Annotated in this window: 38 protein-coding genes and 1 pseudogene (1 of these 39 only partly in view); 17 read left to right on the top strand and 22 right to left on the bottom strand. The window is 53.4% G+C overall.

From position 1 onward, the window contains the following. Positions 1-36: 36 nt before the first annotated feature. The 3 genes from purC to dapA all read right to left on the bottom strand — a co-directional run bounded on the left by purC (position 37) and on the right by dapA (position 2,789). Entirely contained in the window at positions 37-750 is a 714-nt protein-coding gene (gene purC, locus HII27_RS16650; protein ID WP_035891480.1) for a phosphoribosylaminoimidazolesuccinocarboxamide synthase, read from the bottom strand. 109 nt (positions 751-859) lie between these two features. Beyond that, entirely contained in the window at positions 860-1,894 is a 1,035-nt protein-coding gene (gene bamC, locus HII27_RS16645) for an outer membrane protein assembly factor BamC (RefSeq protein WP_185668934.1), read from the bottom strand. A 16-nt stretch (positions 1,895-1,910) separates the two neighbouring features. Continuing rightward, a complete protein-coding gene (gene dapA / locus HII27_RS16640; RefSeq protein ID WP_185668933.1) occupies positions 1,911-2,789 on the bottom strand; it encodes a 4-hydroxy-tetrahydrodipicolinate synthase in 879 nt (292 codons plus the stop codon). A 154-nt stretch (positions 2,790-2,943) separates the two neighbouring features. On the opposite strand from dapA, the gene HII27_RS16635 reads away from it, so the two are divergent. Then, positions 2,944-3,516 (top strand): glycine cleavage system transcriptional repressor, encoded by a 573-nt coding sequence (locus tag HII27_RS16635; protein WP_035891472.1) that lies wholly within the window; start codon positions 2,944-2,946, stop codon positions 3,514-3,516. Continuing rightward, positions 3,516-3,986 (top strand): thioredoxin-dependent thiol peroxidase, encoded by a 471-nt coding sequence (bcp, locus tag HII27_RS16630; protein WP_185668932.1) that lies wholly within the window; start codon positions 3,516-3,518, stop codon positions 3,984-3,986. Before HII27_RS16635 ends, bcp begins: the two co-directional genes overlap by 1 nt. Before the next feature lie 80 nt (positions 3,987-4,066). Here bcp and HII27_RS16625 read toward each other — a convergent pair whose 3' ends face one another. Continuing rightward, complete coding sequence (locus HII27_RS16625) at positions 4,067-5,140, bottom strand: AI-2E family transporter (RefSeq protein WP_185668931.1); 1,074 nt, start codon at positions 5,138-5,140, stop codon at positions 4,067-4,069. Between the two features lie 215 nt (positions 5,141-5,355). Between HII27_RS16625 and bepA the strand changes: the two genes are divergently transcribed. The 3 genes from bepA to HII27_RS16610 all read left to right on the top strand — a co-directional run bounded on the left by bepA (position 5,356) and on the right by HII27_RS16610 (position 8,324). Continuing rightward, positions 5,356-6,819, top strand: a complete 1,464-nt coding sequence (gene bepA / locus HII27_RS16620; RefSeq protein ID WP_185668930.1) for a beta-barrel assembly-enhancing protease — start codon at positions 5,356-5,358, stop codon at positions 6,817-6,819. 12 nt (positions 6,820-6,831) lie between these two features. After that, positions 6,832-7,191 carry an arsenate reductase (glutaredoxin) gene (gene arsC / locus HII27_RS16615; RefSeq protein WP_185668929.1) on the top strand — a complete coding sequence of 120 codons (360 nt, stop codon included), beginning with the start codon at positions 6,832-6,834 and terminating at the stop codon, positions 7,189-7,191. A 206-nt stretch (positions 7,192-7,397) separates the two neighbouring features. Further along, positions 7,398-8,324 carry an Rpn family recombination-promoting nuclease/putative transposase gene (locus tag HII27_RS16610; protein ID WP_185668928.1) on the top strand — a complete coding sequence of 309 codons (927 nt, stop codon included), beginning with the start codon at positions 7,398-7,400 and terminating at the stop codon, positions 8,322-8,324. A 1-nt stretch (position 8,325) separates the two neighbouring features. Here HII27_RS16610 and HII27_RS16605 read toward each other — a convergent pair whose 3' ends face one another. The 5 genes from HII27_RS16605 to bglK all read right to left on the bottom strand — a co-directional run bounded on the left by HII27_RS16605 (position 8,326) and on the right by bglK (position 13,645). Beyond that, complete coding sequence (locus tag HII27_RS16605; protein WP_185668937.1) at positions 8,326-9,027, bottom strand: DnaA inactivator Hda; 702 nt, start codon at positions 9,025-9,027, stop codon at positions 8,326-8,328. Between the two features lie 94 nt (positions 9,028-9,121). Then, positions 9,122-10,411 carry a uracil permease gene (uraA, locus tag HII27_RS16600; RefSeq protein WP_185668927.1) on the bottom strand — a complete coding sequence of 430 codons (1,290 nt, stop codon included), beginning with the start codon at positions 10,409-10,411 and terminating at the stop codon, positions 9,122-9,124. Between the two features lie 87 nt (positions 10,412-10,498). Then, positions 10,499-11,125 (bottom strand): uracil phosphoribosyltransferase, encoded by a 627-nt coding sequence (gene upp, locus HII27_RS16595; RefSeq protein ID WP_035891452.1) that lies wholly within the window; start codon positions 11,123-11,125, stop codon positions 10,499-10,501. A 186-nt stretch (positions 11,126-11,311) separates the two neighbouring features. Continuing rightward, positions 11,312-12,742 carry a 6-phospho-beta-glucosidase gene (locus HII27_RS16590; RefSeq protein WP_185668926.1) on the bottom strand — a complete coding sequence of 477 codons (1,431 nt, stop codon included), beginning with the start codon at positions 12,740-12,742 and terminating at the stop codon, positions 11,312-11,314. Positions 12,743-12,766: 24 nt separating this feature from the next. Beyond that, positions 12,767-13,645: a beta-glucoside kinase BglK gene (gene bglK, locus HII27_RS16585; protein WP_185668925.1), complete on the bottom strand. Its 879-nt coding sequence runs from the start codon at positions 13,643-13,645 to the stop codon at positions 12,767-12,769. A 287-nt stretch (positions 13,646-13,932) separates the two neighbouring features. Between bglK and purM the strand changes: the two genes are divergently transcribed. The 4 genes from purM (at position 13,933) to ppx (ending at position 19,451) form a co-directional block, all read left to right on the top strand. Next, positions 13,933-14,970 carry a phosphoribosylformylglycinamidine cyclo-ligase gene (purM, locus tag HII27_RS16580; protein WP_185668924.1) on the top strand — a complete coding sequence of 346 codons (1,038 nt, stop codon included), beginning with the start codon at positions 13,933-13,935 and terminating at the stop codon, positions 14,968-14,970. Continuing rightward, positions 14,971-15,609 carry a phosphoribosylglycinamide formyltransferase gene (purN, locus tag HII27_RS16575; protein WP_185668923.1) on the top strand — a complete coding sequence of 213 codons (639 nt, stop codon included), beginning with the start codon at positions 14,971-14,973 and terminating at the stop codon, positions 15,607-15,609. Positions 15,610-15,839: 230 nt separating this feature from the next. Continuing rightward, positions 15,840-17,900 carry a polyphosphate kinase 1 gene (gene ppk1, locus HII27_RS16570; RefSeq protein ID WP_185668922.1) on the top strand — a complete coding sequence of 687 codons (2,061 nt, stop codon included), beginning with the start codon at positions 15,840-15,842 and terminating at the stop codon, positions 17,898-17,900. A 3-nt stretch (positions 17,901-17,903) separates the two neighbouring features. Beyond that, a complete protein-coding gene (ppx, locus tag HII27_RS16565) occupies positions 17,904-19,451 on the top strand; it encodes an exopolyphosphatase (protein WP_185668921.1) in 1,548 nt (515 codons plus the stop codon). Here ppx and HII27_RS16560 read toward each other — a convergent pair. Beyond that, positions 19,404-21,686, bottom strand: coding sequence for a sensor domain-containing phosphodiesterase (locus HII27_RS16560; RefSeq protein ID WP_185668920.1), 2,283 nt, complete (start codon positions 21,684-21,686; stop codon positions 19,404-19,406). The two genes, ppx and HII27_RS16560, sit on opposite strands and share 48 nt — an antisense overlap. A gap of 353 nt (positions 21,687-22,039) precedes the next feature. On the opposite strand from HII27_RS16560, the gene HII27_RS16555 reads away from it, so the two are divergent. Both HII27_RS16555 and mscS read left to right on the top strand, forming a co-directional pair. Continuing rightward, a complete protein-coding gene (locus tag HII27_RS16555) occupies positions 22,040-22,243 on the top strand; it encodes a YfgG family protein (RefSeq protein WP_185668919.1) in 204 nt (67 codons plus the stop codon). 368 nt (positions 22,244-22,611) lie between these two features. Next, positions 22,612-23,490, top strand: a complete 879-nt coding sequence (gene mscS, locus HII27_RS16550) for a small-conductance mechanosensitive channel MscS (protein ID WP_185668918.1) — start codon at positions 22,612-22,614, stop codon at positions 23,488-23,490. Positions 23,491-23,511: 21 nt separating this feature from the next. Here mscS and HII27_RS16545 read toward each other — a convergent pair. Next, a pseudogene (locus HII27_RS16545) lies at positions 23,512-24,415 on the bottom strand (LysR family transcriptional regulator). A 72-nt stretch (positions 24,416-24,487) separates the two neighbouring features. Between HII27_RS16545 and HII27_RS16540 the strand changes: the two are divergent. From HII27_RS16540 to HII27_RS16530, 3 genes are all read left to right on the top strand, one after another. Further along, positions 24,488-25,681: an MFS transporter gene (locus HII27_RS16540; protein WP_185668916.1), complete on the top strand. Its 1,194-nt coding sequence runs from the start codon at positions 24,488-24,490 to the stop codon at positions 25,679-25,681. Between the two features lie 4 nt (positions 25,682-25,685). Beyond that, the gene (locus HII27_RS16535) at positions 25,686-26,201 is read left to right on the top strand and encodes a GNAT family N-acetyltransferase (protein WP_185668915.1); all 516 of its coding nucleotides are present in this window, start codon (positions 25,686-25,688) and stop codon (positions 26,199-26,201) included. Positions 26,202-26,463: 262 nt separating this feature from the next. Beyond that, positions 26,464-28,023: an EAL domain-containing protein gene (locus HII27_RS16530; RefSeq protein ID WP_185668914.1), complete on the top strand. Its 1,560-nt coding sequence runs from the start codon at positions 26,464-26,466 to the stop codon at positions 28,021-28,023. Between the two features lie 328 nt (positions 28,024-28,351). Here the strand turns inward: HII27_RS16530 and HII27_RS16525 are convergent, their stop codons facing one another. From HII27_RS16525 to guaB, 4 genes are all read right to left on the bottom strand, one after another. Beyond that, on the bottom strand, positions 28,352-30,304 hold the full coding sequence (locus HII27_RS16525) for a DUF262 domain-containing protein (RefSeq protein ID WP_185668913.1): 1,953 nt from the start codon (positions 30,302-30,304) through the stop codon (positions 28,352-28,354). Continuing rightward, positions 30,301-31,581 (bottom strand): DUF262 domain-containing protein, encoded by a 1,281-nt coding sequence (locus HII27_RS16520; protein ID WP_185668912.1) that lies wholly within the window; start codon positions 31,579-31,581, stop codon positions 30,301-30,303. Before HII27_RS16520 ends, HII27_RS16525 begins: the two co-directional genes overlap by 4 nt. A gap of 385 nt (positions 31,582-31,966) precedes the next feature. Next, positions 31,967-33,544 (bottom strand): glutamine-hydrolyzing GMP synthase, encoded by a 1,578-nt coding sequence (gene guaA / locus HII27_RS16515; protein ID WP_185668911.1) that lies wholly within the window; start codon positions 33,542-33,544, stop codon positions 31,967-31,969. A gap of 68 nt (positions 33,545-33,612) precedes the next feature. Continuing rightward, the gene (guaB, locus tag HII27_RS16510; RefSeq protein WP_185668910.1) at positions 33,613-35,079 is read right to left on the bottom strand and encodes an IMP dehydrogenase; all 1,467 of its coding nucleotides are present in this window, start codon (positions 35,077-35,079) and stop codon (positions 33,613-33,615) included. Positions 35,080-35,239: 160 nt separating this feature from the next. On the opposite strand from guaB, the gene xseA reads away from it, so the two are divergent. Further along, the gene (xseA, locus tag HII27_RS16505; protein WP_185668909.1) at positions 35,240-36,616 is read left to right on the top strand and encodes an exodeoxyribonuclease VII large subunit; all 1,377 of its coding nucleotides are present in this window, start codon (positions 35,240-35,242) and stop codon (positions 36,614-36,616) included. A 44-nt stretch (positions 36,617-36,660) separates the two neighbouring features. On the opposite strand, the gene HII27_RS16500 is transcribed toward xseA, so the two are convergent. From HII27_RS16500 to HII27_RS16485, 4 genes are all read right to left on the bottom strand, one after another. Beyond that, a complete protein-coding gene (locus tag HII27_RS16500) occupies positions 36,661-36,882 on the bottom strand; it encodes a zinc ribbon domain-containing protein (RefSeq protein WP_185668908.1) in 222 nt (73 codons plus the stop codon). A gap of 51 nt (positions 36,883-36,933) precedes the next feature. Then, positions 36,934-38,025, bottom strand: coding sequence for a Gfo/Idh/MocA family oxidoreductase (locus HII27_RS16495; protein WP_185668907.1), 1,092 nt, complete (start codon positions 38,023-38,025; stop codon positions 36,934-36,936). A gap of 89 nt (positions 38,026-38,114) precedes the next feature. Beyond that, positions 38,115-39,296: a cystathionine beta-lyase gene (gene metC, locus HII27_RS16490; protein ID WP_185668906.1), complete on the bottom strand. Its 1,182-nt coding sequence runs from the start codon at positions 39,294-39,296 to the stop codon at positions 38,115-38,117. A 51-nt stretch (positions 39,297-39,347) separates the two neighbouring features. Beyond that, positions 39,348-40,628, bottom strand: a complete 1,281-nt coding sequence (locus HII27_RS16485; protein ID WP_185668905.1) for an amino acid permease — start codon at positions 40,626-40,628, stop codon at positions 39,348-39,350. A 386-nt stretch (positions 40,629-41,014) separates the two neighbouring features. Here HII27_RS16485 and HII27_RS16480 point away from each other — a divergent pair, with 386 nt between their 5' ends. Further along, complete coding sequence (locus HII27_RS16480) at positions 41,015-41,992, top strand: LysR family transcriptional regulator (protein WP_185668904.1); 978 nt, start codon at positions 41,015-41,017, stop codon at positions 41,990-41,992. Between the two features lie 4 nt (positions 41,993-41,996). Here HII27_RS16480 and HII27_RS16475 read toward each other — a convergent pair whose 3' ends face one another. From HII27_RS16475 to HII27_RS16465, 3 genes are all read right to left on the bottom strand, one after another. After that, positions 41,997-42,242 (bottom strand): DUF2543 family protein, encoded by a 246-nt coding sequence (locus HII27_RS16475; RefSeq protein WP_123650323.1) that lies wholly within the window; start codon positions 42,240-42,242, stop codon positions 41,997-41,999. Positions 42,243-42,287: 45 nt separating this feature from the next. Continuing rightward, entirely contained in the window at positions 42,288-42,764 is a 477-nt protein-coding gene (locus tag HII27_RS16470; protein ID WP_185668903.1) for a cold-shock protein, read from the bottom strand. Positions 42,765-42,932: 168 nt separating this feature from the next. Continuing rightward, on the bottom strand, positions 42,933-43,916 hold the full coding sequence (locus HII27_RS16465; RefSeq protein WP_185668902.1) for a GlxA family transcriptional regulator: 984 nt from the start codon (positions 43,914-43,916) through the stop codon (positions 42,933-42,935). Between the two features lie 111 nt (positions 43,917-44,027). On the opposite strand from HII27_RS16465, the gene HII27_RS16460 reads away from it, so the two are divergent. Beyond that, positions 44,028-44,192, top strand: the 5' end (the start) of a protein-coding gene (locus tag HII27_RS16460; protein ID WP_185668901.1) for an HD domain-containing protein. 477 nt of this gene lie beyond the right edge of the window; only the first 165 of its 642 coding nucleotides appear in the window; it begins with the start codon at positions 44,028-44,030; its stop codon lies beyond the right edge, outside the window.

Here is a 44,192-nt window from a genome sequence, read left to right as displayed (position 1 = left end):
CCCCCCCCCCCCCCCACGCCGGTGATGTGTAGAAACTTAGTCGAGCTTCACGCCTAAACGATGCGCCACTTCTTCGTACGCTTCAATCAGGCCACCCAGGCTCTGACGGAAACGGTCTTTGTCCATTTTGTCCATGGTCTTTTTGTCCCACAGACGGCTTCCGTCCGGGGAGAACTCATCGCCCAGCACCACTTCACCTTTAAACAGACCGAACTCCAGCTTGAAGTCGACCAGGATCAGGCCCGCGTCGTCGAACAGCTTTTTCAGCACGTCGTTCGCTTTGAAGGTCAGTTCCTGCATACGCGCCAGGTTCTCTTTGCTCACCCAGCCGAAGGTTTCGCAGTAGGATTCGTTAACCATCGGGTCGTGCATCGCGTCGTTTTTCAGGAACAGGTCAAACAGCGGCGGATTCAGCTCGATACCTTCTTCAATCCCTAAGCGTTTTACCAGCGAGCCTGCCGCACGGTTACGCACCACGCATTCCACCGGCACCATATCCAGCTTTTTCACCAGACATTCGGTATCGGACAACAGCGCTTCCATCTGGGTTGGAATACCAGCTTCTGCCAGTTTGCTCATAATGAAATGGTTGAACTTGTTATTCACCATGCCTTTACGATCGAACTGCTCAATGCGGGCACCATCCCCTGCTGACGTATCGTTACGGAATTCGAGTACCAACAGATCCGGGTTTTCGGTGCTGTATACGGTTTTCGCTTTACCACGATACAACTCAGCTAGCTTTTGCATCTTTGTCACTCCAGTGATGATTACGATAAATATTTGTGCATTTTCCGGCGACGCACACGATTGCGTCACTATACAGAAAAAAGGGCCGGATTGCTCCAGCCCTGTTTAATTACTTGCTAAATGCGGCCTGGAATGCGGCTACCAGGGCGTCATTCTGCGACTGCGTCAGCGTATGACCTTTCGGATCGATGAACTGCAGGCTACTACGGTTGTCCAGGTCGCCGACCTGAAGTTTGTAGTCACCGGAGACCAGACCCGGATCGCTAGCGCCCAGATCTTTCCAGCTGCTGTCAGACAGTGGCTTGTAGGTCACCGCGATGCTGCCCTGAGAACGGGTGCTGTCGGTCACTTTCATGCCCACTTTTTCCAGCGCGCCAGGCAGACGTTGCCATACCTGGTTAAACGGACCACGTACCACCAGCATTGGCAGGCCGGTATCGTCGGAGGCGCTCTGCACGTCGAAGGTTGCGCCCGCAGTACCTCTGGAACTGTTCGCGGCATCCGTCGCGTTCTTATCCAGGCCTGCGGAAATCACGTTCAGCATTTCAGCGCTATAGCGCTGCAGAGAAGCACGGTCAGCAACCGGCTTGCCAGCCTGTTCCAGGTTAACCAGCTTCACCATGACGGCCTGCTGGTAGCCCTGCGGCTGTACGGAGACCTGATAGCGACCACGGTACTGCTGGTCTTCATCAAGACGGTTCCACTCAACCCAGTCTGTCGTCAGCGTCTGGCTAGCATCATCACGTTTGGTGATGGTGTAGTTTTTCGCCTGAACGATGCTGACAACCTGCGGCCACAGAGAACCGCTACGGCCATTTTCAACCAGCAGCATAGCGGTATCACCCGTGAACTGGGTACGCGCACCAGAAACCAGCGCCAGCGGCTGAGCCGGTGGACGGATATCCAACGCTTTACCGACGGCACCGCTGCCGTTAGCGACCGGAATGTTATAGTCGCCATTTTCAACCGGCAGAATCATGCCCGCAGGGGCGTGAAGTTCACTCAACGGAGTGGCTTGCAGGTAGGATTCATCACCGCTGACCTGGCGCTTATAGCGCGAGTCGGAACTACAGGCCGCAAGCAGTAAAACCAGCGATACCCCCGCAACCTTCGCCAGGCGCGACTTCTGTACTGAGTAAGCCATCAAATCTCCCTAAACTTTACAGCAAACCGGCATGCTTTAATGCAGATGCCACCACATCACGACCGTGGTCGGTGATAGGGGTCATCGGCAAACGCATGGTGTCGGTCGCCACAAGTCCCAATTCCTTACATGCCCATTTCACTGGGATTGGATTGGGTTCGACAAATAATTTATTGTGCAGCGGCATCAAACGCTGGTTAATGATACGCGCCTGGTCAAACTGGCCATCAGCTGCCAGTCTGCACATTTCCGCCATATCACGCGCCGCAACGTTTGCCGTTACTGAAATAACGCCATGACCGCCGAGCTGCATGAAGTCCAGACCGGTTGCATCATCACCGCTCAGCAGGATGAAGTCATCTGAAACCAGCTCTTTGATCTGATGAACACGGCTTAAGTTCCCCGTGGCTTCCTTAATCGCGATAATATTTTTAATTTTCGCCAGGCGACCTACGGTTTCCGGCAGCATATCGCAACCGGTACGGGACGGCACATTATACAGAATTTGCGGCAGGTCAGTATGCTCAGCGATCGTTTTGAAGTGCTGGAACAGACCTTCCTGGGTTGGGCGGTTGTAATACGGGGTAACGGTCAGGCAACCCACCACGCCGGTATTATTAAAACGTTGGGTCAGGCTAATCGCCTCTGCGGTTGCATTTGCCCCCGTTCCTGCGATCACCGGAATGCGGCCGTCGGCCAGCTCCAGCGTCGTCATCACGACATCGCCATGCTCTTCGTGGCTGAGCGTTGCCGATTCGCCGGTCGTTCCTACCGAGACAATCGCCGAGGTTCCGCTGGCGACATGGTAATCAATCAGTTTTTTCAGGCTTGAACGGTCGACATTACCTTTTTCATCCATCGGCGTGACAAGCGCTACAATACTTCCCGTAAACATGGGCCATCCTCTGTGCTGACGTGCGGACATGAATCTCAATGGTACGTTTGGTCTTGTAATAAAAGCAAGAGACTGAGGGCCTTCAGAATGTTGTATGCCGGTTTTTTTTATGCTTTCCTAAGGAATACCGCACCTTTTTAAAGGAAGAACAGGTTTGACAGCCTCATTACAACACTATCTGGTCATTACAGCCCTGGGCGCGGATCGCCCTGGCATCGTCAATACGATTACCCGTCACGTGAGCAGCTGCGGCTGTAACATCGAAGACAGTCGCTTGGCCATGCTGGGGGATGAGTTCACTTTTATTATGCTGCTTTCCGGTTCATGGAATGCGATTACGCTGATTGAATCCACCCTGCCGCTCAAAGGTGCAGAGCTGGATCTGCTGATCGTGATGAAGCGCACCACCGCGCGCCCGCGTCCGGCGATGCCTGCCACCGTCTGGGTGCAGGTTGAGGTTCCTGATTCGCCGCATATTATTGAGCGCTTTACCGCGCTGTTTGATAGCTGGGAAATGAACATTGCCGAACTGGTGTCGCGCACGCAGCCTGGCGATAACGAAGGCGTTGCGCAGCTGTTTATTCAGATAACCGCCCACAGCCCCGCTACGAAAAATGCATCAAATATTGAGCAAGCGTTCAAAGCCCTATGTACAGAACTGAACGCACAAGGCAGTATAAACGTGATCAATTATTCACAGCATGATGAACAGGATGGAGCTGAGTAATGAACCCACTGAAAGCCGGTGATATCGCACCGAAATTTAGTTTGCCCGATCAAGACGGCGAGCAGGTAAATTTAACCGACTTCCAGGGACAACGTGTTCTGGTCTATTTCTACCCGAAAGCAATGACCCCTGGCTGCACCGTGCAGGCCTGCGGCCTTCGCGACAATATGGATGAGCTGAAAAAGGTTGGCGTTGAAGTGCTGGGCATCAGCACCGATAAGCCTGAGAAGCTCTCCCGCTTTGCGGAAAAAGAGTTGCTAAACTTCACGCTGCTCTCCGATGAAGATCACCAGGTTTGCGAGCAGTTTGGCATCTGGGGTGAGAAAACCTTTATGGGCAAAACCTATGACGGCATTCACCGCACCAGCTTCCTGATTGACGCCGACGGTAAAGTCGAGCACGTCTTCGACGACTTCAAAACTACCAACCACCACGACATCGTGCTGGGCTGGCTGCAGGCAAACGCCTAACCCAATAACGTAGCCCGGCCGAGCGCAGCGACGCCGGGGCTCCTCCAGGGCCGGCGTAACCGCCTCGCCCGGGCGACACGTTAGTTTGATATTTCTTCTTCTACCACCAGCCCATCCGGCCAGGCGTGAACTACCGCTTTAATCAACGTCGCCAGTGGTATGGCAAAGAACACGCCCCAGAAGCCCCACAGCCCACCGAAAATCACCACCGACAGAATAATCACCAGCGGGTGCAGGTTCACGGCTTCGGAGAACAGCACCGGCACCAGCAGGTTACCGTCCAGCCCCTGAATAATCAGATAGACCGCAAACAGGCTCCAGAACTCGGTACCAAGGCCAAACTGGAACAGCGCCACGCAGACCACCGGAATCGTCACCACGAACGCGCCGATGTAAGGAATAAGGACCGATAGCCCCACCAGCACCGCCAGCAGCAGCGAGTAGTTAAGGCCAAACATCAGGAAGCCAAGCCAGGTGGCAATGCCTACGACGATCATCTCCAGCACCTTACCGCGAATGTAGTTGGTAATTTGCTGGTTCATCTCTTTCCACACCTGCCCTGCCAGACCGCGGTTGCGCGGCAGCACGCGACGCACCGCGTTCAGCATCTGCTCTTTATCCTTCACCAGGAAAAAGACCATCAGCGGCACCAGCACCAGATAGACTGCCAGCGTCAGCAGTCCCATCAGCGAGGCCACCGAATATTTCACCACCGAGTCACCGAGCGTTAGCATTCGGGTACGCATATTTTCGGCCATCGCATCAATGATCCCGGCATCCATCAGCGCAGGATAGCGGCGGGGCAGCGTGGCGGCATAATCAGAAAGCTTGTTCAGCATGCCCGGCATGTCGTGGATAAGGTTAATCCCCTGCTGCCAGGCAATCGGCATCACCACGAAGGACATCAGCAACAGAATGCCGATAAACAGCACCATCACGGCGGTAGTGGCCCAGGTACGCGACCAGCCCAGCCGCTCCAGGCGGACGGTCGGCCACTCCAGCAGATAGGCCAGCACCAGTGCAACCAGCAGCGGCGCCAACAGGCCACTGAAGAAGAACAGAATGCAAAAACCTGCCACCAGAATGACCAGCAGCGCGATCGCCTCCGGGTCACTAAATCGGCGGCGGTACCACTGCATCAACATCTCGAGCATAAATCGATTCCCTGAACGCTTTGCTTTCACACGGAGATGAATTGTATCGAAGTGTCACAAAAAAGACTCCGCTTTTTATATTTATCCCAACAATCTCGCGATTATCATTTTCATCCCGTGAGCAGATAGATACACTCCCAGAGCAGCGTAAAATGGAACGTAAGATTATGCTGTTGGTCAAAACAGGCACATCCCCACATTACAGGACAGAGGTTATGTTCAGGCAGTTGAAAAAAACGCTGTTGGCATCCCTTATTGCAACGCTTACGCTTGGGCAAATCGCCCCGGCCTTTGCGGATTCGGCTGATACTCTCCCGGATATGGGCACCTCAGCAGGAAGCACGCTCTCCATCGGTCAGGAGATGCAGATGGGGGATTACTATGTCCGTCAGCTGCGCGGAAGCGCCCCGCTGATTAATGACCCGCTGCTGGTTCAGTACATCAATTCACTGGGCATGCGTCTGGTTTCGCACGCCTTTTCCGTCCGTACGCCGTTCCACTTCTATCTGATTAACAACGACGACATCAACGCCTTCGCCTTCTTCGGCGGTAACGTGGTGCTGCACTCAGCGCTATTTCGCTATTCCGATACCGAGAGCCAGCTGGCGTCGGTAATGGCGCACGAAATCTCCCACGTCACCCAGCGCCACCTGGCGCGCGCGATGGAAGACCAGAAGCGTAACGCTCCACTGACTTGGGTTGGCGCCCTCGGTTCAATTTTACTGGCGATGGCCAGCCCGCAGGCCGGTATGGCGGCGCTAAGCGGCACGCTGGCCGGTACCCAGCAGGGCATGATCAGCTTTACTCGCCAGAATGAAGAAGAGGCTGACCGCATCGGTATCCAGGTACTGCAGCGTTCAGGCTTTGATCCCCAGGCCATGCCGGCCTTTATGGAAAAGCTCCTCGACCAGTCGCGCTACTCATCGCGGCCGCCGGAAATGCTGCTGACTCACCCCCTGCCCGAAAGCCGTCTGTCCGACGCGCGTAACCGCGCCAACCAGATGCGTCCGGTGGTGGTGCAATCTTCCGCCGATTTCTATTTCGCTAAAGCGCGTACCCTCGGCATGTATAACTCCGGTAAGAACCAGCTCGGCAGCGACCTGCTGGATAACTGGTCGAAGGGCAATATTCGCGAGCAGCACGCCGCACAGTACGGCCGTGCGCTGCTGGCCATGGAAGCGAAAAACTACGCCGAGGCGAGCAAACAGCTGCAGCCGCTGCTGAGCGCCGAGCCGCAAAACGCCTGGTATCTTGACCTGGCAACGGATATCGACCTCGGGCAGAAGAAAACCGCCGAGGCCATCAGCCGACTGAAAAATGCCCGTGAACTGCGTACCAACCCTGTGCTGCAGCTCAACCTGGCAAACGCCCTGCTTGAGGGCGGGCAGCCTGCGGAAGCTGCAACTATTCTGAACCGCTACACCTTTAACAATAAAGACGATACCAACGGCTGGGATTTGCTAGCCCAGGCGGAAGCCGCGCTGGGTAATCGTGATCAGGAGCTGGCGGCTCGCGCCGAGAATATGGCGCTGGTAGGCAGACTCGATCAGGCGATTTCCATGCTCAGCTCGGCCAGCGGTCAGGTGAAACTGCGTAGCCTCCAGCAGGCGCGCTACGATGCCCGTATCGATCAGCTACGCGAGCTGCAGGAACGCTTCCGCCCTTATCAGAAAATGTAAACAGGAGAGACGATGACGGATTCGGTCACGATTTATCACAACCCGCGCTGCTCAAAGAGCCGCGAGACCTTAACCCTGCTGAAGGATAATGGCATCGACCCTGAGGTGGTGCTGTATCTCGACACGCCGCCGGATACCGCGACGCTGCGCAAACTGATTGACATGCTCGGCTTCAGCAGCGCGCGCGAGCTGATGCGTCAGAAAGAAGATCTCTACAAATCGCTGAACCTCGCCGATAGCCAGCTCAGCGAAGAACAGCTTATCCAGGCGATGGTGGAGAATCCAAAACTGATTGAACGCCCTATCGTTGTTCACAACGGGCAGGCGCGCATTGGTCGTCCGCCGGAGCAGGTGCTGGAAATCGTTCGCTAATCCCTTCTACCCGCCGCGGTTGATATTGTTCGGCTGCGGCACGCTCTCCCCCTTCCAGATGCGAACGTAATTCCAGCGTTTTGTACCGCTTGCATACATTGATAAACACTTTGCGTTGTACCATCTGTAGTTTGATTTTCCCTGCCTCTCCATGATGTCAAACTTGTTAGAGTCCCGCCATCCACTGGTCTTCACGGAGAGAAGCGATGAGCGAGAACGCCACATCGATGCCGCATGATGCGATTTTTAAGCAGTTCTTGCAGGATCCTGCCACCGCTCGCGATTTTCTACAGATTCATCTTCCTGGTTCGCTGCAGCGTCTTTGCGATCTCGATACGCTCAAGCTCGAGTCCGGTAGCTTTATTGAAGAGAGTCTACAGGCAAGCTATTCTGATATGCTTTACTCGCTTAAAACGACAGCTGGAGACGGCTATATTTATGCCCTGATCGAGCATCAGAGTAAGCCAGACCGTCATATGGGATTTCGCCTGATGCGCTATGCTATTGCCGCCATGCAGCGTCATCTCAATGCGGGGCACCGACGGCTTCCTTTGGTTATCCCCATTCTTTTTTATCATGGACTCGTGAGTCCCTACCCTCATTCACTAAACTGGACAGATGAATTTGCCGCACCGGAAATGGCACGAGCGTTCTATAGTCAACCCTTTCCGCTGGCCGATATCACCGTCATCCCCGACAGCGAAATTATGCATCACCGACGTATTGCCTCGCTAGAATTGCTGCAAAAGCATATTCGGCTACGGGATCTAGCCGAGCTTATCGCTCCTCTAGCTCAGCTATTAGTGATGGGATACACTGATCGCGACAGACTAATCGCAATCCTGAACTATATGTTGTTAAACGGCACCGCCGACCAGCCAGAAAAACTGATTCAGGAACTGGCACAACGCACAGCACATCATGAGGGAACACTGATGACGGTCGCAGAGTATCTGGAACAAAAAGGTTGGAAAAAGGGCCTGGAAAAAGGGTTAGCAGAAGGCAGAAACGAAGCCGCCACCCGTATAGCCAAAGCCCTACTTCAGGACGGTATGGAACGGCAACGGGTTATCGCACTTACCGGTGTCCTGGCAGATGATCTTAACGCCATCGCACAGGAAAAAGCGGAATAACCTACAGCTTCAGAATCTCTTTCACAAACGGAATGGTCAGCTTGCGCTGGGCGGTGATAGAGGCGTGATCGAGCTGATCCAGCGTCTGGAACAGCGTGCGCATTTCGCGATCCAGCCGTTTGAGCATAAAGCGGCACACATCGTCCGGCATCTCAAAGCCGCGCAGGCGGGCACGCAGCTGCAATGCCTGTAATTTATCTTCGTCGGAGAGCGGCTGCAGCTTGTAGATTTGCCCCCAGTCGAGGCGAGAAGCGAGATCCGGCAGGCCGAGATTCAGCTGACGCGGTGGGCGATCGCCGGTGATCAGCAGGCGGGTGTTACCCGACTCGAGGATCCGGTTGTAGAGATTAAAAATCGCCATTTCCCACAGTTCGTCTCCCGCCACGCACTCGATGTTATCGATGCACACCAGCGAAAGCTGCTCCATCCCTTCCAGCACTTCCGGAACAAACCAGGTGCGTTTATCCAGCGGTACGTAGCCCACGGCATCGCCGCGCTGCGAGAGTTCGGCGCAGGCTGCATGCAGCAAATGGCTGCGTCCGGCACCTTCACGTGCCCAGATATAGATGTATCCGCTGTGCTCCTGCCGCAGCACATTTTGCAGTGCAGCAAGTAAAGAAGGGTTATCACCTGGGAAGAAACTCGCAAAGGTTTCATCATCAGGAAGATAAAGTGGCAAAGAGAGCTGTGCCGGTGCGTTCAGAGAGACCTCAACATGGGCTTACGAAAAAACGGGAAGAGTTTACCACAGAAAATAGCGGGGAGAGAACCGGGCGGCGATCCGCCCGGCTTGAGGATCACGACTTAGAGGTATCACTCTCGTCCGCGTCCAGCACCACTTCTTCCGGACGCAGGACACTTATCAGCTTGAAGACCAGGCTCAGGCAGATACCAACGATCGTCGCCAGCGCCATGCCTTTCAGCTCAGCCGCGCCGATGTGCACTTTCGCGCCGCTGACGCCGATGATCAGGATGACGGAGGTCAGGATCAGGTTCTGCGCTTTGCTGTAATCCACTTTGGATTCGATCAGCACGCGGATACCGGAGGCACCGATTACGCCGTACAGCAGCAGAGAAACGCCGCCCATGACCGGCAGTGGGATAATCTGAATCGCCGCCGCCAGCTTACCAACGCAGGAGAGCAGAATCGCAATGATTGCCGCGCCGCCGATAACCCAGGTGCTGTACACACGGGTAATCGCCATCACGCCGATGTTTTCACCGTAGGTGGTGTTCGGCGTGGAGCCAAAGAAACCGGAGATCACGGTGGAAAGGCCGTTGGCAAACATCGAACGGTGCAGACCCGGATCGCGAATCAGGTCTTTCTTGACGATGTTCGCCGTCACCACCAGGTGGCCTACGTGTTCGGCAATCACCACCAGCGCCGCTGGCAGGATAGTGAAGATAGCAAACCACTCAAAACGCGGCGTATAGAAGGTTGGCAGCGCGAACCAGTGCGCATTCGCAATCGGCGAAGTGTCGACAACGCCCATCACGAAGGAGAGCGCGTAGCCCACCAGCACGCCGATAAGAATCGGGATAATCGCCAGGAAGCCGCGGAACAGCACCGAGCCAAACACGGTGACGCCCAGGGTTACCAGCGAAATAATAATGGTTTTGGTATCCGCAGACTGACCGTCCGGCGGCAGCAGGCCCGCCATGTTCGCCGCCACGCCCGCCAGTTCCAGACCGATAACGGCAACGATTGCGCCCATCGCCGCAGGAGGGAACATCACGTCAAGCCAGCCGGTCCCCGCTTTCTTCACGATGAAGGAGACCAGGCAGAACAGCACGCCGCACATAATAAAGCCGCCCAGCGCCACTTCGTAGCCTAACGGCAGCAGCAGCAGTACCGGAGAGATAAAGGCAAAGCTGGAGCCCAGATAGGCCGGGATTTTGCCTTTACAGATGAAGAGGTACAGCAGCGTCCCAAGACCGTTGAACAGCAGAACGGTGGCCGGGTTGATGTGAAACAGGACTGGCACCAGCACGGTTGCGCCAAACATGGCGAATAAATGCTGCAAGCTAAGCGGGATGGTCTGTAAAAGCGGCGGTCTTTCACTTACCCCAATGGCACGGCGTGTCATGATGTTTTCCTCGAGTGTGTTATTAGCTTCGGTTTTTTTATTCAAAAAAAAGCCGACTCTAAAAGTCGGCTCTTTTTATTTTTTCGTTTACTTGGTACCAAAAATCTTATCGCCGGCATCGCCGAGGCCCGGAATAATGTATCCGTGCTCGTTCAGGCCCTGGTCAATCGACGCGGTGTACAGCTCGATGTCCGGGTGCGCTTTTTCCAGCGCGGCAATACCTTCCGGCGCAGCAACCAACACCAGCACCTTAATGCTGGAGCAGCCCGCTTTCTTCAGCAGGTCGATGGTGGCGATAACGGAACCGCCGGTAGCCAGCATTGGGTCAACGATCAGCGCCATACGTTCATCGATGTTGGAGACCAGCTTCTGGAAGTAAGGTACCGGCTCCAGCGTCTCTTCGTCACGGTACATACCGACAACGCTGATACGCGCGCTTGGTACGTTTTCCAGTACGCCGTCCATCATGCCCAGGCCTGCACGCAGGATTGGCACAACGGTAATTTTCTTACCTTTGATCTGGTCGATTTCTACCGGGCCGTTCCAGCCTTCGATAGTCACTTTTTCGGTTTCCAGACCGGCGGTAGCTTCATAAGTCAGCAGGCTGCCGACTTCGGAGGCGAGTTCACGGAAGCGTTTGGTGCTGATGTCGTTCTCGCGCATCAGGCCCAGCTTGTGTTTGACGAGTGGGTGTTTAACTTCCACAATCTTCATTCTCTTTCTCCTTTAGATGGGGCAGCCACAAAAAAAATCGCGGGATTATACCGCTTTTTTACGATTGCGCCATACCTGTGATGATTGACCAGGATCAAGCAAAGCGGTGAATGGGTCCCCAGAGAGTATAAGACAGGATAAAAATAAACCCCGACTCGCGGGGTTTTATTTTACGTATTCAGCGGGTTAGAGCTCTTCGCCGTTGGTCGCAATCACCTTCTGATACCAGGCAAAAGATTTTTTACGGCTGCGCGCCAGCGTACCGTTACCTTCGTTGTCTTTATCGACATAAATAAAGCCGTAGCGTTTCTTCATTTCGCCGGTGCCAGCGGAAACCAGGTCGATACAGCCCCACGGGGTGTAGCCCATCAGATCCACACCGTCTTCCACAACCGCTTTTTTCATTTCGGCAATATGCGCTGAGAGATAGTCGATACGGTACTGGTCGTTCACCGTGCCGTCGCTTTCCAGCACGTCAATCGCCCCGAAACCGTTCTCCACGATAAACAGCGGCAGCTGATAGTGGTCATAGAACCAGTTCAGCGAATAGCGCAGGCCCACCGGGTCAATCTGCCAGCCCCAGTCGGACTTTTGTACATATGGGTTGGAGACCAGGCTGGTGGTTTCGTCGTAGTCGAGCTGCGGATTATCGTCGGTGGCCTTGGTGGCAAACGACATATAGTAGCTAAAGCCGATGTAATCGACGCAGCCCTGGGTCAGCGCCTGACGGTCTTCGTCGGTAATATCCAGCTCAAAACCGCGACGCTCGAAGTAGTTCAGCAGATGCTGCGGATACTTACCGCGCACGTGCACGTCGGTGAACCAGTAACGACGGTGCATGGCGTTCATCGCCATCATCATATCGTTTGGTGCACAGCTCAGCGGGTAGATTGGGCACATGGCAATCATGCAGCCAACCTGCAGCGATGGGTTAATCTCACGCGCGGCTTTTACGGCTAGCGCGCTCGCCACCAGTTCATAGTGCGCGGCCTGATACATCACCGGTTCGCGGTCTTCACCCGGCTGATACTTCAGGCCTGAGTTGGTAAACGGCGCAAAATCTTCGTGGAAGTTCGCCTGGTTGTTGATTTCGTTGAACGTCATCCAGTACTTCACTTTGTGCTGGTAACGGGTAAACACCACGTTGGCGAAGCGGACGAAGAATTCAATCAGCTTACGGTTGCGCCAGCCGCCGTATTCGGTGACCAGGTGGTACGGCATCTCGAAGTGCGACAACGTGATGACCGGTTCGATGCCAAGCTTCAGGCACTCATCGAACAAGTCGTCATAAAACTGCAGGCCCGCTTCGTTCGGGGTCAACTCATCGCCGTTCGGGAAAATACGCGTCCAGGCAATAGAAGTACGGAAGCATTTGTAGCCCATCTCAGCGAACAACTTCAGATCGTCTTTATAGCGATGATAGAAGTCGATGGCTTCGTGGTTCGGATAGTTTTTTCCTGGCAGTACGCCGTTGGTAATTTCGCGCGGCACGCCGTGCGCACCGGCGGTCATCACATCCGCCACGCTCACACCCTTCCCGCCTTCCTGCCAACCGCCTTCAAGTTGGTGTGCGGCTACCGCGCCGCCCCAGAGAAACCCAGCTTTAAATCCAGACATATCTTTCCCTCGTTAAACAGTGAGTTATCGCTGCGAATAGTGCTGATTGAAATGGTAAACCGCGCCGATAAGCCCGGCGTCGTTGCCATGGCTGACGGTATCGATGTAGTCGGCAATGCCGAACCAGGCCAGATGCTCACGCATCAGGGCCAGAAAACCTGGGCGCTCGACAATGCCACCGCCGATAAAAATAGTCTGCGGGTCAAACAGGTTTACCAGGTTGTAAAGGCCGGTGCCGATATCGTTGAGAAACTCTGATACCAGTCGCTGACAGATGGCGTCACCCGCGTCAAAGCGGTCAAAAATTTCCTCGCCCGTCACCTCTTCCAGCGCTTTGCCGATATGCTGCGCGTAGCGATGGCGCAGCACGCGCAGGGTGCAGTTTTCATTCATGGAGTAGCGACGGACGTCGCGTGAACCGGGGCGCATAGTTTGCATATAGCCAAACTCACCGGCGCGAAAACGGGCGCCGTGCACCAGTTGGTTGTTGCAGAAGATAGTGCCGCCGATGCCGGTGCCGATGGTCATCACCAGGCAGTTGGCCATATCGCGAGCTTTGCCCTGCCAGCGTTCGGCCAGCAGCACGCAATTCGCGTCGTTCTCAATCGCCACCGGAAGGCCGGTACGTTCTTCCAGCCACGCTTTAATGGCAAAGTTGTCGAACCGACGAATGGCGCCGCCCATTTCGATAAAGCCGGTATGCGGGTTAACGTAGCCCGGTGCGCTGATGGCAATCCCTGTGCACTCTGGGTGGGCCGTAATCCAGCGCTCAATCGCCGCCAGAATCTGGTCACCATCGCTGTTGCTGATTGGCTCTTTTCCCTTATCGAGCAGTTCACCGCTGGCGGCAACAACGCCCATCTTTAACGCCGTACCCCCAATATCAAAGGCAGCAATCTTCATTCCATTCATCCCTTGTAGCCGTTTTACATCGGTGATTGGCTTCGCTGAAACAAAAAACAGAAACCGGTTTCATTGATATGATGTGGATTGTGCTCAGTGGATGCAAGGACAAGGGTGTACCCGGTTTCATTTTCGTGAGCAGTATCATATTTGACCGATATATAGATGGAAACAATGGAAAAACCGGGAGGTAAAAATTGGGATCAGAATAGGCTCGCAAACGTTTGCCTGGACTGATAGAATTGCGCCGATTTTTCTTGCTATCGCAAACGCGTGGAGACTTAGCAGTGACCGACAAAACCTCTCTCAGCTATAAAGATGCCGGTGTTGATATTGACGCAGGAAACGCTCTGGTTGACCGTATCAAAGGGGTGGTGAAGAAAACTCGCCGTCCGGAAGTGATGGGTGGATTAGGCGGTTTTGGCGCACTGTGCGCGCTGCCGCAAAAATATCGCGAACCGGTGCTGGTTTCCGGCACTGACGGCGTTGGCACCAAATTGCGTTTAGCGATGGATTTAAAACGTCACGACACCATTGGCATCGATCTGGTGGCCATGTGCGTGAACGACCTGGTGGTACAAGGCGCCGAGCCGCTGTTTTTCCTCGACTACTATGCGACCGGTAAGCTGGACGTCGATACCGCAGCAAGCGTTATCAGCGGCATCGCCGAAGGCTGTCTGCAGTCTGGCTGTGCGCTGGTTGGCGGCGAAACCGCCGAAATGCCGGGCATGTACCACGGTGAAGATTACGACGTCGCCGGTTTCTGCGTGGGTGTGGTCGAGAAGTCAGAAATCATCGACGGCAGCAAAGTGACCGACGGCGACGTACTGATTGCCCTCGGCTCCAGCGGCCCGCACTCCAACGGCTACTCGCTGGTGCGCAAAGTTATTGAAGTGAGCGGCTGCAACCCGGATACCACTCAACTGGAAGGCAAAACCCTGGCCGACCACCTGCTGGCACCGACCCGCATCTACGTGAAGTCCATTCTGGAACTGATTGCCAGCGTCGACGTTCACGCTATCGCCCACCTGACCGGCGGCGGCTTCTGGGAAAACATCCCGCGCGTTCTGCCGGACAACACCCAGGCAGTAATTGATGAATCCTCCTGGCAGTGGCCAGCGGTATTCAACTGGCTGCAGGATGCCGGTAACGTGAGCCAGCATGAAATGTACCGTACCTTTAACTGCGGTGTAGGCATGGTTATTGCGCTGGCGGCCGATCAGGCTGACAAAGCGATTGCGCTGATGAACGAAAAAGGTGAAAACGCGTGGAAAATCGGCTATATCAAAGCCTCTGATTCCGAACAGCGTGTGGTCATCGAATAAATGAAAAATATCGTCGTGCTGATTTCCGGCAGCGGCAGCAACTTACAGGCGATTATCGATGCCTGTGAGCAGAAAAGGATTCCAGGCACCATCAGGGCGGTATTTAGCAACAAGGCCGACGCGTTCGGTCTTGAGCGGGCGCGTGAGGCCGGTATTCCCCAGCACGCGCTGGCTGCCAGCCAATTTGCCAGCCGCGAAGCCTTTGACCGCGAGCTGATGCATGAAATTGACGCCTATGCGCCCGATGTCGTGGTGCTGGCAGGCTACATGCGCATTCTGAGCGCAGAGTTTGTTCAGCACTATCAGGGCAAGCTGCTCAACATCCACCCTTCCCTGCTGCCAAAATACCCGGGCCTGAACACCCATCGTCAGGCGCTGGACAACGGCGATACGGAACACGGCACCTCGGTGCATTTCGTGACCGAAGAGCTGGACGGCGGGCCGGTGATTTTGCAGGCTAAGGTGCCGGTTTTCGCCGGTGACGACGAAGCGGAAATCACCTCACGCGTTCAGGCGCAGGAGCACGCTATCTATCCTCTGGTGGTGAGCTGGTTCCTTAATGGCCGTCTGAAGATGCAGGATAATCACGCCTGGCTTGACGACATTAAGCTGACGCCGGAAGGCTATGCCGCAGAATAAATCCAGTAGCCCGGACGAGGCGTGTCAACGCCGACTCCTCGGCATCTCCCCGGCGTCACTTCGTTCGGCCGGGCTACCTGACTAAGAGGGCCTTATGGCCCTCTTTTTTATGCAAATCAGGATAACTGTCATACTAAGATGACACAGTTGGACATAGCCCGGCAAAGCTAGCAATATAATCAGTAGACGACGTTGCCGCGTCCCGTGAATAAACCGGAGTGTGAGTAGTAATGGGTCAGGAAAAACTGTACATCGAAAAAGAACTGAGCTGGTTGTCATTCAACGAGCGCGTCCTCCAGGAAGCGGCTGACAAAAGTAACCCGCTTATTGAACGTATGCGTTTCCTGGGGATCTACTCCAACAACCTCGACGAATTCTACAAGGTCCGCTTTGCGGAGCTAAAGCGCCGCATCATCATTAGCGAAGAACAGGGCGTCACCACGCATTCTCGTCACCTGCTGAGCCGTATTCAGGCCCGGGTGCTGAAAGCCGATCAAGAGTTCGATGGCCTCTACAACGAACTCTTGCTGGAGATGGCCCGTAACCAAATCTTCCTGATTAACGAACGCCAGCTTTCCGTCAACCAACAGGGCTGGCTGCGTCACTACTTTAAACAGCATCTGCGCCAGCACATCACCCCGATCCTGCTGAATCGGGAGACCGATCTGGTCCAGTTCCTGAAAGACGATTACACCTACCTGGCGGTCGAAATTATCCGCGGCGACGAGATCAACTACGCGCTGCTGGAGATCCCGTCAGATAAAGTGCCGCGCTTCGTCAACCTGCCGCCAGAAACGCCGCGCCGTCGCAAACCGATGATCCTGCTGGATAACATCCTGCGCTACTGCCTGGATGATATCTTCAAAGGCTTCTTCGACTACGACGCCCTCAACGCCTACTCCATGAAAATGACCCGTGATGCCGAGTACGATCTGGTGCACGAAATGGAGTCGAGCCTGATGGAGCTGATGTCCTCCAGCCTGAAGCAGCGTCTGACCGCCGAGCCGGTGCGTTTTGTGTACCAGCGCGATATGCCGGATGCGATGGTGGAGATGCTGCGTAAAAAGCTGACCATTTCCCGCTATGACTCCATCGTGCCGGGTGGTCGCTATCACAACTTTAAAGACTTTATTGGCTTCCCGAACGTCGGTAAAGCCAACCTGGTCAACAAGCCAATGCCGCGCTTGCGCCATCTATGGTTCGATAAGTTCCGCAACGGCTTCGATGCTATTCGCGAACGCGACGTGCTGCTCTACTACCCGTACCACACCTTTGAGCACGTGCTGGAGCTGCTGCGTCAGGCCTCGTTCGACCCGAGCGTACTGGCGATTAAGATCAACATCTACCGCGTGGCGAAAGACTCGCGCATCATTGATGCGATGATCCACGCCGCCCACAACGGTAAAAAAGTCACCGTGGTCGTTGAGCTGCAGGCACGCTTCGACGAAGAGGCCAACATTCATTGGGCGAAACGCCTGACCGAAGCGGGCGTTCATGTGATCTTCTCCGCGCCAGGACTGAAAATTCACGCCAAACTGTTCCTGGTGTCGCGTAAAGAAGGCGACGACGTGGTGCGCTATGCGCACATCGGCACCGGTAACTTTAACGAGAAAACGGCGCGTATCTACACCGACTACTCGCTGCTGACCGCCGATGCCCGCATCACCAACGAGGTCCGCCGGGTGTTCAACTTTATCGAGAACCCGTATCGTCCGGTGAACTTCGACTATCTGCTGGTCTCGCCGCAGAACTCCCGTCGTCTGCTCTACGAGATGATCGACCGTGAAATCGCCAACGCGCAAAACGGCCAGGCCGCAGGAATTACCCTAAAACTCAACAACCTGGTCGATAAAGGGCTGGTTGATCGTCTGTACGCGGCCTCAAGTTCCGGCGTGCAGGTCAATCTTCTGATCCGCGGCATGTGTTCTCTGATTCCAGAATTAGAGGGGATCAGCGATAATATTCGTGTGATCAGCATCGTTGACCGTTTCCTTGAGCACGATCGCATCTATATTTTTGAGAACGGCGGCGATAAACGCGTTTATCTCTCCTCCGCTGACTGGATGACCCGAAATATCGACTACCGTATCGAAGTGGCGACCCCGCTGCTCGACCCGCGCCTTAAACAGCGGATCCTCGATATTATCGATATTCTGTTCAGCGACACGGTGAAAGCCCGCTTTATTGATAAAGAACTGAGTAATCGCTATGTGCCACGCGGCAACCGACGCAAGGTCCGCGCGCAGCAGGCGATTTACGATTACCTCAAATCACTTGAACAACCTGACTAACCTATGCCAATAAAAAGCAAAGCACCCCGGCCGCAGGAGTTTGCGGCGGTTGATCTTGGTTCGAACAGTTTCCATATGGTTATCGCGCGCGTCGTCGACGGCGCGATGCAGATTATTGGCCGTCTGAAGCAACGTGTTCATCTGGCCGATGGGCTGGATGAAAACAATATGCTGAGCGAAGAGGCAATGGAGCGCGGTCTTAGCTGCCTGTCGCTGTTTGCCGAGCGCCTGCAGGGCTTCGCTCCGTCCAGCGTCTGTATCGTCGGTACCCATACGCTGCGTCAGGCCGCGAACGCCACCGAGTTTCTGACGCGAGCGGAAAAGGTGATCCCTTACCCTATTGAAATCATCTCCGGGAACGAAGAAGCCCGTCTGATTTTTATGGGCGTAGAGCACACTCAGCCTGAAAAAGGCCGCAAGCTGGTGATTGATATCGGCGGCGGCTCCACCGAGTTGGTGATTGGCGAAGACTTCGAGCCGAAGCTGGTCGAAAGCCGTCGTATGGGCTGCGTTAGCTTTGCCCAGCAGTTCTTCCTTGCCGGCACCATCAACCGCGAAAACTTCCAGCGCGCACGCCTGGCGGCGGTGCAGAAGCTGGAAACGCTGGCGTGGCAGTACCGCATTCAGGGCTGGAATTTTGCCATGGGCGCGTCGGGCACTATCAAAGCGGCCCACGAAGTGCTGGTTGAGATGGGCGAAAAGGACGGTTTTATCACCCCTGAACGTCTCGAGATGCTGGTAGAAGAGGTGCTGAAGTATAAAAACTTCAATAGTCTGAGCCTGCCGGGCCTGTCGGAAGAGCGTAAAGGCGTGTTCGTGCCGGGGCTGGCTATTCTCTGCGGCGTATTCGATGCACTGGCGATTAAAGAACTTCGTCTCTCCGACGGCGCGCTCCGTGAAGGCGTGCTGTATGAAATGGAAGGCCGTTTCCGCCACCAGGACGTGCGCAGCCGCACCGCGCAAAGTCTGGCAAACCAGTACAACATTGACCGTGAACAGGCGCAGCGCGTGCTGGAAACGACCATGCAGATGTACGATCAGTGGCTGGAGCAAAACCCGAAGCTGGGCAATCCACAGCTGACTGCGCTGCTGAAATGGGCTTCGATGCTGCATGAAGTCGGGCTGAATATTAACCACAGCGGCATGCACCGCCATTCGGCCTATATTCTGCAAAACAGCGATTTGCCGGGCTTCAACCAGGAGCAGCAGTATCTGATGTCGACGCTGGTGCGCTTCCACCGTAAGGCGATTAAGCTCGACGAACTGCCGCGCTTTACGCTGTTCAAGAAGAAACAGTTCCTGCCGATGATCCAGTTGCTGCGCCTTGGCGTGCTGCTGAACAACCAGCGTCAGGCGACAACCACGCCACCGACGCTGAAGCTGACCACCGAGGCTAACCACTGGACGCTCTGCTTCCCGCACGACTGGTTTACCCAGAACGCGCTGGTGCTGCTCGATCTGGAGAAAGAGCAGCAGTACTGGGAGAGCGTCACCGGCTGGCTGTTAAAAATCACTGAGGAGCGTGCGCCCGACGAAGTGGTCGCCGCCTGATTCACACGCCGCCGTTTCCGCTACCGCCAGCTCCTCCAGGGGAGCTGGCTTGCCGATGCCGTACCCCTGCAGATAATCAATCCCCAGCGCAATCGCCGCCGTGCGGATCTCCTCGTTTTCAACGTACTCCGCCACCACCCGCATCCTCTTCATGCGCGCCAGATGGCAGATAGACGAGACAATCTGGTAATCCAGGCTGCTGGTCGCAATATTGCGGATAAAACTGCCGTCGATTTTCAGAATATCGGCGCTGATATGTTTGAGACGCGCGTAGCTGGCATAGCCGGTTCCAAAATCGTCAATCGCCACCCGACAGCCCAACTCCTGAAGCTCACGCAGCGTCCGCCGCGCCTGCTCGGCATTCACCAGCGAGTGGCTCTCGGTGATCTCAAAGACCAGCTGCCAGGCCTCAATACCGTACTCTTCCAGCAGTTCCTTCACCTGATGCGCAAAGCCAGTTCCGCTCGCCGTGGAAGGCGAGAGGTTAAGCGCCAGACGCATACCTGGATTACTTTCCCGACGGCTCGCCATAAAGACCAGCGTATTTTCCAGCACCCAGAGATCGATGCGCGAGGCCATGCCAAACTCATAGGCGACCGGTAAGAACAACAGCGGCGAGATAAGTTCGCCATCATCACCAAGCATACGCAGCAGGACTTCGTGATAATCATCGCCGCGAATACCGACAATCGGCTGCGCCATCAGTCGGAAGCGGTTGTTTTCCAGCGCCTGCTGCACCCGCACCATCATGGCGATCTTATCTTTCAGCTCTTGCTGCAGGTACTGCGCGCCGCGGCGCTGTAAGTTTTCCGGGCGATTCGTAGCAAGCGAAAGCTCCGCCACCGTATTCAGCTCCCCCAGCATCAGCGAGAGATGGGCCACCGGCGAATGGATATAGCAATAGCTAATACCAATCTGCGGCTGCAGCGGCATCCCATTCCAGCTGTAGCGGAACTGCTTCAGACGGTCGTAGAGCGCTTCCACTCGCTCTTTATAGGATTCAGTATGCAGCAGCACCGCCAGGTCACTACCGGTAAGCTGGTAGACGTTCTCGCCGGGGCGGAGCATTTCGCTAAGATACTTCGCCAGATTCTGCTTGTAGTTGATACGCAACATAATGCCATAGTGGCGCGTCAGCACTTCAAGATCCGGCATGCGTAAAAAGCACAGTACCGACCACGGCGTATTGTTCACCGCCCGACTCAGCGCGCGCATGTTAGGCAGGCTGACCACCGGGTCGATGAAGGCAATGCGGCGCACGCGTTCATGAATGGCACGCTGGCGGCTGGAGAGCATCGCCATATACGCAATAATAAACGAGAAGATCAGGTAACTCGATGAGGTTATCGCCAGCTGGACGCTATAGCCTGCGCTTTTAGGTACATAGTGATAGTGATAGTGGATGGCCACAATCAGCATCAGCGTCCAGATAACCGAGATAAAGCGGTAGCCAAAGCGCATCGAACCCCAGAGCATAATCGGCAGCAGCAGCGACAGCGTATAGTTGGTGCTGAATATCGTGCTGCCTTTGGTCATCGGTACCATCAACATCGAGAAAACACCAATCACCAGGGTGCTCCAGGCCAGCATTTCCGGCCATTTCACCTTTGGATCAAAATCACGGCGCACCTGCGACAAGAAGCTGCGAAGATAGTTGGGGTTACGGATTAAACGCACCATCAGATAGCATAGCGGCACGCCGGTCAGATAGCCCATCAGCAACGACTGGTAGTTAATCAGATTGCGCTGGGTGAGCGGAGAGGCCCACTCGGTATCCCCCAGGCTCGGATACAGCCCAAGATACAGCGCAAACTGTATCAGCAGCATGAAAACCGTCGATGGGACAAACATCTGCCAGAACAGCCGATGCGCCATCAGCCGCGTATCGCCGTGTGAAATCATCTTGCGTTGCTGGTTAAAAAACTGATACCCGCCCCATGCCACAATCGTCGGAATGAGGAACTGCAACGCAATGCCCACCCTTTCCACAAAATGGAGATCGTCAGTAAGATAGCAGCTAATACCTGCAACAAGGCCAGGCAGCACTTTCCAGTTGAAGAACAACATCATGCAAAGCATAAACGGCAGCGGTAGGTAATAAAGGTAGGTTTTGCCGCCGCCAATATAGGTGTATGTATTAGCAAATTTGATTATTGGTAACACAAGAAGAGGCAATATCAGGGGCAGTCCCCACCACTCATCTCGATATTGCTTATATATTTTACTGAAATTCATAGATGCTCTAAGGATACCCCAAATCCAGCTGGGTATTTTCAGACAGGCATCCAACCTGGCTTAAAAAAGGCCGCGAGAGAAGATATTACGCGGGTCAGGTGGAGATTTTAGTTATCGCTTACGAATGAAGTTTGATATGAGTCAAAAAATAACGTACATAAAAACACTAATTTTCTTTTCTTTGGTCTACCCCTCGTAATCAAGGCCTGCTTGTGAATACGAATAATATCTTATATAACATTAATTAATGTTTTATCTGACGGTTTTTTACATTCATCGCAATTGACCCACGCCCCGCTCTGTGCCTTAATGTACGTACCGCCCGTCTATGGGTATAACGTAAGGACCCCTTTGTGAGCCAGGTTACCAGCCTACGAAAACGACACCGATTTAATGGTCGAATGACCCGTATCGTACTGCTTATCAGCTTTATCTTCTTCTTCGGACGCTTCGTCTACTCCTCCATCGGCGCGTGGCATCACCACCAGGACAAAAAAGAGTCCCAGCAGAGCAGCCTGTCGCAAAAGACTTCCCCCGCGCAAACCGACGACCGTTAACGCCCCTTTTTTTCCGACACCGAGATTCCTTACCGAATGGCTAAAAGATTGATTTTTAACCATCCGGTAAGGAATTTAGTCGTGTTTCATCCCCATTCTGCCACATTAGTTTCAATTCGTACTTTATTAGCCAAAAAATAATTTCCCGCACAATTACACAAACTTTTCCTTTTCTGCTGCCGCAACATGCCGCGCTGATTTTTTGATGCATCAATCAGTCGTCTAAAAAAACGGTGATAAAAGCGCAAATAGTCGCTAATACATAACTCCAAAAGCACCCTACTTATAAATATATAGATTTTTTGTATATATGTTGAATATTTAATTGAATCTTCCACCATTAATTTTAAAGCGGCAGGATTTTTACCATGAAAGGTTTTACGTTATTTCCCAAAATAAGAAGTGGATTGGAGTGGATGTCAGGTCACAGCGACGCGGTTATCCAGTTTGGCTGGAACATCGTTGCGGCGATTATTCTGTTATTTATTGGTAAATTTATCGCCCGCCTGCTCTCCCGTGGGCTGGAAAAATTGCTGCTAAAACGCAAGGTGGATATCACCATCGTGCAATTCTTTACTGCACTGGTTCGCTACATCACGCTTGCGTTTTCGGTGGTCGCCGCGCTGGGGCGTTTGGGCATTGAGACGTCATCCATTATCGCCGTGATTGGTGCCGCAGGCCTGGCTATCGGCCTGGCGCTGCAAAGCTCGCTGTCAAACTTCGCGGCGGGCGTGATGCTGGTCTCCCTGCGCCCCTTCCGCGCGGGCGAAGTGGTGCAAATTGGCACCATGACCGGCACCGTTGAGAAGGTACATATCTTTTCAACGACACTGCTAACCGGCGACAGCAAAGAGGTGGTTATCCCCAACGGCAAGATTATTGCCGACAATATCATTAACTACTCACGACACCCGTTCCGCCGCATCGATTTGGTGATTGGCGTAGGCTATCAGAGCCGAATTGCCGATGTGAAAAGGGTCATCACCCAGCTCATCGAGCAGGATAAACGTATCGATCAGAAGCGCGGTTTCACCGTGCGTTTAGGTGAACTGGGCGCGTCATCGCTGAACTTCTATGTGCGCGTATGGGTGCGCAACGCCGAGTACTGGAACACCTACTACGACCTGCTAGAAAACATCAAAGAGGCGATGGATGCTAATCACATTGACCTACCGTACCCGCAGATGGATATCCGCGTAGAGAACGTTGCCAACCGGCCTCAGCAGCAACTGCAGTTGGTCGACTAAACCCGGCGCTCCCCTTTTTTCTTAGAGGGGAGCGTGCTGCTGCAACAGCCGGATAATTTCCGTCATTCCTTTGCTCAAAATTTTATCCTGCCGCATCACGATACCTAACTGACGATAGAGCGGCGGCGCCAGCGATCCTACCCGTAGCCCTTCCGCGTCACGATGATGCTCCACCGCCATCCGCGGAATAATGCTGTACCCCAACCCCGCCGCCACCATACGTTTAATCGCCTCTATGCTGCCCAGTTGCATCACCGGCGTCACCTGAAGCCCAGCCTGCTGGAACCAGCTATCAATCAGGTCGCGCGTTCCGCTTCCCGCTTCAAACGCAATCAGCGGCAGCGTCTTTAGCATTTCCAGGTTGAGTTCACCCTGTGATTCGGCGCTGATAACGACAAATTCTTCACGTAAAACCGGCATGATATCCAGGCTGCGCCCGCTGGCAGGTAGCGTGACCAGCCCTAAATCGAGGCGGTTTTCTTCTACTGCACGAGTAATATCCAGCGTATTACCGGTCGTTACCCCCACCGCGAGCATCGGGTGCTGCTCGCGCAGGTGCTGTAGTAAAGGCGGCAAAAGGTGGATACAAGCCGTGGCGCCGGTGCCAAGCGTAATCGTGCCGCTTACGGTCTGCTGGCAGTCGTTCACCGACTGCACTGCCTCACTGACCGCTTGTTCGATACGTTCACCGTGAAGCAGAAGCGCCAGGCCGGCCGCGGTGGCCTTTACCCCGCGTCCGGTGCGTTCGATAAGCCTCGCTTGCAGAAACTGCTCAAGCTGACGCACCTGCAGGCTGACGGCGGGTTGTGAAATCCCCAGCACGTCCGCCGCCGCCGAAAAGCTGCCACGCTGAACCACTAAACGAAACGTTGCCAGGTATCCCAGATTCAGCGTCGTCATTCAAAGTTTCTCTTATCAGGGTCATAAATGGAGGGCTCTGCCTGCACAATAGCGCGCAGGTTATGCTGCCAGCAACTGCATAACCTACGAGAAGATAATGAAAACACCTGCCGCATCGCTCCCCGTCACCCTCGCTGCCGGAGGCAATCAGCTGATCAACTGGGGGATTTCGTTTTATATGCCGGGCACTTTTGCCCGCGCGATTGCGCAGGACACTGGATGGTCATCAGCGCATATCTACCTGGGCCTGACGCTAGCGATGCTGATGATGGCGCTGCTCTCCCCCTGGGTTGCCCGCCTGCTGGCGCATTTTGGCGGCCAGCGTGGGGTGGTCTGTGGAACGTTGCTTATTGCCGTAGGCTGCCTGCTGATGTCGGTAATTCACTCGCTTTTTGGTTGGTACATCGCCTGGATGATAACCGGCATCGGTATGCGGCTAGCGCTCTACGACGGGCTTTTCGCCGCGCTGGTTAATCTGTACGGACAGCGCGCACGCGTGACTATCTCCCGCGTGACGCTTGCCGGTGGCCTTGCTTCCGCGCTGTTCTGGCCGCTGGGTGCGGCGCTGCTGACGGTCACCGACTGGCGGGGAGCATTGCTGGTTTATGGCCTGCTGGGGATCGTGAGTGCACTGCTGCTGATGCGCTTGCCTAACCAGAAGCTGCCGCCGGTTCCTGCTCGCCGTGCTGCGTCTGCGTCTGCGCACGATCGCCGTACTGGTTTGCTGTATGCCGCGTTGATAGCGCTGGTAACGTTTATATCTAACGGCACCTCGACGCACCTGCCGGAGTTCATCGCCGCACACGGACTGCCCGTTGCCGTCGGTATGCTCTGGGGCGTCGGGCAGACCGGCGCGCGCTTTCTCGAAGTTGCCTCGGGTTCAGCGCTCACGCCGATAAAACTCACCCTGCTCACCACCTTTTTTATTCCGCTTTGCTTCGCCCTCGGCATGAGCAGCACACATATCGCCTGGGCCGCCGGGGGTTTTGTCCTGGGCTATGGCGCGATCAATGGCTTAACCACCGTTTTCAAAGCGACTCTGCCACTTCAGCTATTCGCCACCGAAGATTACGCCCGTCGCACCGGCGTGTTGTTGATTCCGGCGCAGGTGCTCGCCGCTGCCTCACCGTTTGCCTACGCGTGGCTGAATCATCGTCTGGGGATCAATGGCAGCCTGATGCTCTCCGCTGCGCTGGCGCTGATCGTCGCCGGGCTGGCGGTGTCGATTGCGCTGTGCCAGGCTAGTCGCACAATAAAAACGCACGATGAACAACCTTTTCGACAAGGATAAACCCATGCACCTGCAATCCGAACATCTCACCCTGCGTCCAGCGACAGCAGACGATCTCGACGATCTTTATCGCATTTACGGTGACCCTGCGACCAACACTTTTAACCCAGCAGGCCCGCATGCGGATCTCGCACACTCTTGCCGGGTGCTGGCGGGCTGGCTCGAGCATCTCAACGTTTATGGTTTTGGTAACTGGGCCATCAGCCTGCGGGAAAACCCGCAGCGGGTGATTGGTTTTGGCGGGCTGCGTATCGTGGAATATCCCGACTGCACGGTAAACAACCTGGGGTATCGCTTTGCGCCAGAGGCCTGGGGTAAAGGGTTGGCCACGGAGTTCTCACTGACAGCGATTGATTATGCGTTCAACGTGCTGAATTTTGAGGAGGTGGTAGGCATCGTGCGCAAGAACCATCTTGCCTCGCAGAAGGTGCTGCTGAAATGCGGAATGACGCTGGTACGGGAAATTGATGATGTGCCGGGGAAGGAGCCTAGCCTGATGTTCAGACGGCTACGTGGCTAGCTATCGCTCCACTCTTCGAGACGCAACCCGCTGATGTGCTCAAATTCACGGGTATTAAGGATGTCCAGGGAAATGAAAATTCTGAGGTGAGCACTTAAGAAGTGATCCATTTGTGCCGCCTCGCGTGATACCAAACCTCGTTAATACGTGTGCGCACTAAAGTAGTTCCTATGAAAAAGACAACATCACGAAAAGCAACATTTACACTTTTTATAATGTTCCCCAATAGGAATTACATATTTCACAGAATGGAATCACATCAATGAACAACCCATTAACAAAACCAATGGTAAGTAAACCTCATATTCGATTACTTATCTCTGCATTGGTTTTCTTCATGATTTTAAGCTCTTGCTTCTTGCTATTGAAGATGCAACTTGAAGAATCAATAAATGAAATCACCCAGGATTCAGCTAATCAATTAATGACCAAAGCAGAAGTCATTCTTAATCATTCTGGAATGACTCATCAACTTATCAAAGACGATCTAACGAAGAAATGTAATTCCCGCGTTAACGAAAAAATACAAAATATAGTGGCTGAACAGCTCTATTTACGCAACGCAAGTTTTTTTAAGAACGGTAAAATTTTTTGTTCTTCGGTACCAGAAGCGGTTGGTATGCCGATTCGTTCGGCAGAAAATTTCCACCGCAATCATATCCTTTTATTTACAGATGAATATTTAACCAAAGGAATTCCTCTGTTTGCCACACGCATGGATGAAAATGACCTGGGAATTGTCAGTGTTATTGATGGTCGTTACTTGCAAAATATGCTTGAAGTCAATAACAGCAATACAAAACTGGTTTCATACTTACAAGTTGGCGATGCGTGGATCGAAAACAGCGGGCATGTACATCATTCAGCAATACCAATGCTTGATTTCTCTTCTACTGTCCAGGGCTCCTTACTTCCAATAACGATCATTGTTGGTATGAAGCCTATGCATATATTGCTACGCTTATGGTCAGAGTACAAACTGATAATAGTTATTATCACATTAGCATGTTTTATACTCTCAGTGTTTATCCATCAAATTCTTGCATCACCAGGAAAAAAAGAAAAGATACTTAATGCAGCGTTAAAAAACAATGAGTTCACCCCTTGGTTACAAGGTATCGTTAATAAAGATGAAAAGCTTTGTGGTGCTGAGGTGTTAATGCGCTGGCAAAAAACCTCAGGCGAAATTATTAGTCCTGACAAGTTTATCCCTGCGGCAGAAAAATGTGGGTTAATCGCCTCAATGACCACATCAATGATGCCAAAATTACAGGATTTTTTTATCCAGCATGAAGCGATAATACCGAAAGGATTTATTCTCAGCATCAATATTAGTAAGGTCCATTTTCAGGACATGAGTCTGGTTGAAGAATGCCGTCGCTTCCTTGGGAATTTCCCAAAAAACAACCTTGTATTGTGCCTGGAAATCACTGAACGCGAGTTAATTGAGCAAACCCCGGTGAGTATTGAAATGTTAAGGCAGTTGACCGAAATGGGCGTTAAAATTGCGATTGATGATTTTGGAACCGGACACTCCTCATTTAATTATTTACAGAATTTCAATGTTGATATCATAAAAATTGACCGTGCATATATTAATAATATTGGCACTGAGTCGGTCTCTGCTTCCTTAGTCGATATTATTATTGATATGGCATCCACATTAAAAATGGATGTCGTGGCAGAAGGCGTTGAGACTAAAGAGCAAGTTGAATACCTAATCTCTCGCAACGTCACCAAGCTGCAGGGGTTCTACTATCACAAACCTGTTCCACTACAGGTATTTACGAATGTTCTTGAGAAAAATACAGATTTACTGTGAGGAACTGGCGCTGATGTGCCACATAGCAATTTCATAATTAGCCATAAATAAAAACCCTCTGTAAAAGCAGAGGGTTGATTGCATTCTTAGCTGCTCATGAAAACTCAGGAAGAGTTATCGGCTTATTCCCACTCGATGATCAATGCAGCCTTAAAACACTATAAAATCAAAAAAAATAGCATTATCTTTGCATGTCAATACCACACAAAATATCATGGTAAGAAAACCTGGGAGCTGTACTGATCGTGTCGCCCGACGCAAAACGCTTTTAGACTGACAACTTGCACTCCACAAGGGACATTCGTCCAAAAGCGGTTATTCAAAGAAGTCAACGCCCCGGGTAGGATCTTCCGCTTGCCTCCACCAGACTTACATCATCACGAAGCAACGTTACCATCTCTTCATGATGTGCTGTTATCTGCTGATCGTCCCAGCTTGTATTTCGAGTGATTTCCGCCATTCTCTTGAGCTTGGGACTTTGAAGTTCAATCGTATCCTTGAAGTTTTCGGCCTTCGCTTTGGGAAGGCTATTGCTGAATTTTGAGTTCGCGCTGACGCTTACGAGCGCGAGGTTACCAAGCAGGTTAAGGCTAGAACCTGAAACAACCGCACCCGACTGTTCTTTGTCCGGATGCTGTGGATAAAAGTGCTCAATGGAAGTTCTGAACTGAAATTTGAAATCTCGTTTTGAGGAATCGCTCAACAGAAGATAGTCGAGATACGAAAAGACGATACGGCTAATACCAAACCCCTGTGGTTGCTGATCTTCCTCAAAGGGGAATGTCTCTTTAACCTTGCTGCGGGCATACCCCTTCAACAAATCGGCAAGATCCGCATGTTTCGCGTCTTGAGGGGCTTTAACGGATAGCCAGCGAAGCACTTTGGTAATCCAGTGCATCGTTCGCGGAGAAGTGTAGGTAATCCGAAGCATGGACTGGAGCAGCAATACATCTCGGGTATGTGGGTCAGCACCGCCGTCCTCCTCTAAGTTTCCATTGCTGGCCGAGAAAACATGGATGTACGTCGGGGTTAGCTTCTTGTCCGCGCCGCTTTTCTTCAATCGCTGGAGAGACCAATCACCATCGTCACCAATGTTCGCCGTGAATTGGCGCTTCAAGATGAAGCCATCGAAGAGGTTGCGGCACTTGAGAAGCATGAATGCAAAGCTACGCACCCAATCGGCTTTAGCATCGGGTACATTATTTACGGCATCGTCAAATGACTTGATGAGGCGCTTGTCGTCAAGCTGGCCTTCGTCTTCGACCTCATCGCCTTTCATAATTCTTAGAACGTGTAGCAGAAAGGCCGGAAACTCAATAGTCGAACGAAACCGCTCGTTGCCCTCGTCTTCAGTGGAATTTGACTTGATCTCTTTAGCGTATTTTGACAACGCCTCATCCAAGGACAACGATACCCCTTCGGAGGATTGCCTTGATGAATTGGTGCCGGATTGCGGACGACTTTCCATTAGCGATGCGAAGCTGGTCACCTCCAGCCAGGACCATTCATCGCCAAATACTTTGTTTCGCAAACTGGTGTCACCACGGGTCAGAGACATCTGGACATAAGAATCCATGTCAGCACAGGCATCCCAAACCCACGCGAAGCATTCGCGCTCATATTGATTGGGCAACTTGCTCATCAGGCGAGCCTTAACAATATCAACCTGCTTGAGTTGCTGCCCACGAGTGTTCATGATCTCGAAGTAGCGATTGAGGTCGGTATTGGGTGGTAGCGAGACACGGACGACAGTCACCTTCGTTAGCAAGAAATCGGAGAATTTTTCGCGTGAGCGATTAAGGGTTTCATTTTGTTTGAAGAACTGATTGATGATGCTGTAGCCCTCATGGATGCCAGCATCTGCATTACTCGTGTAGCCCTGCGGTCGGACGTGCTCCTTAGCCGCCTCCTGTGCTACTCGCCGCAGGGCTTCCGTTGCCCGTGCGCGCGACTCATATTGCAAGTGGCCTGCATGGCCAACCGACGGCTTCTCACCCTCACCGTTTAGCTCCAGGAAGGTCAGAAGCAGATAGAGGGTTGTAAGTCGTTGTTGTCCATCTATGACCTCGAACTCGTCCTCTCTACCCCGCTTGATTACAACAAGGTTCCCAAGAAAATAGTCGTCCTGGCCCCCAACCACCGAGTCTTGAATATCGCTGATAAGTTGCTCAATCTGTTCGGCTCGCCAAGCATAGTTCCGTTGATAAATAGGAATCAGATAATTGTCCGTGAATAGCTTGCCTACTGTTAGCAGTTCGGGTTTCAACTCCTTCTTGCTCATTGCAGCCCCTTGATAAAAGCAACGAGTTCCTTTTCGTGGTTATCGCTGTATGGCTGACTTGCTATTGGAAGTTTGTGGACAACACTTCCAGTCATCGCGTTGCGTAGCAAAACAAAAGGTGATTTATTTGCATCGTTTTTACCTCGCGCTCGGTTGTCAGCAGAAACAAATTGCACACGAAGTAACTCGACCCGCAAGGCATATGCCCATGCAAATAACCTATTTCGCACTTCATCCACATCTTCATCGCCAAACTTGTTTGTATAGCAAAGCAGCGCGGCAATGAACAATTCGTACACGTAACGGTAGCGACTTTGAGATGGGCCAAAGTTTTTGAAACCTCTGTCGATAACCTCTTTTTCCAGTATCTTCAATTCGTCAAGCATGAATGTCACCATCTCGAAAAATGAACGCCCAGCGATTATCGGGGCATCAAGCTGAAAGCGGCTGCGCCCGGCATTTCGTGCGTCATGTGTAGAGGACACCGCCCATGCACTTAGAAGTGGCATAGCGGCTTGTGCTGCAAGGTGATATCGCAGATTTGGCGAAAATGATCTGTGGGATCGTGATGAAATTCCCTTGAATATATCGATGTCCCTAATAGTAAATTCGAGCGAGCATTCTCCTCGTGACCACCTGGATATCCGGTATAAAAAAGTAGAAAAAAGCCTGTCCAGATCCTCATCATTTACGGCTTCCCAAGCCTCAACGACAGCCACTTTCATAGCAGCGGACTCATCGTGCATTTCGCGCAGGTGGTGTGCTTTGAGCAAGTCATGAGGGGCAAGCGGTTTACCGCGATAGTTCTGGGAATCAAAGACACGAAATGCCTCATCAATATCGTCCGTCACAATACGCACCAACTGACATTTGTGACAGATAAAATCCAAAAATTCTTTTTTATCTTCCAACTGCGGCAGGCGCCTTTGAAGCTCTATCCAAACCAGGGAGACAGGGGTTCCGCTGTTACCAGACATCGAAATCTGATGATTTATCGGATCTAAGGCCGCAAGAATCATTCGCAAAGTCAGCAGACGTTGCTGTCCGTCGACTACATTGAGATACTCACCATCATCGTGAAGAATGATTGCACCCAAAACATAGGGAATATCTGTTCGTTCGGTATCTCGAAGAGCTTCGCTGATATCATCCACCAGTTGTAGAGCGGTCGATACTTCCCAACTGTATGGGCGCTGATAGTTCGGTATCCGAAGGCCTTGCTGGAGTAATTCATCCACTGTGACTGCACTAACACCGTCCTCTCCGTTAATCGCCATTGCTATGTCCCTTCATTGACGCTTTTCTATTTTCTCAGCGTGTTTTCCGCAAACTTTATTCACCCATATGGATACTTCGATTCCGAGCGGCGGCTGCCTTGTTCACAATTTCGATCACGAGGTGCTCCTCTGGCGCATATTTAACGATCTGGAGGCTTGGGTCGAGAGAGCGGTTCTGACCAAAAGCGGGCATCGATGACATCAGCACAGCGCTGCAATGCACCCGGTTGTCGATACCATGGCATTTGCTTATACGGCCACATGGTATTTGCTATATCTTCGATTCAGCGTCGGCCTTATACCATGAAAAATGCCATTGATAATGCAGTCAATATCATCAATGGCACTCACTAAATCAAATAAAACAATAGGTTAAATAATAGCCTCACTCCCACTCAATCGTAGCCGGTGGCTTACCGCTGATGTCATACACCACGCGGGAGATACCGTTGACTTCGTTGATGATGCGGTTGGATACGCGGCCGAGGAAATCGTACGGCAGGTGCGCCCAGTGTGCGGTCATAAAGTCGATGGTTTCCACAGCACGCAGGGAGACAACCCAGTCGTACTTACGGCCATCGCCCATCACGCCGACGGAACGTACCGGCAGGAACACGGTGAACGCCTGGCTCACTTTGTTGTACAGGTCGGCTTTGTGCAGCTCTTCGATAAAGATAGCGTCCGCACGACGCAGCAGGTCGCAGTACTCTTTCTTCACTTCGCCCAGCACGCGAACGCCGAGGCCTGGGCCTGGGAACGGGTGACGGAACAGCATGTCGTACGGCAGACCCAGTTCCAGGCCAATTTTACGCACTTCGTCTTTGAACAGCTCACGCAGCGGTTCAACCAGACCCATCTTCATCTCTTTCGGCAGGCCACCCACGTTGTGGTGAGATTTGATGACGTGCGCTTTACCGGTTGCGGAGGCCGCAGATTCGATAACGTCAGGATAGATAGTGCCCTGCGCCAGCCACTTCACGTCTTCCAGCTTCAGCGCTTCTTCGTCGAACACTTCAACGAACACGCGACCGATGATCTTACGTTTGGCTTCTGGGTCGTTTTCGCCTTTCAGCGCGTCGAGGAAGCGCTGCTCGCCTTCGACGTGAACAATGTTCAGACCGAAGTGGTCGCCGAACATGTCCATCACCTGCTGGGCTTCATTCAGACGCAGCAGACCGTTGTCGACGAACACGCAGGTCAGGTTTTTACCGATGGCGCGGTGCAGCAGCATCGCGGTCACGGAGGAGTCCACGCCGCCGGACAGGCCGAGAATCACTTTATCGTTGCCAACCTGCTCGCGGATGCGGGCAACGGCGTCGTCGATGATTTTCTCTGGGGTCCACAGCGCTTCACACTGGCAGATGTCGCGTACAAAACGCTCCAGCATACGCAGGCCCTGACGGGTGTGGGTCACTTCCGGGTGGAACTGCACGCCGTAGAAGCGTTTTTCTTCGTGCGCCATAATGGCGAACGGGCAAGTCTCGGTGCTGGCAACGGTGACGAAACCTTCCGGGATGGCGGTAACTTTGTCGCCGTGGCTCATCCACACGTCCAGCAGCGGTTTGCCTTCAGCGGTCAGGGAGTCTTCGATGCCGCGGATCAGCGCGCTGTCTGTCTGTACTTCAACCTGCGCATAGCCGAACTCACGCTCGGTGGAGCTCTCAACGTGGCCGCCCAGCTGCATTGCCATGGTCTGCATGCCGTAGCATACGCCGAATACCGGCACACCTGCGTTGAACACGTACTCTGGCGCACGTGGGCTATTTGCTTCGGTGGTGCTTTCCGGGCCGCCGGAGAGGATGATACCGCTCGGATTGAACTCACGGATTTGCGCTTCAGTAACATCCCATGCCCACAGCTCGCAATAGACGCCCAGTTCACGTACGCGACGTGCAACCAGCTGGGTGTACTGGGAACCGAAATCAAGGATGAGAATGCGATGTTTATGAATATTGTCTGTCATTTGACGTTAATTCCGAGGCAAGTGAAACAATAACAAAGCGCCCGGTGAAAACCGGGCGCGGAAACTTATCAGGAGCCCATACGGTAGTTCGGGGACTCTTTGGTGATGGTCACGTCGTGAACGTGGCTTTCCTGGATACCCGCACCGCTGATACGCACGAATTCAGCCTTCGTACGCAGCAGGTCGATGGTACCACAGCCGGTCAGACCCATACAGGAACGCAGGCCGCCCATCTGCTGGTGAATGATCTCTTTCAGGCGACCTTTATAGGCTACGCGACCTTCGATACCTTCTGGTACCAGTTTGTCGGCAGCGTTATCGCTCTGGAAGTAACGGTCGGAAGAGCCTTTGGACATCGCGCCCAGGGAGCCCATACCGCGGTAAGATTTGTAAGAACGGCCCTGGTAGAGTTCGATTTCACCCGGGGATTCTTCGGTACCTGCCAGCATGGAGCCGACCATCACGGCAGCAGCGCCTGCTGCGATAGCTTTAGCGATATCGCCGGAGAAACGGATACCACCGTCGGCGATAACCGGAATACCGGTACCTTCCAGCGCTTCAACCGCGTCGGAAACGGCGGTGATCTGCGGTACACCGACGCCGGTGACGATACGGGTAGTACAGATGGAGCCTGGGCCGATACCGACTTTAACCGCGCTGCAGCCAGCGTCTGCCAGCGCACGAGCGCCCGCACCGGTAGCAACGTTGCCGCCGATGATCTGCAGGTCTGGGTATTTTGCACGCGTTTCACGAATACGCTGCAGAACGCCTTCAGAGTGGCCGTGGGAGGAGTCGATCAGCAGGACGTCAACGCCCGCGGCAACCAGCGCATCAACGCGGTCTTCGTTGCCCGCACCCGCACCAACCGCTGCGCCTACGCGCAGACGACCTTTCTCGTCTTTACAGGCGTTTGGTTTACGTTCTGCTTTTTTGAAGTCTTTAACGGTGATCATGCCCAGCAGGTGGAAGCTATCGTCAACCACCAGCGCTTTCTCTACACGGCGTTCGTGCATCTTAGCGAAGACCACTTCACGCGATTCGCCTTCGCGAACGGTAACCAGACGATCCTTCGGTGTCATGTAGACGCTCACCGGCTGGCTCAGGTCGGTCACGAAGCGTACGTCACGACCGGTAATGATACCGACCAGTTCGTTGTCTTCGGTCACAACCGGATAGCCTGCAAAGCCGTTACGCTCGGTCAGTTCTTTCACTTCAGCAAGCGTAGTGGTTGGCAGGACGGTCTGCGGGTCGGTAACCACGCCAGATTCGTGTTTCTTCACGCGGCGAACTTCTTCCGCCTGGCGCTCGATGGACATGTTTTTGTGGATAAAACCAATGCCGCCTTCCTGTGCCAGGGCAATTGCCAGGCGCGCTTCAGTCACGGTGTCCATTGCCGCAGAGAGCATAGGAATGTTCAGGCGAATTGTTTTGGTCAGCTGGGTGCTGAGGTCAGCAGTGTTCGGCAGAACGGTAGAATGAGCGGGAACGAGGAGAACGTCGTCAAACGTCAGGGCTTCTTTTGCGATACGTAGCATGGGCAATATCTCACCTGGGAGGTTATTAAATATTGCCGCGGCATTATACAGAGCGTAAGCGATTGCATCCACACTTTTTTGCACAAAATGCTTGCACTCACCTGTTAGCAGGTTACTATCGACTGAATAACCTGCTGATTTAGAATTTGATCCCGCTCACATGTTATCCTCACAAAGCCCCTCAATTTTTACCGTTAGCCGCCTTAACCAGACGGTGCGTCTACTGCTTGAGCAGGAGATGGGCCAGGTGTGGATTAGCGGCGAGATTTCAAACTTCACCCAGCCCGCTTCCGGCCACTGGTACTTCACCTTAAAAGACGATAACGCCCAGGTGCGCTGCGCGATGTTCCGCAACAGCAACCGCCGCGTGACGTTCCGTCCGCAGCATGGGCAGCAGGTGTTAGTCCGCGCCAATATTACGCTGTACGAGCCGCGCGGTGATTATCAAATCATCGTCGAGAGCATGCAGCCGGCGGGCGAAGGTCTATTACAGCAAAAGTATGAACAGCTAAAAGCGAAGCTCCAGGCCGAAGGCCTCTTCGACCAGCAGTTTAAACAGCCGCTCCCCTCACCCGCGCACTGCGTTGGGGTGATTACTTCCAAAACGGGCGCTGCGCTGCACGATATTCTGCACGTCCTGAAACGCCGCGATCCGTCGCTGCCGGTGGTGATTTACCCAACCGCCGTCCAGGGCGAAGATGCGCCGGGGCAAATCGTTCGCGCCATTGAGCTGGCCAACGCCCGCGGCGAGTGCGACGTGCTGATCGTCGGTCGCGGCGGCGGTTCGCTGGAAGATTTGTGGAGCTTTAATGATGAGCGCGTGGCGCGAGCTATTTTTGCCAGCCACATTCCGGTGGTGAGCGCCGTCGGCCATGAAACCGACGTCACTATTGCCGATTTCGTCGGCGACCTGCGCGCGCCAACGCCGTCCGCCGCAGCAGAAATGGTCAGCCGTAATCAACAAGAGTTAGTCCGCCAGATCCAATCCGCCCAGCAGCGTCTCGGTATGGCGATGGACTACTACCTGGCCAACCGCAGCCGTCGTTTTACCCAGATATTCCATCGCCTTCAGCAGCAGCACCCACAGCTACGGCTGGCACGCCAGCAAACGACGCTTGAGCGTCTTCGCCAACGCATGAGCACAGCGCTGGAAAACCAGATAAAGCAGGCCAATCAACGCCAGCAACGCATGATGCAGCGCCTCAATCAGCAGAATCCGCAGCCGCGCATTCATCGCGCCCAGTCGCGTATTCAGCAACTGGAATATCGTCTGGCCGAGAATATTCGCGCCCGCCTGAGCGAGCAGCGTGAACGCTTTGGCAATGCGGTGACGCATCTGGAAGCCGTCAGCCCGCTGGCAACGCTCGCGCGCGGCTACAGCGTCACGACTGCCAGCAATGGCAAAGTGCTGAAGCAAACGAAGCAGGCAAAAGCGGGAGAGATGCTGACGACGCGTCTGGCAGACGGCTGGGTGGAGAGTGAAATCCGCACGGTCACCGCGCAGAAGAAAACGCGAGCGCGTAAAAAAGCCGACTAAGCGCTGAGAATGACCGGGCATTTATGCCCGGTCTGAGACGTCCATTACTCACCGACAGGCGCCCACTCCACCCGTTTTTTCGATATCAATCCGTGGCCGTTCTGGCAGAAGTAGTCCACCGCGCCGCAGGCTTTCAACACTTCCAGCGGCTTCAGACACTCCGGGCAGCGTGCTTCCAGCGTAAAATCTTGCTCGCAGCGATCGCAGTGGGCCTGGTTACCCAGCACCTCCAGCGAGGCCTGACAGGTTGGGCAGATGAATTCCATGACGACTCCTTAACTCGGTTCTTGTGCCGCTATTTTACCACGACTCACCGCTCAATGTTCCCCACGCAGCTGCTGCTGGATACGCAAAAGCGTCTCCACTTCCGCCATCCGGCGCTGCGTCAGTTTCGCCACTTCGTCCGGGGCGCGGAAAAACAGGCTACGCTTACCGAGAATGTGCTCCGCGAGGCAGTGCGCGTAAATGGCGCCCGGCCGCGTCCAGCGCATCACGCTATCGCCATCAATCAGCTCTACGCTTTCACCGCCAGGAGCACGAGTCTGGCTGATAATCCTTCCGTCGCGCAGATAAATGCGGATCCCTTTGCGCTCTACGCCCGGCCCAGCGTATTTGTTCAGCCACAGGTTAACCGGAATATGGCCTAGCGTACCTTTGAGATGCGCCTCCCCTTCCGCCGTTTCGATATCGCCATGCGCGATAGGCCGCCCCAGCCGGTCCTTAACCTGCTCCGCCACCAGTTGAATATCATCGCTACCGCCGAGATAGCGCACCGTCTCACGCATCATGGCCAGCACGTGGGTGCCGATATCGACTATCACGCCGTCAGGATGGCGAAATTCACGGGTATCCGGCTCGCCGGTAGTAAAGTTCAGGGCGACAGGCTCTCCGGCGGCATTAAAGCCGCTTGGCTCCAGCAGAAAGCCGTCGATGCTGGCAATATCGTCCAGCGAAGTGACCAGCGGCGCAGTCACGCTCGCTGAATCCTCTGGCTGCCAGCGGTCATCCATTTCCCCCTGAGCCAGACACAACGCGCCATCGCGCGCCATCCAGTGGTCCAGCGCCAGCACGCGCTGGGCATTATCTTCATGGGCAAGCAGCTGGCGCAGGCTATCAATCTGCGCCAGGGTGGCGGCGACCGGTTTTTCCACCACGATACGGGGGATGTTAGAACGCAGTGCCTGCTCGAGCGCAGGCAGATGCTGCAACGAAACGGTGGTGATAAACAGCACGTCGAGCGGCTTTTCCAGCAGCTCCGCCAGCGACGCACAGGCGCTAACGCCCGGCAGCGTGCGCTGTGGATTCAGATCGTATCCCCACAACGAGGAGATTGGGAACGACAGTCGCGCTAGCGCAGGAAGATAGGCGGTTTCCACCACCGCCCCCAGGCCGATAAATCCAATATTCATAATTTCCGACTCACGTATAAGTAAACGACATTTAGCGCCATTATGCGTGAAGCGCCATCGTGAATTATTGTTCACGATGGGCTATCGGGTTACAGAACCGCGCGCAATCGCGCAAAACCTTCTGCCAGATCGGTTTTCAGATCATCCATATCTTCGAGGCCAATTTGGATGCGCAGCGTCAGGCCACCTGGCTGCCAGGTGGTGGCGGTGCGATAATCAGCGCAGTTAAACGGAATCATCAGGCTTTCGAACCCGCCCCACGAATACCCCATGCCAAAAATACCCATATGATCCAGCATGTTCGCCACGCCTGCTTTGGTAAATTCCGGCTTAAGCACGAAAGAGAACAGCCCGGATGATCCGGTAAAATCACGCTTCCACAACTCATGCCCCGGGCATTCCGGCAGCGCCGGGTGCAGCACTCTCATCACTTCAGGGCGTTCGCTCAGCCAGTGCGCCATCTCCAGGCCGCGTTTTTCCGCCTCTTTCAGGCGTAGATGCATGGTGCGCAAGCCGCGCAGCGCCAGGAAACAGTCTTCGGCACCGGGCAGCATCGCCATCAAATCGTAGGTCTGACGAAGCTGGGGCCACCAGTTTTCATTAGCCGACACCACACCCATCAGCAGGTCTGAATGGCCACCGAGATATTTGGTCCCCGCCTCCAGCGACAGATCGCAGCCGTGCTCGTGGGCGCGGAAGAAAATCGGCGTCGCCCAGGTGTTATCGATGATGGTGGCAATATTGTGTTTTTTCGCCGCCCGGGTCATCGCTGGAATATCCTGAATTTCAAAGCTTTGTGACCCCGGTGACTCCAGGAATAGCGTGGTGGTGTTGGGCCGGAATAGGCTCTCAATGTCCGCACCAATCAGCGGGTCGTAATAGGTGGTTTCAATACCCATTTTGGTCAGCATCCCGGCGCAGAAGTTACGGGTTGGCCGGTAAACGCTGTCGGGCATCAGCAGGTGATCACCCGCTTTCAGCGTGGTCAAAAGCGACAGCGCAATCGCCCCCAGGCCAGACGGCGACAGCACCGTACCCGCTGCACCCACCAGCGCACTCCACGCATTCTCCAGGCTGGCAATCGTCGGCGTGCCCATGGTGCCGTAGTTAAACTCCGCACGGTTATGTTCAAGGTCACTCACCGTCGGGAAAATCACCGTCGAGCCGCGATAGACCGGTACGTTCACAAATCCCGCCTGTTTGCTGGCATCCCGGCCAAGCTGGGTGATTTGCGTGCTGATGTTAAAGTCGGATGTGGATCGATTACTCATGGATTACCTCATAAATTTCCCTGGTCGCGAAAACATCGTAACCACCGAACGTTACTCAAAGAACTTAAAGAAGGGCGATAGACACAGCAAGATGCCGAAGAAAATGATGAACCAGACCCCCGGGCCTTTAAACTGATGCAGCACCTTCACCTTATAAACCAGATAGCAAGGGATCAGGCAGGACACCAGGCCAAACAGCGGACTGCCAAGCTGCATAAAGAACAGGATCGAGAAACGCGTCGAGATCCAGACCCACAGCGCGAGGATCACACCAATGCTAATTGCCACGTGCAGCACCTTCTGGTTGATCTTCTCTTCAGGCATAAAGCGGGTGATGACGTTCACCACGATGCCCTTAATCGCCTCCTGAAAACCGAGGTAGATACCGAGAAACGCGGTGAGGATGGCAAAAATATTGAGCAGCGCGCTCATCACTTTAACCACTGAACCAGGAATGACCTGGGCGGCAATGGCAAGCGCCGAAATATTCTGTTCAAAAGCCGATACTGCCTGCTCGTGGCTAATGGCAAAGGTGAACGAAAAAGCAAAAAACAGCACCGCAACGGCCAGAATAATATAGGCCACCCGGTTGGCGCGAATCGCCCGGTAAGTTGCGATACGTTTATCGGTTTCTATCTTGCGATAGGCGATATTCATTGGGCTTAATATCTGCACAAACAAAATAGAAAACAATGTAAACGGCAGCGTCAGGAACACATCACGCATAAACGTCAATATAGGCGGAAATGCGCTAATATTGCTGAAGTTCCAGTACGGCACCATCACCAGACCCAGCACCACGATAATGCCAAATTTCACGCACACCATGGGGCCTGAAACCTTAAACAGCAGCTTTTCACCCTGCGAGGCAATACAAACCAGGACCGTCAGGATAATCAATCCGTACCAGATAGAATCAGATAGCAGGCCTTTCGTCAGGCCAAAGGTTTGAATATAGGATGCGCTATCAAAGGTCACGGCCAGCGAGTAAGAAAACATACCGTGCAACAGCATCAGGAAATAGGCAATACCTAAACCCATCCCCCAGTTTTTCCCCAGATATTGAGTAATGACGCTGGCGTAATCCTGACAATCATCTGTTTCTGACAGCGTCTTCAGATAGAGGCTTTGCAGGATATAAATCGCTGGATACGAAATTGCCACCGAAGCGATAAAGACCCAAATACCTTTAATACCCACCTGTACTGGCATAAAAACGATGCCTGAACCAATGGCCATACCAATGCAGAGAATCACCCAACCAACATCATATTTCGTGAAGGGTACGGATTTATATAAATTATTAGCTTTATTTTCGAGTATCTCAGCCATTAAATGCCTTCCTATTTATAAGTGTTATTTAGAATAGAAACTCAAAAAACTGGATTGAGGTGTCTGTCAGCACAAATGTTAGGGGATATGGCAGGGACAAAGAAAGGTCTGAACGGTGTTAATCACTAACAATACCTTTGCGTTTAACGCAAAAGTTGATAGCCATCTCAATTTTTAAGGTGAATAATAAAAGTCTTTTAAAAACAAACAACTATACCATAAAAAGATTCTATTTTTCTTTCTGAGCCGGTTCGGGTAAGGTGACAGCAGGCGGCGTACTTTATTGCGCATAGCGAACAGGTCAGTGAGCGGTTCACCATTTCCGTGATGGTGTTCAAACTTCGAAATTTTTACGGCTATTGTTCAGCCAAAAAAAAGGGGTAGCGATGTCATTAAATAAAAATGCGGCACTCGCAAAATTAAAAATTGATAACTATTCCATCTTTCATCATCTGAAAACGTTTATCAAAGTGGTGGAGTGCAATAGCTTTTCTGCCGCTGCACAAAAGTTGAATCTGACCCCCTCTTCCGTGAGTCGCAGTATTGCCCAGCTTGAGGATCAGCTCGGTGTCGTGTTGTTAAAGCGCACCACCCGTACCTTAATTCTGACCGAGCCGGGGCAATATCTGCTATTCCGCGCCCAGCGCCTATTAGAAGAGCTGGACGAGTCGCTGGCCAATATCGCCAGCTTTAACCATCACCCTCAGGGCAAGCTGCGCGTCACCTGCTCTATTGCTTTCGGCGTCGGCCATCTGATGCGTATTTATAGCGACTATCGTCAGGACAACCCGGACGTCACGCTCTCCGTCGATTTAAACGACCAGAACGTCAATCTTAACGAAGAGAATTTTGATATTGCCCTCAGAATTACCGCACACCCACCTACCAATTTTGCGCTGCGCAAAATCTGCAAAATTAACTGGGTGTACTGCGCCAGCCGGGACTATTTCGCACGGCGCGGTGTGCCGCAACGGCTTGAGGATCTTGAGCAGCACGACTGTCTGATTAATCCTAACGTTTCCGATAACTGGCGCTATCAGAACGTCAACGGCAGCTTTAGCGCGCTAAAGGTGAACAGCATCATCGAAGTGAACAGCACGCTCGGGCTACTTCAGGCTGCGCTGCATCACCAGGGAATCGTCAGCCTGCCGACCTATATGCTGGGCGATTCGATTGCCCGGGGTGAGCTGGTGCCGGTACTGACGGAATATAGTGCGAGAGAAAATGATTACAGCCTGTACGCCCTGTATCACCCGGGGCATTACCAGGATCCCAAAGTCAGAAGTTTTATCGATTTTCTGGTCGAGAGCATCGGGGAAAACCCCGACTGGGATCGCTGGATGCAACGCCCCGCAGAGGCGTAGCGTGTTACTCGTTACCCCACTCGTTGAGGAAGTTGGCAATCTCATCAATACGCTGCGCACTGATACCGGCTTCGGTCGCCATCTCCTGCTGGGCTTCTTCGCTGATCTCTTCGTTATTCATTAAACGGGTCAGCAGTAGCTGGAAGTAGTGCGCCAGCGCATCCAGTTCGCTCTCGCCGACGGGCTTCGCCGATTCTGAAGCGTACTCTTCGGCAATATCATAATACTTCAGTGGAATGTCATTATTCATACATCGCTCCTGGGGTTAATCTCATTCTTCGCGGTTGAGCAGGTCTCAGACCTTAAGCATTTTTACCGTGGCTTCAATATCAATCTCATCTTCCGAGAAAATGAGCGTCGTGCCCTGGAAAGTGGTGATTGCCAGCTTCTTCAGTGTGCGCATTTCACCCGCTTTCTCCGCTGATTTCGGCTTGATGCTGTTCATCAAAAGCCCCACGGACAGCACCGCATTCTCTTTATCAATACGGGTATCGGCAGGCACTTCCTCGCTGTACACCAGGAAGGATTTGATCGACGTGAGCTTGATGCGCTCGCCCGCGATATAGATATGTTTGCTTTCCGGGATAACTTTCACCGCGTAAGCAGACAGCCCTTTGTTGTTGGTCGTGGGTTCGAAGGTCACCGCGGCATCTTTTTTAATCAGATCGGGGTTGGCAACCTTAATCACATGAAAATAGCGGTTATCGCCGTTTTCATCTTTGATAAACCCAAAACCTTTATCTTTAAACCAGGTTGTGATTGTTCCGTTCATCGACCTTACCGCCTACTTTAATCGTTTGTTGACTCAATTTTTGCAGCGCGCAGTGTAAAGCACAATGCCTGTACAGACTACGTCTTTGGCTTAAGTCTGGATGATAATTTTCGGCTACGCGAGAACAACCTGCCATAAGCGGCGTCATAAAGCGGTTACGTTCGCTGCTCACTCCGGCAATTGTGCCCATGGTCGGGCCACATTCAGCCGTCGGTACATCGACGGCGTGATACCGACGCGCTTAATAAACGCCCTGCGCAGCACGTCGCTGCTGGAGTACCCACACTCACTGGCGATGGTTTTCAGCGGCAGCGTGCCGCTTTCCAGTAGCATTTTAGCCCGGTCAATTCGCCCAGCCTCCAGCCACTCTCCAGCGGCCATATTCATCTCCTGACGAAACAGCCTACCCAGATGGCGAGCGCTAAGACCAATATGGTCAGCCATATCCTGCAGGCTCAACACCGTCGACAGGTTAGCAAGCGCCCAGCGCTGCAAGTCCTGAAAGGCATTGCGGCCGGTCGTAGAGACCGCGCTGTGGCGTATAAAATGTCCCTGATTCACCGGGCGGCGGAAAAACATCACCAGATTACAGGCTATCTCCTGCGCCACCTCGCGCCCCAGATCTTCTTCCACCAATCGAATGGCTAAATCCATACCCGAGGTCACCCCTGCCGCCGTTCTGACTGGGCCGTCCGCCACATACAACGCATCGGCATCGACCTCAACGTCTGAGAACGTCGCCATAAAACGGGACGTCATGGCCCAATGGGTGGTGATTTTACGCTGGGCCAGCAGCCCCGTTTGCGCTAATAGAAACGCACCGGTACAGACGGAGCCGTAGCGGCGGCTACTGTCACAAAGTCTGCGGATATGCGCGATTTGCTCATCGTTCAGCGTCTGTTGCCAGACTTCCGGCGCACCGGCCAGCAAAAACGTATCCGGCTGTAGTTCCGTGGTTTCCGCCAGTTGCGTGTTCGCCACCAGTTTCACGCCGGACGACGCGCTCACCGTCATCTCTTCCAGTGCAATAACGGCAAACTCATACACCTCGCGATGCAGGATCCGGTTGGCCTCGGCAAAGACATCCAGCGGGCCGGAAACGTCCAGTAACTGAACGCCGGGCACGGCAAGTAGAGCAATAACGCGTTTCATAAGCGGGGTGTCCTGATTCGATGAAATGTCTTAAATCGTCGTAATACGACAATTCATGACGTATAGAATGCCCTGTAAACTCTCCTTCAACAACCCATGAGGAGAAAAGATATGACCATCAACGTGCAAGGCATTCGTATTCCCGACAGCAAACTGGCTCGCGAAACTACCGAGTTTATTCGCGATACCGAAAGTGACCTGCTGTTCCACCACTCTAGCCGCGTCTACTACTGGGGGGCGCTGGCTGGAGCACGCCGGGAGCTGAAAGTGGACCAC

Source organism: Kluyvera sichuanensis (assembly GCF_014218705.1).
GTDB lineage: Bacteria > Pseudomonadota > Gammaproteobacteria > Enterobacterales > Enterobacteriaceae > Kluyvera > Kluyvera sichuanensis.
Note: the sequence above shows the minus strand (reverse complement) of the source record. Positions and strands in the feature narration are given on the sequence as shown.

What these genes read in the sequence shown, in the direction of transcription:
- HII27_RS16485 (WP_185668905.1), bottom strand. Translation starts at nt 40,628, where the DNA reads ATGGCTGAGATACTCGAAAATAAAGCTAATAATTTATATAAATCCGTA.
- dapA (WP_185668933.1), bottom strand. Translation starts at nt 2,789, where the DNA reads ATGTTTACGGGAAGTATTGTAGCGCTTGTCACGCCGATGGATGAAAAA.
- bcp (WP_185668932.1), top strand. Translation starts at nt 3,516, where the DNA reads ATGAACCCACTGAAAGCCGGTGATATCGCACCGAAATTTAGTTTGCCC.
- mscS (WP_185668918.1), top strand. Translation starts at nt 22,612, where the DNA reads ATGAAAGGTTTTACGTTATTTCCCAAAATAAGAAGTGGATTGGAGTGG.
- guaB (WP_185668910.1), bottom strand. Translation starts at nt 35,079, where the DNA reads ATGCTACGTATCGCAAAAGAAGCCCTGACGTTTGACGACGTTCTCCTC.
- HII27_RS16465 (WP_185668902.1), bottom strand. Translation starts at nt 43,916, where the DNA reads ATGAAACGCGTTATTGCTCTACTTGCCGTGCCCGGCGTTCAGTTACTG.
- HII27_RS16590 (WP_185668926.1), bottom strand. Translation starts at nt 12,742, where the DNA reads ATGTCTGGATTTAAAGCTGGGTTTCTCTGGGGCGGCGCGGTAGCCGCA.
- HII27_RS16470 (WP_185668903.1), bottom strand. Translation starts at nt 42,764, where the DNA reads ATGAACGGAACAATCACAACCTGGTTTAAAGATAAAGGTTTTGGGTTT.
- bglK (WP_185668925.1), bottom strand. Translation starts at nt 13,645, where the DNA reads ATGAAGATTGCTGCCTTTGATATTGGGGGTACGGCGTTAAAGATGGGC.
- bamC (WP_185668934.1), bottom strand. Translation starts at nt 1,894, where the DNA reads ATGGCTTACTCAGTACAGAAGTCGCGCCTGGCGAAGGTTGCGGGGGTA.
- HII27_RS16625 (WP_185668931.1), bottom strand. Translation starts at nt 5,140, where the DNA reads ATGCTCGAGATGTTGATGCAGTGGTACCGCCGCCGATTTAGTGACCCG.
- upp (WP_035891452.1), bottom strand. Translation starts at nt 11,125, where the DNA reads ATGAAGATTGTGGAAGTTAAACACCCACTCGTCAAACACAAGCTGGGC.
- ppx (WP_185668921.1), top strand. Translation starts at nt 17,904, where the DNA reads ATGCCAATAAAAAGCAAAGCACCCCGGCCGCAGGAGTTTGCGGCGGTT.
- purC (WP_035891480.1), bottom strand. Translation starts at nt 750, where the DNA reads ATGCAAAAGCTAGCTGAGTTGTATCGTGGTAAAGCGAAAACCGTATAC.
- guaA (WP_185668911.1), bottom strand. Translation starts at nt 33,544, where the DNA reads ATGACAGACAATATTCATAAACATCGCATTCTCATCCTTGATTTCGGT.
- metC (WP_185668906.1), bottom strand. Translation starts at nt 39,296, where the DNA reads ATGAGTAATCGATCCACATCCGACTTTAACATCAGCACGCAAATCACC.
- purN (WP_185668923.1), top strand. Translation starts at nt 14,971, where the DNA reads ATGAAAAATATCGTCGTGCTGATTTCCGGCAGCGGCAGCAACTTACAG.
- HII27_RS16475 (WP_123650323.1), bottom strand. Translation starts at nt 42,242, where the DNA reads ATGAATAATGACATTCCACTGAAGTATTATGATATTGCCGAAGAGTAC.
- HII27_RS16495 (WP_185668907.1), bottom strand. Translation starts at nt 38,025, where the DNA reads ATGAATATTGGATTTATCGGCCTGGGGGCGGTGGTGGAAACCGCCTAT.
- HII27_RS16540 (WP_185668916.1), top strand. Translation starts at nt 24,488, where the DNA reads ATGAAAACACCTGCCGCATCGCTCCCCGTCACCCTCGCTGCCGGAGGC.
- HII27_RS16500 (WP_185668908.1), bottom strand. Translation starts at nt 36,882, where the DNA reads ATGGAATTCATCTGCCCAACCTGTCAGGCCTCGCTGGAGGTGCTGGGT.
- ppk1 (WP_185668922.1), top strand. Translation starts at nt 15,840, where the DNA reads ATGGGTCAGGAAAAACTGTACATCGAAAAAGAACTGAGCTGGTTGTCA.
- HII27_RS16535 (WP_185668915.1), top strand. Translation starts at nt 25,686, where the DNA reads ATGCACCTGCAATCCGAACATCTCACCCTGCGTCCAGCGACAGCAGAC.
- uraA (WP_185668927.1), bottom strand. Translation starts at nt 10,411, where the DNA reads ATGACACGCCGTGCCATTGGGGTAAGTGAAAGACCGCCGCTTTTACAG.
- HII27_RS16560 (WP_185668920.1), bottom strand. Translation starts at nt 21,686, where the DNA reads ATGAATTTCAGTAAAATATATAAGCAATATCGAGATGAGTGGTGGGGA.
- bepA (WP_185668930.1), top strand. Translation starts at nt 5,356, where the DNA reads ATGTTCAGGCAGTTGAAAAAAACGCTGTTGGCATCCCTTATTGCAACG.
- arsC (WP_185668929.1), top strand. Translation starts at nt 6,832, where the DNA reads ATGACGGATTCGGTCACGATTTATCACAACCCGCGCTGCTCAAAGAGC.
- HII27_RS16530 (WP_185668914.1), top strand. Translation starts at nt 26,464, where the DNA reads ATGAACAACCCATTAACAAAACCAATGGTAAGTAAACCTCATATTCGA.
- HII27_RS16520 (WP_185668912.1), bottom strand. Translation starts at nt 31,581, where the DNA reads ATGGCGATTAACGGAGAGGACGGTGTTAGTGCAGTCACAGTGGATGAA.
- xseA (WP_185668909.1), top strand. Translation starts at nt 35,240, where the DNA reads ATGTTATCCTCACAAAGCCCCTCAATTTTTACCGTTAGCCGCCTTAAC.
- HII27_RS16480 (WP_185668904.1), top strand. Translation starts at nt 41,015, where the DNA reads ATGTCATTAAATAAAAATGCGGCACTCGCAAAATTAAAAATTGATAAC.
- HII27_RS16525 (WP_185668913.1), bottom strand. Translation starts at nt 30,304, where the DNA reads ATGAGCAAGAAGGAGTTGAAACCCGAACTGCTAACAGTAGGCAAGCTA.
- HII27_RS16610 (WP_185668928.1), top strand. Translation starts at nt 7,398, where the DNA reads ATGAGCGAGAACGCCACATCGATGCCGCATGATGCGATTTTTAAGCAG.